General features: G+C 45.6%; 65 protein-coding genes and 5 pseudogenes (2 of these 70 cut by a window edge). 10 read left to right on the top strand and 60 right to left on the bottom strand.

Translation table 11 applies throughout. The annotated features are described in order from the left end of the window. From rpmJ to ACERC7_RS03565, 49 genes and pseudogenes are all read right to left on the bottom strand, one after another. Positions 1-29: the 5' end (the start) of a 50S ribosomal protein L36 gene (rpmJ, locus tag ACERC7_RS03805; RefSeq protein ID WP_000868345.1), read on the bottom strand. It extends 88 nt beyond the left edge of the window; the window shows 29 of its 117 coding nt (coding positions 1-29); the start codon lies at positions 27-29; its stop codon lies beyond the left edge, outside the window. Between the two features lie 25 nt (positions 30-54). Then, on the bottom strand, positions 55-273 hold the full coding sequence (infA, locus tag ACERC7_RS03800; RefSeq protein ID WP_018368215.1) for a translation initiation factor IF-1: 219 nt from the start codon (positions 271-273) through the stop codon (positions 55-57). Between the two features lie 118 nt (positions 274-391). Next, positions 392-1,033 carry an adenylate kinase gene (locus ACERC7_RS03795; protein WP_373666180.1) on the bottom strand — a complete coding sequence of 214 codons (642 nt, stop codon included), beginning with the start codon at positions 1,031-1,033 and terminating at the stop codon, positions 392-394. Between the two features lie 206 nt (positions 1,034-1,239). Then, positions 1,240-2,547 (bottom strand): preprotein translocase subunit SecY, encoded by a 1,308-nt coding sequence (gene secY, locus ACERC7_RS03790; protein ID WP_373666179.1) that lies wholly within the window; start codon positions 2,545-2,547, stop codon positions 1,240-1,242. A 14-nt stretch (positions 2,548-2,561) separates the two neighbouring features. Then, entirely contained in the window at positions 2,562-3,002 is a 441-nt protein-coding gene (gene rplO / locus ACERC7_RS03785; RefSeq protein ID WP_373666178.1) for a 50S ribosomal protein L15, read from the bottom strand. 190 nt (positions 3,003-3,192) lie between these two features. Beyond that, positions 3,193-3,372 carry a 50S ribosomal protein L30 gene (rpmD, locus tag ACERC7_RS03780; RefSeq protein ID WP_018368211.1) on the bottom strand — a complete coding sequence of 60 codons (180 nt, stop codon included), beginning with the start codon at positions 3,370-3,372 and terminating at the stop codon, positions 3,193-3,195. A 14-nt stretch (positions 3,373-3,386) separates the two neighbouring features. After that, on the bottom strand, positions 3,387-3,881 hold the full coding sequence (gene rpsE, locus ACERC7_RS03775; RefSeq protein WP_018368210.1) for a 30S ribosomal protein S5: 495 nt from the start codon (positions 3,879-3,881) through the stop codon (positions 3,387-3,389). Positions 3,882-3,898: 17 nt separating this feature from the next. Further along, positions 3,899-4,255, bottom strand: coding sequence for a 50S ribosomal protein L18 (rplR, locus tag ACERC7_RS03770; RefSeq protein WP_026216602.1), 357 nt, complete (start codon positions 4,253-4,255; stop codon positions 3,899-3,901). 94 nt (positions 4,256-4,349) lie between these two features. Further along, complete coding sequence (gene rplF / locus ACERC7_RS03765) at positions 4,350-4,886, bottom strand: 50S ribosomal protein L6 (protein ID WP_373660162.1); 537 nt, start codon at positions 4,884-4,886, stop codon at positions 4,350-4,352. A 63-nt stretch (positions 4,887-4,949) separates the two neighbouring features. After that, positions 4,950-5,141, bottom strand: coding sequence for a hypothetical protein (locus ACERC7_RS03760; protein ID WP_373658529.1), 192 nt, complete (start codon positions 5,139-5,141; stop codon positions 4,950-4,952). A 156-nt stretch (positions 5,142-5,297) separates the two neighbouring features. Next, complete coding sequence (rpsH, locus tag ACERC7_RS03755) at positions 5,298-5,696, bottom strand: 30S ribosomal protein S8 (RefSeq protein ID WP_373658527.1); 399 nt, start codon at positions 5,694-5,696, stop codon at positions 5,298-5,300. A 151-nt stretch (positions 5,697-5,847) separates the two neighbouring features. After that, positions 5,848-6,117, bottom strand: coding sequence for a 30S ribosomal protein S14 (gene rpsN, locus ACERC7_RS03750; protein ID WP_018368205.1), 270 nt, complete (start codon positions 6,115-6,117; stop codon positions 5,848-5,850). Positions 6,118-6,134: 17 nt separating this feature from the next. After that, positions 6,135-6,677, bottom strand: coding sequence for a 50S ribosomal protein L5 (gene rplE, locus ACERC7_RS03745; protein WP_018368204.1), 543 nt, complete (start codon positions 6,675-6,677; stop codon positions 6,135-6,137). 23 nt (positions 6,678-6,700) lie between these two features. Then, a complete protein-coding gene (rplX, locus tag ACERC7_RS03740; protein WP_373666177.1) occupies positions 6,701-7,006 on the bottom strand; it encodes a 50S ribosomal protein L24 in 306 nt (101 codons plus the stop codon). Between the two features lie 73 nt (positions 7,007-7,079). Continuing rightward, positions 7,080-7,448, bottom strand: coding sequence for a 50S ribosomal protein L14 (rplN, locus tag ACERC7_RS03735; protein WP_018368202.1), 369 nt, complete (start codon positions 7,446-7,448; stop codon positions 7,080-7,082). 21 nt (positions 7,449-7,469) lie between these two features. After that, positions 7,470-7,730, bottom strand: a complete 261-nt coding sequence (rpsQ, locus tag ACERC7_RS03730) for a 30S ribosomal protein S17 (protein ID WP_000440801.1) — start codon at positions 7,728-7,730, stop codon at positions 7,470-7,472. Positions 7,731-7,752: 22 nt separating this feature from the next. Next, entirely contained in the window at positions 7,753-7,959 is a 207-nt protein-coding gene (gene rpmC / locus ACERC7_RS03725) for a 50S ribosomal protein L29 (protein ID WP_018368201.1), read from the bottom strand. A 10-nt stretch (positions 7,960-7,969) separates the two neighbouring features. Continuing rightward, positions 7,970-8,383, bottom strand: coding sequence for a 50S ribosomal protein L16 (gene rplP / locus ACERC7_RS03720; RefSeq protein ID WP_018368200.1), 414 nt, complete (start codon positions 8,381-8,383; stop codon positions 7,970-7,972). A 3-nt stretch (positions 8,384-8,386) separates the two neighbouring features. Beyond that, a complete protein-coding gene (gene rpsC / locus ACERC7_RS03715; protein WP_018368199.1) occupies positions 8,387-9,040 on the bottom strand; it encodes a 30S ribosomal protein S3 in 654 nt (217 codons plus the stop codon). 12 nt (positions 9,041-9,052) lie between these two features. Next, positions 9,053-9,397 (bottom strand): 50S ribosomal protein L22, encoded by a 345-nt coding sequence (gene rplV / locus ACERC7_RS03710; protein ID WP_018368198.1) that lies wholly within the window; start codon positions 9,395-9,397, stop codon positions 9,053-9,055. Between the two features lie 15 nt (positions 9,398-9,412). Next, a complete protein-coding gene (gene rpsS, locus ACERC7_RS03705) occupies positions 9,413-9,694 on the bottom strand; it encodes a 30S ribosomal protein S19 (protein WP_000533766.1) in 282 nt (93 codons plus the stop codon). A gap of 312 nt (positions 9,695-10,006) precedes the next feature. After that, on the bottom strand, positions 10,007-10,840 hold the full coding sequence (rplB, locus tag ACERC7_RS03700) for a 50S ribosomal protein L2 (RefSeq protein ID WP_373658522.1): 834 nt from the start codon (positions 10,838-10,840) through the stop codon (positions 10,007-10,009). A gap of 17 nt (positions 10,841-10,857) precedes the next feature. Next, the gene (locus ACERC7_RS03695; protein ID WP_018368196.1) at positions 10,858-11,154 is read right to left on the bottom strand and encodes a 50S ribosomal protein L23; all 297 of its coding nucleotides are present in this window, start codon (positions 11,152-11,154) and stop codon (positions 10,858-10,860) included. Continuing rightward, positions 11,154-11,777, bottom strand: a complete 624-nt coding sequence (rplD, locus tag ACERC7_RS03690) for a 50S ribosomal protein L4 (protein WP_018368195.1) — start codon at positions 11,775-11,777, stop codon at positions 11,154-11,156. The genes ACERC7_RS03695 and rplD overlap by 1 nt, the downstream gene beginning before the upstream one ends. Before the next feature lie 24 nt (positions 11,778-11,801). Next, the gene (gene rplC, locus ACERC7_RS03685; RefSeq protein WP_373658521.1) at positions 11,802-12,428 is read right to left on the bottom strand and encodes a 50S ribosomal protein L3; all 627 of its coding nucleotides are present in this window, start codon (positions 12,426-12,428) and stop codon (positions 11,802-11,804) included. A 104-nt stretch (positions 12,429-12,532) separates the two neighbouring features. Next, positions 12,533-12,841 carry a 30S ribosomal protein S10 gene (rpsJ, locus tag ACERC7_RS03680; protein WP_018368193.1) on the bottom strand — a complete coding sequence of 103 codons (309 nt, stop codon included), beginning with the start codon at positions 12,839-12,841 and terminating at the stop codon, positions 12,533-12,535. 266 nt (positions 12,842-13,107) lie between these two features. Continuing rightward, a complete protein-coding gene (locus tag ACERC7_RS03675) occupies positions 13,108-13,362 on the bottom strand; it encodes a hypothetical protein (protein ID WP_018368192.1) in 255 nt (84 codons plus the stop codon). Between the two features lie 90 nt (positions 13,363-13,452). Continuing rightward, the gene (gene ftsH, locus ACERC7_RS03670; protein ID WP_373666176.1) at positions 13,453-15,429 is read right to left on the bottom strand and encodes an ATP-dependent zinc metalloprotease FtsH; all 1,977 of its coding nucleotides are present in this window, start codon (positions 15,427-15,429) and stop codon (positions 13,453-13,455) included. 14 nt (positions 15,430-15,443) lie between these two features. Continuing rightward, complete coding sequence (gene hpt / locus ACERC7_RS03665) at positions 15,444-15,986, bottom strand: hypoxanthine phosphoribosyltransferase (protein ID WP_018368190.1); 543 nt, start codon at positions 15,984-15,986, stop codon at positions 15,444-15,446. Then, positions 15,967-17,250: a tRNA lysidine(34) synthetase TilS gene (tilS, locus tag ACERC7_RS03660; RefSeq protein ID WP_373666175.1), complete on the bottom strand. Its 1,284-nt coding sequence runs from the start codon at positions 17,248-17,250 to the stop codon at positions 15,967-15,969. The genes hpt and tilS overlap by 20 nt, the downstream gene beginning before the upstream one ends. Next, positions 17,251-18,519 (bottom strand): serine hydrolase, encoded by a 1,269-nt coding sequence (locus tag ACERC7_RS03655; protein ID WP_373666174.1) that lies wholly within the window; start codon positions 18,517-18,519, stop codon positions 17,251-17,253. 12 nt (positions 18,520-18,531) lie between these two features. Next, positions 18,532-18,639 carry an SP_0009 family protein gene (locus tag ACERC7_RS03650; RefSeq protein ID WP_373666173.1) on the bottom strand — a complete coding sequence of 36 codons (108 nt, stop codon included), beginning with the start codon at positions 18,637-18,639 and terminating at the stop codon, positions 18,532-18,534. Further along, entirely contained in the window at positions 18,639-19,010 is a 372-nt protein-coding gene (locus tag ACERC7_RS03645) for a septum formation initiator family protein (RefSeq protein ID WP_018368186.1), read from the bottom strand. Before ACERC7_RS03645 ends, ACERC7_RS03650 begins: the two co-directional genes overlap by 1 nt. Then, positions 18,997-19,269, bottom strand: a complete 273-nt coding sequence (locus tag ACERC7_RS03640; RefSeq protein WP_373658514.1) for an RNA-binding S4 domain-containing protein — start codon at positions 19,267-19,269, stop codon at positions 18,997-18,999. Before ACERC7_RS03640 ends, ACERC7_RS03645 begins: the two co-directional genes overlap by 14 nt. Positions 19,270-19,356: 87 nt before the next feature. After that, the gene (locus ACERC7_RS03635; RefSeq protein ID WP_373666172.1) at positions 19,357-19,851 is read right to left on the bottom strand and encodes a helix-turn-helix domain-containing protein; all 495 of its coding nucleotides are present in this window, start codon (positions 19,849-19,851) and stop codon (positions 19,357-19,359) included. A 238-nt stretch (positions 19,852-20,089) separates the two neighbouring features. Beyond that, positions 20,090-20,938, bottom strand: coding sequence for an aldo/keto reductase (locus tag ACERC7_RS03630; RefSeq protein WP_373658512.1), 849 nt, complete (start codon positions 20,936-20,938; stop codon positions 20,090-20,092). 253 nt (positions 20,939-21,191) lie between these two features. After that, positions 21,192-21,320 (bottom strand): annotated as a pseudogene (locus tag ACERC7_RS03625) (hypothetical protein); the annotation flags it as partial. 34 nt (positions 21,321-21,354) lie between these two features. After that, positions 21,355-22,582 (bottom strand): annotated as a pseudogene (locus tag ACERC7_RS03620) (MFS transporter). 98 nt (positions 22,583-22,680) lie between these two features. Continuing rightward, positions 22,681-24,024 carry a type I glutamate--ammonia ligase gene (glnA, locus tag ACERC7_RS03615; protein WP_373666171.1) on the bottom strand — a complete coding sequence of 448 codons (1,344 nt, stop codon included), beginning with the start codon at positions 24,022-24,024 and terminating at the stop codon, positions 22,681-22,683. A gap of 20 nt (positions 24,025-24,044) precedes the next feature. After that, positions 24,045-24,413, bottom strand: coding sequence for a MerR family transcriptional regulator (locus tag ACERC7_RS03610; protein ID WP_373658509.1), 369 nt, complete (start codon positions 24,411-24,413; stop codon positions 24,045-24,047). A 79-nt stretch (positions 24,414-24,492) separates the two neighbouring features. Further along, complete coding sequence (locus ACERC7_RS03605) at positions 24,493-24,999, bottom strand: aromatic acid exporter family protein (RefSeq protein WP_373666170.1); 507 nt, start codon at positions 24,997-24,999, stop codon at positions 24,493-24,495. A gap of 199 nt (positions 25,000-25,198) precedes the next feature. Then, positions 25,199-25,585, bottom strand: a complete 387-nt coding sequence (locus tag ACERC7_RS03600; protein WP_373666169.1) for a hypothetical protein — start codon at positions 25,583-25,585, stop codon at positions 25,199-25,201. 66 nt (positions 25,586-25,651) lie between these two features. Beyond that, positions 25,652-27,589 carry a threonine--tRNA ligase gene (gene thrS, locus ACERC7_RS03595; protein WP_373666168.1) on the bottom strand — a complete coding sequence of 646 codons (1,938 nt, stop codon included), beginning with the start codon at positions 27,587-27,589 and terminating at the stop codon, positions 25,652-25,654. Between the two features lie 613 nt (positions 27,590-28,202). Continuing rightward, positions 28,203-29,030: a pyrroline-5-carboxylate reductase gene (proC, locus tag ACERC7_RS03590; RefSeq protein WP_373658505.1), complete on the bottom strand. Its 828-nt coding sequence runs from the start codon at positions 29,028-29,030 to the stop codon at positions 28,203-28,205. Between the two features lie 9 nt (positions 29,031-29,039). Beyond that, positions 29,040-29,794 (bottom strand): annotated as a pseudogene (locus tag ACERC7_RS03585) (aldehyde dehydrogenase family protein). Positions 29,795-29,804: 10 nt separating this feature from the next. Further along, positions 29,805-30,869 (bottom strand): annotated as a pseudogene (gene proB, locus ACERC7_RS03580) (glutamate 5-kinase). A gap of 18 nt (positions 30,870-30,887) precedes the next feature. Next, positions 30,888-31,196 carry a hypothetical protein gene (locus ACERC7_RS03575; RefSeq protein WP_373666167.1) on the bottom strand — a complete coding sequence of 103 codons (309 nt, stop codon included), beginning with the start codon at positions 31,194-31,196 and terminating at the stop codon, positions 30,888-30,890. 40 nt (positions 31,197-31,236) lie between these two features. Further along, positions 31,237-32,571 carry a glycosyltransferase family 4 protein gene (locus tag ACERC7_RS03570; RefSeq protein WP_373666166.1) on the bottom strand — a complete coding sequence of 445 codons (1,335 nt, stop codon included), beginning with the start codon at positions 32,569-32,571 and terminating at the stop codon, positions 31,237-31,239. A gap of 19 nt (positions 32,572-32,590) precedes the next feature. Further along, positions 32,591-33,595, bottom strand: coding sequence for a glycosyltransferase (locus ACERC7_RS03565; RefSeq protein ID WP_373666182.1), 1,005 nt, complete (start codon positions 33,593-33,595; stop codon positions 32,591-32,593). A gap of 227 nt (positions 33,596-33,822) precedes the next feature. Here ACERC7_RS03565 and ACERC7_RS03560 point away from each other — a divergent pair, with 227 nt between their 5' ends. Genes ACERC7_RS03560 through ACERC7_RS03550 form a run of 3 tightly spaced genes read left to right on the top strand, consistent with a single transcriptional unit; the run spans position 33,823 to position 35,745 of the window. Continuing rightward, a complete protein-coding gene (locus ACERC7_RS03560) occupies positions 33,823-34,149 on the top strand; it encodes a PadR family transcriptional regulator (RefSeq protein WP_018368077.1) in 327 nt (108 codons plus the stop codon). Beyond that, positions 34,136-34,717: a DUF1700 domain-containing protein gene (locus ACERC7_RS03555; protein WP_373658501.1), complete on the top strand. Its 582-nt coding sequence runs from the start codon at positions 34,136-34,138 to the stop codon at positions 34,715-34,717. The genes ACERC7_RS03560 and ACERC7_RS03555 overlap by 14 nt, the downstream gene beginning before the upstream one ends. Further along, on the top strand, positions 34,714-35,745 hold the full coding sequence (locus tag ACERC7_RS03550; protein ID WP_373666165.1) for a DUF4097 family beta strand repeat-containing protein: 1,032 nt from the start codon (positions 34,714-34,716) through the stop codon (positions 35,743-35,745). The genes ACERC7_RS03555 and ACERC7_RS03550 overlap by 4 nt, the downstream gene beginning before the upstream one ends. Before the next feature lie 642 nt (positions 35,746-36,387). On the opposite strand, the gene ACERC7_RS03545 is transcribed toward ACERC7_RS03550, so the two are convergent. The 8 genes from ACERC7_RS03545 to ACERC7_RS03510 all read right to left on the bottom strand — a co-directional run bounded on the left by ACERC7_RS03545 (position 36,388) and on the right by ACERC7_RS03510 (position 43,249). Continuing rightward, positions 36,388-37,071 carry a rhomboid family intramembrane serine protease gene (locus tag ACERC7_RS03545; RefSeq protein WP_373658499.1) on the bottom strand — a complete coding sequence of 228 codons (684 nt, stop codon included), beginning with the start codon at positions 37,069-37,071 and terminating at the stop codon, positions 36,388-36,390. Beyond that, complete coding sequence (locus ACERC7_RS03540) at positions 37,055-37,594, bottom strand: 5-formyltetrahydrofolate cyclo-ligase (RefSeq protein ID WP_373666164.1); 540 nt, start codon at positions 37,592-37,594, stop codon at positions 37,055-37,057. The genes ACERC7_RS03545 and ACERC7_RS03540 overlap by 17 nt, the downstream gene beginning before the upstream one ends. Positions 37,595-37,948: 354 nt before the next feature. Further along, a complete protein-coding gene (locus ACERC7_RS03535; protein ID WP_373666163.1) occupies positions 37,949-39,073 on the bottom strand; it encodes an N-acetyldiaminopimelate deacetylase in 1,125 nt (374 codons plus the stop codon). Positions 39,074-39,116: 43 nt separating this feature from the next. Beyond that, entirely contained in the window at positions 39,117-39,815 is a 699-nt protein-coding gene (gene dapD, locus ACERC7_RS03530; RefSeq protein ID WP_373666162.1) for a 2,3,4,5-tetrahydropyridine-2,6-dicarboxylate N-acetyltransferase, read from the bottom strand. A 180-nt stretch (positions 39,816-39,995) separates the two neighbouring features. Next, complete coding sequence (gene dtd / locus ACERC7_RS03525; protein ID WP_373666161.1) at positions 39,996-40,439, bottom strand: D-aminoacyl-tRNA deacylase; 444 nt, start codon at positions 40,437-40,439, stop codon at positions 39,996-39,998. Positions 40,440-40,448: 9 nt separating this feature from the next. Then, positions 40,449-42,665 (bottom strand): bifunctional (p)ppGpp synthetase/guanosine-3',5'-bis(diphosphate) 3'-pyrophosphohydrolase, encoded by a 2,217-nt coding sequence (locus ACERC7_RS03520; protein ID WP_373666160.1) that lies wholly within the window; start codon positions 42,663-42,665, stop codon positions 40,449-40,451. Between the two features lie 42 nt (positions 42,666-42,707). Then, positions 42,708-43,085, bottom strand: a complete 378-nt coding sequence (locus ACERC7_RS03515) for an HD domain-containing protein (RefSeq protein WP_373658492.1) — start codon at positions 43,083-43,085, stop codon at positions 42,708-42,710. Further along, the gene (locus ACERC7_RS03510) at positions 43,070-43,249 is read right to left on the bottom strand and encodes a hypothetical protein (RefSeq protein WP_373658490.1); all 180 of its coding nucleotides are present in this window, start codon (positions 43,247-43,249) and stop codon (positions 43,070-43,072) included. The genes ACERC7_RS03515 and ACERC7_RS03510 overlap by 16 nt, the downstream gene beginning before the upstream one ends. Positions 43,250-43,465: 216 nt before the next feature. Between ACERC7_RS03510 and ACERC7_RS03505 the strand changes: the two genes are divergently transcribed. The 6 genes from ACERC7_RS03505 to ACERC7_RS03480 all read left to right on the top strand — a co-directional run bounded on the left by ACERC7_RS03505 (position 43,466) and on the right by ACERC7_RS03480 (position 49,434). Then, complete coding sequence (locus ACERC7_RS03505) at positions 43,466-45,847, top strand: bifunctional 2',3'-cyclic-nucleotide 2'-phosphodiesterase/3'-nucleotidase (RefSeq protein WP_373666159.1); 2,382 nt, start codon at positions 43,466-43,468, stop codon at positions 45,845-45,847. Between the two features lie 74 nt (positions 45,848-45,921). Then, complete coding sequence (locus ACERC7_RS03500) at positions 45,922-46,278, top strand: hypothetical protein (protein WP_373666158.1); 357 nt, start codon at positions 45,922-45,924, stop codon at positions 46,276-46,278. Between the two features lie 23 nt (positions 46,279-46,301). Further along, a complete protein-coding gene (locus ACERC7_RS03495) occupies positions 46,302-46,613 on the top strand; it encodes a hypothetical protein (RefSeq protein ID WP_373666157.1) in 312 nt (103 codons plus the stop codon). 126 nt (positions 46,614-46,739) lie between these two features. After that, entirely contained in the window at positions 46,740-47,774 is a 1,035-nt protein-coding gene (locus ACERC7_RS03490) for a M42 family metallopeptidase (protein WP_373666156.1), read from the top strand. 47 nt (positions 47,775-47,821) lie between these two features. Then, entirely contained in the window at positions 47,822-48,325 is a 504-nt protein-coding gene (locus tag ACERC7_RS03485; RefSeq protein ID WP_373658484.1) for a kinase, read from the top strand. Positions 48,326-48,357: 32 nt separating this feature from the next. Beyond that, complete coding sequence (locus ACERC7_RS03480; RefSeq protein WP_373660155.1) at positions 48,358-49,434, top strand: hypothetical protein; 1,077 nt, start codon at positions 48,358-48,360, stop codon at positions 49,432-49,434. Between the two features lie 62 nt (positions 49,435-49,496). Here ACERC7_RS03480 and ACERC7_RS03475 read toward each other — a convergent pair whose 3' ends face one another. Next, positions 49,497-50,303: a formate/nitrite transporter family protein gene (locus ACERC7_RS03475; RefSeq protein ID WP_373658482.1), complete on the bottom strand. Its 807-nt coding sequence runs from the start codon at positions 50,301-50,303 to the stop codon at positions 49,497-49,499. A 161-nt stretch (positions 50,304-50,464) separates the two neighbouring features. Beyond that, entirely contained in the window at positions 50,465-53,161 is a 2,697-nt protein-coding gene (ppc, locus tag ACERC7_RS03470) for a phosphoenolpyruvate carboxylase (protein ID WP_373658542.1), read from the bottom strand. Between the two features lie 151 nt (positions 53,162-53,312). Between ppc and pepF the strand changes: the two genes are divergently transcribed. Further along, positions 53,313-55,109, top strand: a complete 1,797-nt coding sequence (gene pepF / locus ACERC7_RS03465) for an oligoendopeptidase F (protein WP_373666155.1) — start codon at positions 53,313-53,315, stop codon at positions 55,107-55,109. Positions 55,110-55,245: 136 nt separating this feature from the next. Here pepF and ACERC7_RS03460 read toward each other — a convergent pair. Then, positions 55,246-55,937: pseudogene (locus ACERC7_RS03460) on the bottom strand (ISL3 family transposase) (its annotated part continues 323 nt past the right edge of the window); the annotation flags it as partial.

Genomic DNA, 55,937 nt, shown 5'->3' with positions numbered 1-55,937 from the left:
ATTGGTTTAACCGATGGTCTTACCTTCATGTTTTAATCCCTCCAATTATTTCGATTATTTAAAGCGGTATGTGATCCGTCCACGTGTTAAATCGTAGGGGCTAAGTTCCACAGTCACACGGTCACCGACAAGAATACGAATGTAGTTCTTGCGGATTTTTCCTGATACTGTCGCCAGAATTTTATGCCCATTCTCTAATTCAACAGTAAACATCGCATTAGGCATGGTTTCGACAACCTTACCTTCGATTTCAATCACATCTTCTTTTGCCACGCAAAAGTACCTCCTTAAATGTCGATTTGATGTCCCTTTTCTCAAAAGGGTAAATAATATAAGTCAGACTTATCAATTATATCACTGTTTATAGCGATTTGCAAGCCATATCTTCTGCTTATTTTAAAGTTTCTAGGACTTTTACGATCGACGCAAACACATCATCGATGTCTTGGTTGCCGTCAATGTCATGAACAAGATTTTTTGCACGATAATGTGCTAAAATCGGCTCTCCTTGAGCGATATTAACATCTAAGCGACGTTTGACCGTTTCTGGCTTGTCATCTTCGCGCTGGTAGTAATCGTCCTCGTTGTAGTCCCCAGCTGGTGGGTTGAATAGTTTGTGGAATGTGGCGCCAGTTTCTTTATGGATAATGCGGCCGCTGAGTCTCTCAACTAAGCTCTCTGGGGCAACATCAATGTTAATGACCCCATCCAAGCTTAAACCAAGCTCTGCCATGGCTTGATCAAGCGCTTTTGCCTGATCAAGTGTCCTAGGGTAGCCGTCCAAGAGAACGCCGTGTTCCTTGATGTCCCCTTCTGCCAAACGCTCTTTGACAATACCGTTAGTTACTTCGTCTGGAACGAGGTCACCTTTGTCAATGTAGCTTTTAGCTAACAGACCCAGTTCCGTTTTGTTTGCCATTGCCGCACGGAACATATCTCCTGTAGACACATGCTTAAGACCAAACGTATCAACAATTTTAGCTGCTTGAGTGCCTTTTCCTGCACCAGGCAGACCCATGATTAAAAGGTTCATCTTGTCTCCTTTATTATTTTGTTTTCAGATGAATCTGCCTTTATTGACAAACTCATCTGAAAACAAAATAGAGAGCGGGACAAGAAGCAACTGCTTCTAGCAGCGCTATTGTCGTCCCGCTTCTATGCAAGTTTCACGTTGTGACTGCCCAGTCTAACTCTAAACAATCTTTCATTTCTTGCACGATATTCTATTTTGAAATGCCTCTATTCAGCTGCGTTCATAAAACCAACGTAGCGCCGTTTGAGGAGATAGCCTTCCAACTGCTTCATCCCTTCAATTCCTGTTGAAATCAAGATCAGCAAACTCGTTCCCCCTAAGGCAATATTGGATGACAGACCGAAAATCTGTTGTGCCAAAATTGGACTGAGTGCTACAAAAGCAAGGAAAATCGCACCAATAGTTGCTAGTTTTTTCAACAAACTAGACATGTACTGTTCTGTCTCACGACCTGGACGTACACCAATGATATAAGATGCACTCTTTTGCAGATTTTCAGCCGTCTTTTCAGGGTTCACCTGCACAAAGGTGTAGAAGAATGAAAAGACGACAATCAAGACAGCGTAGAGTGCCATACCAGTTGGCGACTGATAAGACAAGGCTTCGCGTAGCTTGTCCATCCACGGCACAATCTGGTTCCCTCTTTGAAAGAAAGGCAGGATAGTTGTTGGTAGGGTCGTAATTGAACTAGCAAAGATAACCGGGATGACACCAGCAGGGTTTACCTTAAGCGGCAAATAAGAGCTGCTTGATGCCCCTTTTGTTAACTTGGTGTGCTGGATAGGAATCTTGTACTCGGCCTGTTGCACGAAAGTTGTAAAGAAAATAATCAACAAAGTCGCTAATGCAAAGGCACTAACATAAATGAGTGAGGTTTGAAGCTCATCTGATTTAATGTTGACAAAATAATCCTCATGGATCGTCCTAAAGGTGTTAGGAATAGATGAGATAATCCCTGAAAAGATAATCATGGATACCCCATTACCAAAACCTTTATCTGTGATTTGCTCACCTAGCCAAGTCACCACAACACTTCCAGCAGTCAGTAAACTACCAATCATCACATAGGTTTGCCAGACGGGCTTGTCAATCAAGGCTACACTTGAAAGAGCATTAAAACCAGCAGTAATACCAATCGATTGGGCGAATGCCACAAAGAGCGAAATGTAGCGAGTTGCTTGATTCAGCTTACGACGACCGACCTCACCTTGTTTACCCCATTCCACAAACTTGGGAACGATGTCCATCTGTAAAAGCTGGACAACAATGGAAGCTGTAATGTAGGGACTAACCCCCATCGAAAAGATAGAGAAATTCGTCAATGCATTACCAGACACCAAGTTCAACATGTTTAGAAACGGAAGATCTGCTAATTGCTCCAAACTCTTAACATTGACGCCTGGTACAGTGATATGAGTTCCCACGCGAAACACAAAGATGATAAAGAGTGTGAAAGCAATTTTCTTGCGAACATTCTTTAGCTTCAGGGCTTCAAAGAGTAATTTGAAAAACATAAGAAGTACCTCGCTTAGATAACTTCTACTGAACCACCTTTAGCAATGATTGCTGCTTCAGCAGATTTTGAGAATTTCGCTGCTTTCACAGTGAGTTTTTTGGTCAACTCGCCATTGCCGAGAATCTTAATACCTGATTTCTCAGCCTTAACGATGCCACGATCAATCAAGACAACTGGGGTTACTTCTGTGCCATCTTCAAAAACGTTAAGTACATCAAGGTTCACCAAGGCATACTCTTTTGCATTGATGTTGGTGAAACCACGTTTTGGCAAACGGCGGAACAATGGAGTCTGACCACCCTCGAAGCCTGGGCGAACGCCACCACCGCTACGAGCTTTTTGACCTTTTTGACCACGGCCAGAAGTTTTACCGTTACCTGATGAAGTACCACGACCAACGCGGTTGCGAGTTTTACGAGAACCTTCTGCAGGTTTCAATTCATGAAGTTTCATTTATTTTTCTCCTTTTTTAAAATGCTAGCGCTTCTCATCTGTGAAGGATACGCAGACCAGAAACTCGCCGATAAAACGGACTTGAAGTCGCCAGAAATCCTAGCGACTGAGTCCTATATACATCGAGACGACTATTTTTATCAAAAATTGGTCGCCTCGCAAAGGGCATCGCCCTCAGGCTTTTTACTGATTAGATTTCTTCTACTGTCAACAAGTGAGAAATTGCAGTAATCATGCCACGGATAGCAGGGTTATCTTCTTTGATAACAGTGCTATGTAATTTGCCAAGTCCAAGAGCAACAGCTGTTTTACGTTGCTCAGGTTTGCGTCCGATTGGAGACTTGGTCAAAGTAATTTTAAGTTGAGCCATGATAATCTCCTTTCTTATGCTAAGTCAGACACTGAGATGCCACGAAGAGCAGCTACTTCTTCAGCACGCTTCAATTGTTTCAAACCTTCAACAGTCGCACGAACGATGTTGATTGGAGTGTTTGAACCAAGTGATTTAGACGTGATGTCCGCAATACCTGCCAATTCGACAACGGCACGTACAGCTCCACCTGCAGCAACTCCAGAACCTTCAGCAGCTGGTTTCAACAAGACACGAGCGCCTCCAAAATCAGAGTAAACTTCGTGAGGAATTGTTGTTCCAACCATTGGCACATCAATAAGGTTTTTCTTAGCGTCTTCAACAGCCTTACGAATTGCTTCTGGAACTTCTTGAGCTTTACCAGTACCAAAACCAACACGGCCGTTACGATCACCGACAACCACGAGAGCTGCAAAGCGAAGACGACGTCCACCTTTTACAGTTTTAGAGACACGGTTGACAGCAACCAAACGCTCTTCAAGTTCGGCTACGTTTTTTTCAAATGCCATTATTAAGTATCCTCCTATTAGAATTTCAATCCGTTTTCACGGGCTGAATCAGCCAAAGCTTTCACACGTCCGTGGTAAAGGTATCCACCGCGGTCGAAGACCACTTCAGAAATACCTTTAGCAGCTGCACGTTCAGCAACGAGTTTACCAACAACAATGGCTTGTTCTGTTTTTGTTCCCTTAGAAACAGCTTTGTCAAGAGTTGATGCACTTGCGAGCGTTACACCCGCTACGTCATCAATTACTTGAGCGTAGATGCCTGTATTAGAACGGAAAACGTTCAAACGTGGGCGTTCTGCAGTTCCAGAGAGTTTTCCGCGAACGCGACGGTGGCGTTTTTGGCGGATTTTATTTTTATCTGGTTTAGAAATCACAATTTTCACCTCTTACATTTTTTGTGCCCTAGGGCATGTTTAATAGACATAGCCGAGCGATTTAGTCAAGAAGACTGACCACTCGATTAGGCTATTATTTACCAGTTTTACCTTCTTTAAGACGAACGTATTCACCAACGTAGCGGATACCTTTACCTTTGTAAGGTTCTGGCGCACGCAAGCTACGCACATAAGCTGCTGTTTGACCAACAACTTCTTTGTTAATCCCTTCAACAGAGATTGAGGTAGGGTTCGCAACAGTGAAAGTAATACCAGCTGGTGCTTCAACTTCGTCTTGGTGAGATTTACCAAGTGAAAGAACCAATTTAGTTCCTTGCAGTTGTGCACGGTAACCAACCCCTTTGAGTTCAAGATCTTTTTTGAAACCTTCAGATACACCAACAACCATGTTGTTAAGGTTGGCACGGCTAGTACCGTGGATAGTTTTCATTTCTTTTGAATCATTTGGACGGTGCAGGCTCACTTCGTTACCTTCAACACGAATCTCGATATTTGTGTTGAACTCACGAGTCAATTCACCTTTAGGTCCTTTAACAGTTACTAAGCCAGCATTTTGTGAGATTTCTACACCAGCAGGCAAAGTAATGATTTTTTTACCAATACGTGACATATTCTTTTATTCTCCTGTTAGATTATCAAGCCACTCAAAGCGACTAGTTTTCACGGGGGTGGATTAGAGTAAACCTAGCTTCTCTCTAAAAGCTTTGACAAACTCCTGATATTCTGTCAATACATCAATAGCAGCAGGACTATAGCCAATTTCACCTAAAAGAGACACGAGATCATCTTTTGATAATTCAGCCAAGGCGTCTTCTGCAACAACCAATTTTTCATTCAATTCAGTCGCTGTCATACTTTTCTTCAAAACCAATTTCCTCTCTATTTAGCTGACCTGTTAATCAGCTAAACTGAACACAAGCCACTACCTGTGCAAAAGTGATAAACTCTCCTAGAAACCAAGGTTTCTGCGTCAAGTTTCCTATTTTTGCTTTGGTAGCTTTATGCTCTTTGTATCTTGATTTTACCAAACGTAGGCAATCACTTCTCCACCAACGTTCTTTTGACGAGCTTCTTTATCTGTCAAGAGACCTTCTGAGGTAGAGATGATAACGATACCGAGTCCATTAAGGACACGTGGAATGTCGTCACGTTTTGAGTAAACGCGCAGACCTGGTTTTGAGATACGTTTCAAGTTTGTGATAACGCGCTCACCGTTAGCACCGTACTTCAAGAAGACACGGATGATGCCTTGCTTATCGTCTTCGATGATTTCGATGTTTTTCACAAAACCTTCGCGTTTCAGGATTTCAGCAATCCCCTTTTTGATGTTTGATGCAGGCACTTCAAGCACATCGTGCTTAGCCATGTTGGCATTACGAATGCGAGTTAAAAAGTCTGCAATAGGGTCAGTCATAACCATTTTATTTTTCTCCTCTTACTAGTAGTTTGCAAGACGCACTTGCTAGTTAATGATGCCCGATTGGGCAGGGGGTTAAATGCAGCTAGTGCTGTATTTAACTCAAGCAACAACCGATTTTTTTGTGGTTGTTTAACGCTCTCACATCATGTGATTACCAAGACGCTTTAGTGACACCTGGAATCTGACCTTTATGTGCCAATTCACGGAATGCGATACGGCTCAACCCAAATTTGCCCATATAAGCATGCGGACGACCTGTCTCACGGCAACGATTGTGAAGACGAGTTGGAGATGCATTACGAGGTAATTTAGCTAAACCTTCATAATCACCAGCAGCTTTCAACGCAGCACGTTTTTCAGCATAGCGATCAACAATCTTTTGACGTTTTGCTTCACGAGCAACCATAGATTTCTTTGCCATTATTTTTACCTCCTATATTATTTAGCGAAAGGCATACCAAGGCCTTTTAGCAATGCACGTCCTTCTTCGTCAGTGTTTGCTGTTGTAACGATAACGATGTCCATACCACGAACTTTATCAACATCGTCAAAGCTAATTTCTGGGAAGATTAACTGCTCTTTGACACCAAGTGTGTAGTTACCACGTCCGTCAAATGATTTGGTTGGAACACCGTGGAAGTCACGAACACGCGGAAGTGAAACAGTTACCAACTTGTCCAAAAATTCGTACATGCGTTCACCACGAAGGGTAACTTTTGCACCGATGGCTACGCCCTCACGAAGACGGAAGCCGGCGATTGATTTTTTAGCTTTGGTGATCAGTGGCTTCTGACCTGAAATAAGTGCCAACTCAGCAGCAGCTTTCTCAAGGTTTTTAGCGTTAGAAGTCGCATCACCCACACCCATGTTAAGAACGATTTTCTCGATCTTTGGCACTGCCATGATAGATGGGTAGCTAAATTGTTCTGTCAAAGCAGGAACAACTTCTTTAAGGTATTTTTCTTTTAAACGATTTGCCATGTTACTTCTCCTTTCCTTCGTGATTAGTCAAGCAGCTCGCCTGATTTCTTGTTGTAACGAACTTTTTTGCCGTCAACAAACTTGTAACCAACACGACCAGCTACGCCGTTTTTGTCCAAGACTTGAACGTTTGAAACATGGATAGCTGCTTCTTTTTCAACAACGCCACCTTGAGGGAGGTCGTTGTTTGGTTTTTTGTGTTTTTTAACAAGGGCTACGCCTTCAACGATAACCTTGTTAACTTTTGGAAGTGCGCGAAGAACAACGGCTTCTTTGCCTTTGTCTTTACCAGCGATTACGCGAACTTTGTCGCCTTTTTTTACAAACATGTTTTTCTCCTATATTTTCTTACGCCCTAACGGGCACCCTGCGACTAGCGCAGGGGACTACGTTTGTTTGAAATTAAAGTACTTCTGGTGCCAATGACACAATCTTCATGAAGCCACCTTCACGCAATTCACGTGCAACTGGTCCGAAGATACGAGTACCACGAGGGTTTTTGTCCTCACGGATGATAACGGCAGCATTGTCGTCAAACTTGATGTATGAACCATCTGGACGACGGGCACCCGTTTTTGTACGTACGATAACAGCTTTGACAACGTCACCTTTTTTAACAGCGCCACCAGGAGTAGCTTGTTTTACTGAAGCAACGATAACGTCACCGATGTTAGCGAATTTACGACCTGAACCACCAAGAACTTTGATAGTCAAGATTTCGCGAGCGCCGCTGTTGTCTGCAACTCTCAGACGAGATTCCTGTTGAATCATTCCAATGTTCTCCTTTCAGGCTTAGATAATGACAGCTTCTTCAACAACTTCTACAAGGCGGAAGCGTTTTGTAGCTGACAAGGGACGAGTTTCCATGATACGAACGATGTCGCCTTCTTTAGCAACATTGTTTTCGTCATGGGCTTTGTATTTTTTAGAATAGTTGATACGTTTACCATAAACTGGGTGGTTACGTTTGGTTTCAACTACAACAGTGATGGTTTTATCCATTTTGTCAGACACGACACGTCCAACAAGAACTTTACGGTTATTGCGTTCCATTGACATACTCCTTCCCAATTTATTAGTTCAACTCAGATTGCACCGTTTTGATACGGGCAATTTGTTTTTTGACTTCTTTCAAACGAGCTGTTTTCTCTAATTGACCAGCTGCTGCTTGGAAACGAAGGTCAAATAATTCTTTTTTGAGTTCGTTTTCTTTTTTAGCAAGCTCTTCTTGAGAAAGACCACGAAGCTCTTTGACAAATTCTTGAATTTCTTTAAGTTTCATTGCCTTCTCCTTATTCTGCGTCGCGCTTGATAAATTTCACTTTAACTGGTAATTTGTGACCAGCAAGACGGAAAGCTTCGCGAGCGATTTCTTCAGAAACACCTGCGACTTCAAACATCACTTTGCCACGTTTCACGGGCGCTACCCAACCTGCAGGTGCACCTTTACCAGAACCCATCCGCACACCGATTGCTTTTTCAGTGTATGATTTGTGAGGGAAGATTTTGATCCAAACCTTACCACCACGTTTCATGTAACGGGTCATAGCAATACGAGCAGCTTCGATTTGGCGGTTGGTGATCCATGAGCTAGTTGTTGCTTGAAGACCAAATTCACCAAAGTCAACTTGTTTACCGCCTTTAGCTTCGCCGCGCATTTTTCCGCGGAACTCACGACGGTGTTTGACACGTTTAGGTACTAACATGTGTTATTTACCTCCCTTAGTGTTTTTGCGAGCTGGCAAGACTTCACCACGGTAAATCCAAACTTTTACACCTAGTTTTCCGTAAGTGGTGTCAGCTTCTTCCCAAGCATAATCGATGTCTGCACGAAGGGTGTGAAGCGGAACAGTTCCTTCAGAGTAACCTTCGCTACGGGCAATATCAGCACCGTTCAAACGACCTGAAACCTGAGTTTTAATTCCTTTTGCACCGGCACGCATCGTCCGTTGGATAGCTTGTTTTTGAGCACGACGGAAAGCCACACGTTGCTCAAGTTGCTTAGCAATGTTAAGGCCAACCAAGTGAGCATCAAGATCAGGTTGTTTGATCTCAATGATGTTGATGTGGACTTGTTTGCCAGTCAATTTGTTCAATTCAGCACGCAGAGCGTCAACGTTGCTACCAGACTTACCGATAACCATACCTGGTTTAGCAGTGTGGATAGACACGATAACTTTGTTCACTGCACGCTCAATTTCGATTGTTGAAATTGATGCTTCAGCAAGCTCTTTGTTGATGAATTTACGGATTGCAAGATCCTCGTGGAGGTAATCTGCGTATTCTTTATCAGCGTACCATTTGGCATCCCAGTCACGGATGATACCAACACGCATACCAATTGGATGTACTTTTTGACCCACGTTCTTACCTCCTTATTTTTCTGACACAACCACTGTGATATGGGTTGTGCGTTTGTTGATTGGTGAAGCTGAACCTTTGGCACGTGGACGGAAACGTTTCATTGTTGGTCCTTCGTTTGCAAATGTTTCAGAAATCACCAAGTTAGCTTTCTCTAAACCGAAGTTGTTCTCAGCGTTAGCGATAGCTGAGTTCAAGACTTTCAGGATGATACCAGCTGCTTTGTTTGGTGTGAATGTCAAGATAGCGATGGCATCCGCAACATGTTTGCCACGGATAAGGTCAAGAACAAGACGTGTTTTACGAGGTGAAACACGGACTGTACGAGCCATTGCTTTAGCTGAAGTAATTTCTGCCATTGTCTCCTCCTCCTATTATTTACGACGTGTTTTCTTGTCGTCTGCCGCGTGACCTTTGTAGGTACGAGTTGGTGCAAATTCACCAAGTTTGTGACCTACCATGTCCTCTTGGATGTATACAGGCACGTGTTTACGACCATCATATACAGCGATTGTGTAGCCGATAAAGCTTGGGAAAATCGTTGAACGACGTGACCAAGTTTTGATAACTTTTTTCTTCTCGTCGTTAGCTTGAGCTTCAACTTTTTTCATCAAATGCTCATCGACGAAAGGTCCTTTTTTAAGACTGCGTCCCATTTTGTAATGTTCTCCTTTAAAATATGTACCACAGCGGCCTGGGAACTGGGCAGAGTCACAAGACCATGTTCAATGTCCAGACGATGCGCAGTTGATTGGAAATTTCGACGTAGCGAAGCTACTAGAAACTGCAATCAACTACTGCGCCAAACTGGCATTTCAATCAAACGATGACCTTGGAACTTCAAGTCCAGTAGAAACCCTACCGAGCTGGCGGAAATCCTGAGGTTGAGTTGTTCTTGTTGCTTTTTGGATAACCAATCAGTCTTTTCAAGCTCAACCCACAGCTAGATAACGGAATTAACTCTTAGCTTATTTTTCGTTGCGACGACGAACAATCAACTTATTAGAACGTGCTTTTTTGTTACGAGTTTTAAGACCAAGAGCTGGTTTACCCCAAGGGGTAGATGGCGCTTTTCGACCAACCGGTGCTTTACCTTCACCACCACCGTGTGGGTGATCGTTAGGGTTCATAACAGAACCACGAACAGTTGGGCGGATGCCTTTCCAACGGTTACGACCTGCTTTACCGATGTTAACGAGTGAATGTTCACCGTTACCAACTGTACCAATAGTCGCACGGCAAGTTGACAAGATCATGCGCACTTCGCCTGATTGCAAGCGAACAAGGGTGTACTTACCTTCGTGACCCAATACTTGCGCAGAAGTACCAGCGGCACGAACTAATTCACCACCGCGACCTGGCTTCAACTCAATGTTGTGAATCACTGTACCAACTGGGATGTTAGCAAGCGGCAACGCGTTACCTGTTTTAATGTCCGCTTCGGGACCAGAAACGATGCGTTGACCTACTTCCAAGCCTTTTGGCGCAATGATGTAAGCTTTAATCCCGTCTGTGTAATGAACCAAAGCGATGTTTGCAGAACGGTTTGGATCATACTCGATGGTCTTAACAATTGCTTCAACATTGTCTTTGTTACGTTTGAAGTCAATCAAACGGTAGTGGCGCTTGTGTCCTCCACCGTGGTGGCGAACTGTGATGCGGCCAGCGTTGTTACGGCCTGCTGTTTTCTTCAGTGAAACAAGCAAGCTTTTCTCTGGTTTGTTTGTTGTGATGTCAGCAAAATCCAAAGAAGTCATGTTACGACGGCCATTTGTCGTTGGTTTATAAATTTTAATACCCACGTGATTTCCTCCTTAGATTATTCCGCTTCAGCAGCAAACAACTCGATCGCTTTTGAGTCAGCTGTCAACGTCACGATTGCTTTTTTCGTTTTGCTAGTGAACCCTGCGTAACGACCAACGCGTTTCGCTTTTGGTTTCACGTTAACTGTGTTGATAGTTGCTACTTTAACACCGTCAAAAGCAGCTTCAATCGCTTGTTTGATCAACAATTTGTGAGCGCGAGTGTCAACTTCAAAGGTGTATTTACCTGCTTCAAGAGCAACCATAGACTTCTCAGTAATCACTGGCTTTTTGATAACGTCATACAAATTCATTAGGCAAGAACCTCCTCGATGGTAGAGATTGCTTCTTTAGTAACAAGAAGTTTGTCTGCGTTAACGATGTCAAGCACGCTTGCTGTTTTAGCTGTTGCCACTTTAACACCTGGGATGTTACGAGCTGACAATTCAGCGAATTTGTTACCTTCTTCAAGGATAACAAGCACTTTTGAATCGATAGCAAGAGCTGCAAGCACGTTTGCAAATTCAGCAGTTTTTGGAGCTGCGAATGAAAGGCTATCTACAGCGACAAATTTCTCTTCAGCCACTTTAGCTGAGTAAACTGATTTCAAAGCAAGGCGACGCATTTTTTGCGGCAATTTATAGCCGTATGAACGTGGAGTTGGTCCGAAAACCACACCACCGCCACGCCATTGTGGTGAGCGGATTGAACCTTGACGGGCACGTCCAGTTCCTTTTTGGCGCCATGGTTTGCGACCACCGCCTGATACGGCTGCACGGTTTTTAACCGCGTGTGTACCTTGGCGAAGGCTAGCACGTTGGCTGATGATCACATCAAAGACAACTGATTCATTTGGCTCGATGCCGAACACCGCTGGGTTAAGCTCGATGGAGCTCAACTCTTTACCAGTTTGGTCGAATAATTTTACATTTGCCATGTTAACTGATTTCCCCTTTCCTTATTATTTAGCAGCTTTGACTGCTGATTTAACGATGATAAGAGATTTCTTAGCACCTGGAACGTTACCTTTAATCAAAAGAACGTTTTTCTCTGGAATAACTTGTACGATTTCAAGGTTTTGAATCGTCACACGGTTGCCACCCATACGGCCTGCAAGGTTTTTACCTTTGAAGACACGGTTAGGCGCTACAGGACCCATTGATCCTGGACGACGGTGGTAACGAGAACCGTGAGCCATTGGACCACGAGATTGACCGTGGCGTTTGATGACACCTTGGAAACCTTTACCTTTAGATGTACCAGTAACATCTACAACATCTCCGGCAGCAAATTGCTCAACGGTAATTTCTTGACCAACTTCCAAGCCTTCAATGTTTTTGAATTCACGAATGAAGCGCTTAGGAGTCGTGTTTGCTTTTGCAGCGTGACCTTTGGCAGGTTTGTTGCTCAATACTTCGCGTTTGTCATCAAAACCAACTTGGACAGCTTCGTAACCGTCTGTCTCAAGAGTTTTCACTTGAAGCACCACGTTTGGTGCTGCTTCGATGACAGTAACAGGGATAAATTCACCAGTTTCAGTGAAGATTTGAGTCATTCCCACTTTTTTCCCTAAGATTCCTTTTGTCATGAGAACATGTTTCCTTTTCAGATTTTATTAAAAAGTTTTTAATGAGCGTTTTTCATGCTCAAAAAAGTTTTTTAGGAGCGTTTTTCGTGCTCCGTCTCATCAAATTAAAGTTTGATTTCGACATTTACACCACTTGGCAGATCAAGTTTCATCAAGGCGTCAACTGTTTTTTGAGTTGGGTTGATGATGTCAATCAAGCGTTTGTGAGTACGCATTTCGAACTGCTCACGAGAGTCTTTGTACTTGTGAGTCGCACGAATAATCGTGTAGAGGCTACGCTCAGTTGGAAGTGGTACTGGACCAGCAACTGTCGCACCAGTGCGAGTAGCTGATTCTACGATCTTTGCAGCTGCTGTGTCAAGAGTACGGTGTTCGTACGCTTTCAAGCGGATGCGGATTTTTTTGTTTGCCATCTTTGTCTCCTTTTCGTCTATATAAGATATAGGCTAGCTCCCCAAGAAAACCAACACGAGTTGCGTGGCAATGCAACCGAGCGTGTCGCAACCTCTTGGCTCAAGGCTAAGGCTGTTTTTTTACAGCACTCCTAGTATTCTACCAGATATGCTAGGAGATTGCAAGAGTTTCGACTTGTTTTTTTACAAAAAATATAAAACAACCTGCTTCTAATTAAAAAGACTCACTGACTAAGTCAGCAAGTCATTGTTTGACCTTCTCCCAACTAATCCTGATAAAACAAGATAGTACTGAGGTGCTTCACAAAGTGCGTTCTAAAGGCGAGTTGCAATCGGACAGTATCGTAACTAAGCTCTGGAAAATTATTCAGTAGTTCTGTAAGAACATATTGCCCTTCTGTGTCCCAGTCGCTAATCAGCCACAAGTTCTTAGCATATAAGGCTCGCATATGTTGGACAATCGCTTGAACCTTTGAATAATGGAGTTCTAAAGTAGAAATAGTAGAATAAGTGTAATGCATGGTTTTCTCCTTTTGATGTTGATGGTTTAATTATAGCGACTGTTAAAAAGAAAAAACAGGACAAAACCGTCCTGTTTAAACTGCTATGACTTATGACTCGTCATTTGCCATACGCTCTTTGATCTCATCATAAGATAAAGCATGTGGCGCCTCAACTTGTTCGTCCATATCCTTAGGCATGCTGCCTGTTTCATAAAGCGATTTGATTTGGGCTGCATCTAAAGTTTCGTGTTTAATCAAAGCCTGAGCAATGATTTCCAACTTGTCTAAGTTAGCGGTGATAACCTCTGTCGCCTTGTCCATAGCTTCTGTTAGAAGGTGACGGACTTCAGCATCAATGAGAAGTGCTGTCTCATCAGAGTAAGACTTATCTGGTACCCCTTGTCCTGGGAGGATAGCATGATTACCCTGATACTGAACAGGTCCAAGTTTGTCGCTCATCCCATACTCAGTGACCATCGCGCGCGCCAGACCAGTCGCTTGTTCAAGGTCGTTTGAAGCACCTGCTGTTTGGATGTTAAACTTGAGTTGCTCTGCTACACGACCACCCATGAGACCTGCCAACTGCTCCTTCATTTCGTCCTTAGAATGAACCATCTCATCTTCTTTAGGAAGAGCGAGCATATACCCACCTGCACGGCCACGAGGAACAATGGTAACCTTGTGAACATCGCGAGCATTGGACAAGACTAGACCGACAACGGTATGACCAGCCTCGTGATAAGCAACCACCTCATTTTGATGTTTAGAGCGCTGCCTATCTTTTTTAGATGGACCAGAAATGACACGATCTTCTGCTTCATCAATATCACTGGCATCAATTTTGGTCTTGTTGCGACGTGCGGCAACTAGGGCAGCTTCATTAAGGACGTTTTCTAGGTCAGCACCAACAAAACCTGGGGTATGTTGGGCAACAACTTTCAAATCAACATCATCTGCCAGAGGCTTGTTCTTAGCATGGACACGCAGAATAGCTTCGCGACCCTTGACATCTGGTCGTCCAACCAAAACTTTGCGGTCAAAGCGTCCCGGACGCAAAAGAGCCGGATCCAGCACATCTGAACGGTTGGTCGCTGCGATGACGATGATGCTTTCGTTCCCTTCGAAACCATCCATCTCAATCAAGAGCTGGTTGAGGGTTTGTTCACGTTCGTCATTACCACCCCCCATGCCTGCGCCGCGTCGGCGACCGACCGCGTCAATTTCATCGATGAAAATAATGGCACGCTCTGCCTTTTTAGCGTCTTCAAAGAGCGAACGCACACGGCTAGCACCGATACCGACAAACATTTCAACAAAGTCAGATCCTGAGATTGAGAAGAACGGAACACCTGCCTCACCAGCCACCGCTTTGGCAAGTAGGGTTTTACCTGTTCCTGGAGGACCCTCTAGGAGAATACCTGCTGGAATCCGAGCACCTAAATCCTTGTATTTCTTAGGGTTTTTAAGGAAATCAACAACTTCAACCAGCTCTTGCTTTTCTTCTTCTGCACCCGCAACATCAGAGAAGCGGATTTTGACATCGCCTTTGTTAGCTGGTTTGATTTTGTTACGACCGAAGCTCATCGGATTGCGGCCACCGCCGCCTCCTGCACCGCCACCCATCATGGTCGTTAAGAAAAACATCATGAGGACAAGTGGCAAGAAACTCATCAAAACAGAGACCCATGTTCCCGTAGAGCTTTCAGGAATAACCTTTAAGCTAGTTTCTTTACCCTTGGTCGCTTCCTGTATGGTTTGCAAGGAAGTCTCACTGGTCAACAGGGTAGCAGAAAACTTTTCAACCGTAATAGTTGGACTTCCAAAAAAGGAAAGTTCGCTTGTTTCTTTGACCTTTTGCGGTTCCTTATAGGTTCCGGTGACCTTAATCACACTACCGGCAGGCTGATAGGTAATGTCTTTAACTTTATCTTCCTCAATCGTTTTAATCAAGGTTGAGTAGTCTATCTTCTGGTTTGTTGTTCCATTTCCTAAAAAGAAATACTGAAATCCAAAAATCAAGGTTACAATCGTGATGATGTAAAGAAATGGATTTCTGACAAAGCCATTTGGTTTTTTATTATTCATCTAAACACTTTCTATTACTTGTTATAAACGTCTTCTTTCAAGATACCGATGTAAGGTAGGTTACGGTACTTTTCCTCATAGTCAAGCCCAAAACCGACAAGAAACTCATTCGGCACTCGGCAACCAACATAGTCAGCTTGGATATCAATGACCCTAGCTTCTGGCTTGTCGATCAAAGTCACAATCTTGATAGAAGCAGCTTTCCTATACTCAAACATATCACGCAGATACCTCAGCGTGCGACCAGTGTCAATGATATCCTCGACGAAAATCACATCACGCCCTTCGATATTAGTATCAACGTCCTTGATAATTTTGACTTCACCGCTGCTAGACACGCCACCATGATAGCTTGATACCACCATAAAATCTAACTCAACATGGGTATCGATATGCTTAATTAACTCAGCCATAAAAGGAATGGCACCTTTTAGAACACCGACCAGAAGTGGCGTTTTGCCGGCATAGTCTTCGGTCAGTTGCTTCCCTAAGCGCTTGGCTTCCGCAACAATCTGCTCATTGGTATAAAGAACTGTTTTAATATCCTGCTCTAACATCTTTGTCTCCTTGTCTTACAATCGTTACACTGAACCTCATTATATCACGTTTCGGGTCTTTTCTCAAATAAGTTTTATCACTGGTCACAACGATTTCAATCTGTCCGTGTTGTTCTATCACGAGAGCCTTATGGCGGTCATTTAGCGGTAGCTTATCATCGATAAACAGTCGCGATAGTTTTTTGTGAAAATGGCCGAGCTGAATCTTATCCCCAGCCAAAGGCGACCGTATGAGCAAGGCCGATGAATCTGGCAACAAGTAAGCGGACTCTTGATTTTCAGAAAAAGCAATCAAAAAATCATTGAAAACCACTTCTTCTCCATAGTTTAACACGATGGGTGGCTGAGGCAAATCCGTCTCAGGATTGATTTTTTCGATTCGCCAATGGCTGTAATCCTTTATCAGCCAGTAGCCATTCTTTAATGGGGCACGGTAATTAGCTTTTGTTCTTAAAACAGTCAAGACTTGTTGGTACTGAGCCTTACTCAAGGCTAAATCAGCAAAAGACGATAGGTAATCTTGCAGCAGAAAATACTGAACGGCTGGTGTTTGCTGCCTGAACACCGACACCTCTGTCGCAGACAAACCCTGGGATAAATCAGACAGGGCTGTCAAAAGTAATAAACTCTCTCGACCTAGATCCAACAAGTGCTGGTCAAGTTTTGGACTTTCCTGCCGCAAATAAGGTAAATACTCCAAACGAACACGATTTCGGGTATAAGTAGACTCTTGATTAGACTGGTCTTCAAAGTGTTCGCTGTCTGGAAAATCTGACTTAGAAAAAGAAAGCAAGGGACGAATCAGTTGCCCGTACCCGAAGGATTGAACCTCTTTTATCCCGGATAAATGCCGCAGGCGGCTCCCCCGCAACAGCCTCATCAAAATCGTTTCAACCTGATCATCACGATGATGCCCCGTCACCAAAGCAGTATAGCCCTGCTCTGCCATGATATGAGAAAAAAAAGCATACCGAAAATCACGTGCTTTTTCTTCTGAAAAAGCTCCTGAAAAATGAGCGACAAAAATAGGCAACTGCAACCGCTCCGCCAAGCTACGCAGATGGTTTTCTTCGTCAGTTGACTCAGGCCGTTGCTGATGGTTGACATGAGCAATTCCCAGCTCAATCCCCAGCTCCTCACGCCAATCATAAAGAAGATTGAGCAAGGTCATGGAGTCCAATCCTCCAGAAACAGCAACCAATACCTGTTGATGATAGGTAAAATAGCCCTTAGCCAAGAAGTGCTTTAATAGTTTTTTCTTCATTTATTTCAATAGATTGTAAACATCATTAGCAATGGCAGTGATCTCATCATAGGAACTATGGGCGGTCAGAATAGATAAAACAAAGGGACGCTCTGCATAGACGACGGCAACATCATGACGGAATTCATCGGCATCACCTGTTTTATGGGCAACAGGGACTGCGATGTCTTTTGAGATACGGCTATCATCAAAAGCTGTCTCTGTCATATAAGTCAGCGCCTCTCCACCCTGGTGATAAAGCTCTGCCATCATCTGTCCAGCTATCTTAGCTGATAGCTCTCGCTTCACCATATCCCATTCATCACCAAGCAACAGCCAAATATCCGTTTGAAAAGCCCTGTTCAGCTGATTTGCAACATAGTAACCTAGCATGTTACTCGCCACATTATCTGATTGCTTGGTCACTGCCTTTAACAAGTCCTCAACGGTATAGTCCTTGCCGTCTGGTATCTTACTAATATTCCCAGCCCCTTCAGGGTCATAAAATCCTCTAGACCGATTGACCTCTGGTATGTACTTAAAGGTATCTGACAGCTTAATCGCACCGTCATTGAGCTGTCTTTGGGTCTCATAGATCGTCGCTAGTTTGGTGATGCTGGCACCATACATCCCTTGTTCAGCATTGACGCCTGCTTCTGCACCATCATCTAAACGCTGAATGTAAATAGACAAGTTGTTTTTTTGGTACTTGTCCAATAGCAGAGCTTGAACAGCCTCAACAGGATCAGTGTACAGCTCTTTACTCGATACCCAACCCTTACCAGCAATCAGGTAATAGACCCCATCATGGGTGGTGGCTTGTTCTGTGACGAGTAGCTGCTGACGTGCTACTAAGTCTGTTTTGACTTCCTTAGCCCCGATGACGTAGGGCTTATCATAGACTGCTGCCCCTGCTTTCAACCAAACGGTCTGTGACACCTGTTCTCTACTCAACTCCACATCATCAAACACCACCAACTGACTGGCTTCGATAAAGCGACCATCGGCTATCTTGAAAACCGGCAAGAGGTTGTCGTTGATGATTAACTCCTCAATCACAAGAGACTCGTCAGCAGATACCAGCTGACCAAACTCAGTAAGGTTTTTATCCAGATAAGCCCGTGTCTCTTGAAACAGGCGTGGATTCTTTGGAATCGTCGAAAAATCTGATGTCCATGCTAGAAAACTCTTTTTTTCAGCCTCGGTCAAAACGAGCTCGTGCTCTGTGCTGATGATGGTCAGAGGTGCCAAAAAAACAGGCAGAACCATCAGTGCTAACAGTTTTTTCACAGCTCCTCCTTCCTATGCGTCAGTCTGTTCTCTCAGTGCTTGGTTCTTCTCAGCCAATTCTTCCAGCTTGTCATCTGAGTAAGCCAGAAATTTTTCAATTGTTTTAATTAAATCGTCCATTATTTTGGTAATAAATCAGGCAAGAGATAGACCGTCTCACCTTCTAGTGAATAATAGTATTTGGCGCGAGCGTATTTTTCAACATATTCTTCATTTTGTAGCCGCCGTGCCAACTCTTTTTGCTTGGCCGTCTCAGTTTGGACGTCTTTATAAGCCTGCTTGAGTGTCTCAATTTCAGCTTTTTTTTCGTTAAGTTTGACGTAACTTGCCACCATATTGTAGGTTGGCAGGATAAAGAGCAGGACAATCAGCACCATGGTAACACCTAAGAAACGGTGGTGTTTTTTCGTCTCCTCAGCCTGATAACGCCTCTTTAGTTGCTCGTCTTGGATAAACTCATTATTGATTTGGACAACTTTAGACGTCTTCATGATCCTCTATCCTCGTTTCGCTGATGATGTCGTACATCTTGCTCGCGTCTTCTTTCTTGGTACTGTCCAACATCTCCAGAACACGCACGGTCAAGAGTTTGTTCCCAAAACGAATTTCCACCTCGTCATTTATTTTCAAGTCCGTTGACGATTTTGCCAAGATGCCATTGACCTTGATTCGTCCCTTGTCTGCGACTTCCTTGGCAACTGTCCGCCGCTTGATAATCCGCGACACCTTCAAATACTTATCTAATCTCATGGGTTCACCTCCCTAACTATCTTATTTTATCACTTTTTTGGAAAAATAGCAGAGCTAAACGCAGAAAAAGTGAGTCTAAACTCACTTTTACCAGAATAATAATGCCGACACAACTGTACCTGCAAAGAAAATCAACCAGATGGAGAAAATCAATTTTACCGTGAACCAAATATCCCCACGAACACTGGGCTCGTGTTTTTTCTTATTGTCCAAGAAGTTTAGAATATCGGCATAGGTTCTAAAATCTTGACTTTTCCAGATATGAAAAACTCGGGCATGTGCATGAAGAAAAGGAATAGCTAATAAGCTAACCAAAGCAGTAAATTGAGTGCCTGTCAATAGCAGTCGGGTCGGATACGCGACCGCAAAGAGAAACCAGACAATCCCTAAAATCGTTACCCATTTTTTGAATTGTTTTTGATTTACTTGATGCTTCATCTCATCAATGTCTCCTTTTACTAAATCATCCAAGGACACATCAAAATAGGTTGCTATCAAGAGCAGGCTGTTGATGTCGGAATAGGTTTGCCCCCTCTCCCAGTTGGAAATGGTTTGGCGTGACACATAAAGTTTCTCCGCCAATTCTTCCTGTGATAACCCCCTTTCTTTTCTAAGTTTTCTTTTCTAAGTGACACTAGTCTGCCTTGTAGTTCCATTGTGATGTCCTCCTTGGTGATACCAGATTACCGCTTTTGCTCCCAGTTTACCACAAAATTCCTTTGTCAGGGAGGCTTTTCTGTGACAAAAGGCTTTGACAAGGGCTGTTTTTAGTGACAAAAAGGTTTACAACCTTGACAATGTTGTAAACCTTTCTCACTTGTTAAAAATTAACCTCATCTGGATTGGACTGGCTCTTCACACCGTCCAATTTATCCAGTATAGCAATATCTGCTGCGCTGAGGGTCAGACCAAAGCAGTCGAGGTTGGCTGCGATGTTGGCTGGAGTAGCTGATTTAGGAAGAGGAAGGAAGCCTTTTTGCAGCGACCACGCCAAGGCAAGCTTACCAACAGGTACCTGGTAGCGCTCTGCCATTTCCTCCACAAGAGGGTTCCCAAAAAGCGTTCCAGTTCCAAAAGGACTATACGCCTCCAGCAAGATACCATGCTGCTGACAAAGGGCAACCAACTCCTCCTGAGTAGTGCCTGGCGCTAGGAGCACCTGATTGACATGAGGGATAATATCAGCCGTCTCAAGCAAAGCCTCAATGTGGTGGGGCATGAAGTTTGACACACCAATTGCTCGGATCTTACCTTCCTCATAGAGGTCTTCCAAAGCAGACCAGACTTGGGCGTTACGGTTCCGCCAACCCTCAGCATCCTGATCACGGAGGCTCTTAGGATTTGGCCAGTGGATCAGTACCATGTCCAGATAACTGACACCCAGCTTATCCATGGACTCTAGCACAGAGTCCCTCGCACTGTCATAGTCTTGCTTATCATTCCAGACTTTGGTCGTCAAGAAAATGTCCTCACGCGCCAGATTGCTGTCTGCAATGGCACGACCAACCGAGCGCTCATTGCCATAAATCTGCGCTGTGTCAATATGCCTATAGCCTACTGCAAGAGCATTTTTTACTGCCTCATAGGCAACCTCGCCCTCTGGAATCTGCCAGGTTCCAAAGCCAATCTTTGGAATAGCAACGCCGTTCGTCAATGTATAATGTTCCATCTAAAACCTCCTGTTACTGATAGGTCTATTATAGGTTAATTGCCGAGCAGAGGCAAGAAAGTGGTATCGTAAACGTTCTTGGAATGAGTGATAATTTTCTTTTCACCAGCTATCAACCGATTAAAATAGCTATTTTGCCTTCGAGATTAAGCTAGCATTAGAACAGCTGACCGGTTTGCTTAACAGACTATCAAAAAAACCATCTACCTGCAGGCAATTAACCACAAGATAAATGGTATAGGTTAGTGCAAATTTAATACAAATCAAGGTAATGATCAATTTCCCACTGGGAAACAAAGCTGGCATAGCTTGCCCACTCGATGCGCTTGGCCTCATAAAAATTGGTAAAGATATGTTCTCCCAAGGCAGAGCGAACAGCATCAGCAGTTTATCATCTGAGTAATGTTTGATTGAGGCTAGCGAGCAATGCCTTTCATCTTTGCCCCCTGAACAATCAAGAAAAGACCTAAGCTAGCTACCAAAACAAAACTAATTTGAACACCCAACACCCCAGTAAATTCACTCAGGGAAACCATACTACCTGCAAGGATGTAACCAATTGGGTGAGCCATGGCAATAAAGCCTGAATAGGAGCCAATTTTATTCTGATCCATCATGTCTGCCCGTAAGACTTGACTAGCTGGAACATTGATCATCTCACCTACCGTATAAACGACAGCTGACAACAAAATCAACCAGAGGTTTTTGAAGGTAAAGGCCGAAAAGATACCCACCGCAAAAATCGTCCCTCCTAAGACCAACTGAGGAATCAGTTTCATCGGTTTAGTCAAACGGTTAGCTGTTGTCATCAGAAACACAATCATGACTGTGTTGATTAAAACTGCTAAGCTCAGCAATTTTGCCCCAGTCACCTCAATGCCAAAGACCACCGTCGGCTGGTAGATGGTTTTGTAATGAATGGGAATATAGTTGTCAATTTGAGTCCAGACCGCCGAAAAAAGGACGACTCCAAACGTGTACACCATAAACGCGCAATCCTTAACCACCTCACCATAGTTCTTGAAGGTGGAAAGTAGCCCCTGACCGTGATGAAACACAAAATCAGCCGGCCTGGTCTCCTCAAACTTCCAGAGCATGATGAGATAAGTGACAGCCGCAATACCTGTCATGGCCAAGAGCAATTCAAAGAAGTGTTTGTCATAAAAGGCACCAGCAACACCTGCTCCCAGCATCACCGCCACATTGAGAATCCAATAACTAATGGTGTAAACAAAACGACGATTCCCCTCATTTAGTTAAATCAACGATCATGGCATCATAGGCAGGATGGGCAAAGTTGGAAAAAACTTCCACCGTAAAAATCCCAACAAAGGTTAATAGCGGCTGAACCTGACCAGGAATATTAGCAAATAAGGTCACCAGGTAGCCAATCAAAACACCTAGATTGCCCCAATCCGTTACTGTTTTACGCCCCAGCGAGTCTGCCAAGTGGCCGCCATAAAGAATGGCGATAAAGCTGGCCGCCTGAGTGCCCATGACTAAAAGCCCCGTCACAAAAGCCCCAAAATACTGGACGTAATACATGGACATAAAGGGAAAAATAGCAGAGCCTAAGATAATGGAAACAAACCGCAAACCTTCTCGCCATTGGAGTTGCTTGGGTAAAGAGAAAAATTCTGTCATGGTTATCTTTCTAAGCTATTGTTTCTTCCCATTTTAACACAAAAAGCGGCTGAAAGCCACTCCCGCCGATCATCCTATCGTTAATTGGTTAACTGGGTTTAATACAAATCAAGGTAATTATCAATTTCCCACTGGGAAACAAAACTGGCATAGCTTGCCCACTCGATGCGCTTGGCCTCATAAAAATTGGTAAAGATATGCTCTCCCAAGGCAGAGCGAACAACATCAGATGTTCGGAGTGCTTTTAGGGCATTGTGCAAGGTTGACGGCAAATCAATAATGCCTGCCGCACGTCGCTCCTCTCTGGACATGCCATAAATATTAGTCTCAACCGGCTTAGGTGCTTCAATCTGATTAACAATCCCATCCAAACCAGCCTCAAGTAAGACCGCCATAGCCAGGTAAGGGTTGGCTGTCGGATCAACCGAACGTAGCTCCAGCCGTGTCCCCATTCCTCGGCTAGCAGGAACACGAATGAGTGGTGAACGATTGCGACCAGCCCAAGCGATATAGACAGGCGCCTCAAAACCTGGGACCAGACGTTTATAGGAGTTCACCGTTGGATTGGTAATGGCAGTGTAGCTATAAGCATGTGCCATCAAGCCACCAAGGAAGTAATAAGCGTCTTGTGACAGCCCCATTCCCCTTGGGTCTTTTGAATCTTCAAATGCGTTGCCCTGCTCATTAAAAAGGGACATGTTGCAGTGCATTCCTGAACCAGCAATGCCGTATTTGGGTTTGGCCATAAAGGTCGCATACATGCCGTGCTTACGGGCGATCGTTTTAACAACCAGCTTGAATAACTGAATATTATCACAGGCTTTCAGGACATCGGCATACTTGAAATCAATCTCGTGCTGACCGACAGCACATTCGTGATGGCTAGCTTCGACTTCAAACCCCATCTGGGTCAAGACGTTGACAATCTCGCGTCGGGTATTGTCCGCCAAATCTGTTGGTGCTAAATCAAAATACCCACCCTTATCATTGACTTCCAGGGTCGGAGCTCCTTTTTCGTCTAGCTTAAAGAGGAAAAACTCAGGCTCTGGACCAAGGTTAAAGGAAGTGTAGCCTAGCTCTTTCATATGCGATAGCGCTCGTTTCAAATTGCCACGCGGATCTCCAGCAAAAGGCTCACCCTCGGCTGTATAAACATCGCAAATCAGACCTGCCACCGCACCATTCTCATCTCCCCAAGGAAAAACAATCCAGGTATCCAAGTCGGGGTAAAGGTACATGTCAGACTCATTGATCCGGACAAATCCTTCGATGGAGGAACCGTCAAACATGGCTTTATTTGATAACACTTTTTCTAGCTGTTCTGGCGTTGCAGGAATTTCAACGTTTTTCATCGTTCCTAGAATATCTGTAAACATTAAACGTAAGAACGTGACATTTTTTTCTTCAACTTGTCGGAGAATATCCGCTTTAGTGATGGTCATAACTACTCCTCTTTGAAAATCTAACCTCTATGAGAAAACGGTGTGGATGATGTCGAAAATCGACTCTGCGACTGCAATTCATCTCGCAAAATGCGCCGCACATCGTCATCTGTTAGAGATGGTTTTAGTTGAACAAACTGCTGTTCACGCTGAGCATACTCTCTCTTTATGGCAGCAATATTTAACCCCTCAGCAATAAAATCCTTGATTTCCAAGAGCCTGTCCATATCGTTCAACGAATATAGTCGTCTATTGCTGTCTGTGCGTTCAGGCGTTAACAACTCCTGATCTTCATAGTAACGAATCTGTCGTGCGGTCAGGTCCGTCAACTTCATCACACTACCGATTGGAAAAACAGCTAACGACCGGCGAAATTCCTTCTCTTTCATGATGTTCTCCTCCTTAACTCATTATAAAAGTATTGCCCAAAAATGTCAATAGACTCATGTTATAATTTATGACATGAGTCTATTTTTTAAGCATATTTTTCCATGTTGCCAAATCGCCATTTACCAAAATAGCAACAAAAACTCCAACAAAAGTCTGAAAAACTCTGGTAACAACGTAGAGCGACGTGCTACCAGCAGGTGCCGCCAAGGAGATAATCAGCAAAGCAGAGACTGAACCAATGACCCCTGACACGTTTGTCAGTGCGACATTTAACACAATCGTCAACATGGTTAACACTGGCAGCAAGATAATGCCAACAAGCGGATGGTGCCCAAACCAGCCACTCACCACATAAAACACCAAGGCTAACAGCCCACCTATGGTATTGCCCAAAATACGAGATGCCCCGAAGGACAGGCTCTTATCAAAGTCTTCACGCAGACTAAAGACAGCGGTCAAGGCTGCAATCTGAGCTCCTTCCCAGTCTAGCCAGCCAAAAATGGTCAACACTAAAAAAACCGCTAAACCAGTCTTAGCCGTGCGCATGCCAATTTTCAATTTACTTTTATCAAATTTGAACCTCATATGTTCATTATACCATAACTTGGTTGGCATTGATCGTTTAGGCGACCATCTCTCTCGAACAAAAAAAGACTTGCAACGTCAAACCTGTTGCAAGTCTTGTCGAGATTTTTCAGAAAATCCGTAATGTCTAATCAGACAGTTTGCAATGCTGAGGTCATGGAAACCCATCGGCACTAAACAAAAACAAGCTACTCAAACATTATGCTGTTGCCTTTGTTGCGATATGTTCGAGTTCTTCAAGGCTTAAAGGCGGCAAGAGTAGATGGGTATCTGTTGTCTGCACAGCCATTTCCCTCAACAAGAGAAGGGCAGCCTGGAAGTCGACAATCCCAATCAGGTCGTCACGGCTGGTACTAATCAGGGCTAAGCGGTAATCACTGATGGACTGACCATCTACAGCATAACTGGTCTCAGGCGCATGAGGCAAGAGGGTCAAGGTCCCTTCTGTTAGCGCAAAGCTACCAAAGGTCTTGATATCTTGGTCTTGATAAAACTGTGGTTGAGCTAGGTAAGGATCTACATTCTGATAATCTCTAGAAACTGAATCTGGTTCTGATTTTTTGAAAAAACGGTCAAACAATCCCATATTAAATTCCTCCTTACCAAATTATACCAACTAAAAACCTGCAATCGCAGGTTTTTAAGCCTCTCATTAATCCTTACGCGACTTTCTCGCGATATCTGCCAATATGCTCTCCACAAAGCTGTCAAGGGCAACCGTTTCGGTTTCTTTTGAGCCGTAGCGGCGGACATTAACCGCACGGTCTGCCTGCTCCTTGTCCCCGACAATCAGCTGATACGGAATCTTGCTGGTCTGTGACGCACGAATCTTGTACTGCATCTTCTCATTGCGCTCATCGACCTCAGCACGGACACCGCGGTCTTTGAGGGCTTTTGCCACTTCCCAAGCGTAATCCGCGTGGGCGTCGTTGGAAATCGGAATCACTGTTACCTGTTGTGGCGCTAACCAAGTTGGGAAGGCACCTTTATAGGTTTCAATCAAGATAGCGGTAAAGCGTTCCATGGTTGAAATGACCCCACGGTGAATCATAACAGGGCGGTGCATTTCGCCATCTGCGCCGATGTACTTGAGGTCAAAGCGTTCTGGCAAAAGGAAGTCCAGCTGAATGGTGGACAGGGTTTCCTCGTTTCCAAGGGCGGTTTTAACCTGAATGTCCAACTTCGGCCCGTAGAAGGCTGCTTCGCCTTCGGCTTCAAAGTAGTCCACACCCATTTCATCAAGGGCAGCTTTCAGCATGCCTTGAGCATTCTCCCACATCTGGTCGTCGTCGAAGTATTTTTCCTTGTCCTCTGGGTCACGTAGAGACAGACGGAAGCGGTACTCGGTCAGGTTAAAGTCTGCATAGACATCAATGATGAGTTGCAGGGCTTTTTGGAATTCTTCCTGAATCTGCTCTGGAGTGACAAACAAGTGACCGTCGTTGAGGGACATTTCCCGCACCCGCTGGAGACCTGACAGGGCACCTGATTTCTCGTAGCGGTGCATCATGCCGATTTCGGCGATGCGGATCGGCAACTCGCGGTAAGAGTGCACATGGTGCTTGAAGACCTGAATGTGGTGCGGACAGTTCATCGGACGCAGGACAAACTCTTCCCCATCTCCCATGTCCATGACAGGGAACATGTCCTCATGATAATGATCCCAGTGACCTGAGGTTTTGTAGAGGTCAACGCTGGCAAGCGGTGGCGTATAAACATGCTGGTAGCCAGACGCCAACTCCTTATCCACGATGTAGCGCTCTAGCTCACGACGGATAGTCGCCCCATTTGGCAACCAAAACGGCAGACCTTGTCCGACTTCTTGGGAAATCATGAAAAGGTCCAATTCCTTACCAAGTTTACGGTGGTCACGCTCTTTGGCTTCTTCCCGCATTTGCAGGTAGCTCCTTAGGTCTTTCTTGTCAAACCAAGCTGTCCCGTAAACCCGCTGCATCATGGCATTGTCAGAATTGCCCCGCCAGTACGCACCAGCTACATTGAGGAGCTTAAAGACCTGTACACGACCTGTTGACGGCACGTGCGGGCCACGGCAGAGGTCGACAAATTCGCCCTGACGGTAAACGGTCAAGCCCTTGTCCGCATGTTCCTTAATCAACTCCAGCTTGTATGGGTCGTCCGCAAAGAGATCCAGCGCTTCTTCTTTGGTGATTTCCTCACGGATGCATGGGTGGTTTTCTTGAACAATCTTGGCCATCTCTTTTTCGATAGCTTCCAAATCTTCATTGGAAATTTGCTGCCCCTCACCATTGTCCGTGTCATAGTAGAAGCCATTTTCAATGGCAGGACCAATCCCCAAACGCAGGTTAGGGAAGAGACGGCGAGCCGCTTGGGCAAAGACGTGAGCGGCGGAGTGGCGGAGCAAGTCCAAGGCATCCTCGTGGTCAGCCATGACGATTTCAAGGCTGCCATCTTCCTCAATCGGACGCACGGTGTCAATCAAGATACCATTGTGCTTACCAGCCAAAGCTTTTTTCGCCAAACCAGGGCTGATAGAGTGAGCAATGTCATAAGTTGTTGTGCCTTTGGCGTATTCACGCACCGCACCATCTGGGAAAGTAATGTTAATCATCGTTTAAGATATAAAGGGTGTTAAACGGACTCAGAAAAATAGGAAATCAACCACATAAGCTAGCTTCTAGGGAGATTTATCTTTTTTCCGCCGTCAGTAACCCGTATTCAGTTAGAATGAATACGAGCTTGACCCTTCAGTTCCTTTCTATATTTTTTCATTCTTTTTTAGAGACGTGAGCATTTAAGCTAACGTCAAACTAAATAAACGACGCCCTCACAAAAGGACGTCGTAACGTGGTTCCACCTTCATTTATCCATGACAAATAGCCATGAACCTCATGTTTGGCGATAAGGGAACCACCCTTTTATGTTTGCATAAAATGATACCGAGTAGTGTCAGACCTATCCTCTGCGTACTTTCCAGCAACCGCACGCTCTCTCAAAGATTTCCTAGGAATGATATGTCTCTACCCAACAGTATAGCAGGATTCGCTGATGATTTCAAGCTCTTCTGCTCATTTTATGAAACATTCTTGCCTGCATGGCCGTCACAGATGCTTTTTCTTTGGTAAATGGCGGCTACACATCTCTTGGTGGGGCTGATGAGGAAGTCTTTAAAAATTAAGAAAACAATCAGTAGCCGTTATTCAACAAAGTGAGAGCCTGTATTTTTAATCACTGAATAGTGCATATTTTGTGCAAACCACCCATCGAGCATCTGATGATAGTGCTTTTGTCCGATAAAGCGCTGCGGTGACAGCTGATTGGGTCGCGTGGCGAAAACCATGCTCTTCTAGTGCAAGGACACCTGCAATAGTCGCTCCCCCTGGGGAGCAGACAGCATCTCGCAGCTGGGCTGGGTGGTCACTGCTTTCTAGGGTCAACTCCCCTGCTCCGACAAGGGTTTGTCCTGCTAGTTCCAGTGCCAGCTGTCTGGGCAAACCATGAGTCACTCCTGCATCTGCCAACGCCTCAATAAAGGTATAGACAAAGGCTGGACCACAGCCTGCGATAGCAGTCGCAGCATCCATCTGAGCTTCTGGCAAAGGGAATACCTTACCAGAAGCAGCCAGCAAGTCCTGCACGAGCTGCTGAGCTGCTGCATCGTGACTGGAAAGAGTGGTCATCCCTTGACCGATAGCGACAGGGGTGTTGGGCATGATGCGCACCAAACGTTGAGTGGGGAGGTAATCCGCAAGCTGTGCCAAGGTCAGACCAGCTGCCATAGATACCCAGATGACCTCTGGGCGTTTCTGAATGACCGCTTCTAACTCCTCCAAAACAGTCGGCACTTGCTGGGGTTTGACCCCAAGAAAAATGACGTCCGCTTGAGAAACAAGGCCACTATTGGTCATAAGCTCCCCACCAATGCTCGCCTGCACAGCCTTGGCTTTTTCCAGATTATGCTGGCTCAAAAGGACTGTGACATCAGGCACTTGAGCGACTGCTCGAGCCAGACTAGCTCCCATATTGCCCAAACCGATAAATCCAACCTCCATCTATCCCTCCTACTGCCTGATCTGCCCATTGCCACGAATAATGTACTTGTAGGTCGTCATCTCCCGCAAGCCCATAGGACCTCTGGCGTGCATTTTTTGCGTCGAAATCCCCAGCTCACAGTCCAGTCCAAACTGCCCACCATCCGTAAAGCGGGTAGAGGCATTGACATAGACTGCTGCGGCATTCACTTGTTGGGTAAAGCGCTCTAGCGCAGACTGACGACTGGTATCCTCTACCAGCTCAATAACTTCAGCCGGCAGTCCCGCCGCCACTAAACCTGCCTTGAGAGCTGTCACAATAGCTTTGGCAGACGCAAAGGCCTCCTTGCCACCACGCAGAATCACCGCATTGCCACTTTTGATCGCCAAGGCTGCTGCGTCAGACGTCACATTAGGACGGCTTTCATAAATCATACCAATCACACCAAAGGGCTGTGAGCGTTTTTCAATGATCAGACCATTGTCCAACCGTGTTTCTTCCAAGGTCAGACCGACAGGATCAGGCAGGGCAATCAAGGTACGAGTCCCATCTGCCATCTCCTTGATCCGCTCCGCTGTCAGAAGCAACCTGTCCTGCATGACCGAGCTAATCTTGCCTTGGGCTGCTAGCATGTCCTTGGCATTGGCTGCTAAAATCTGATTCGTATCTGCTTCCAATTGGTCAGCCATGGCAGCTAGAGCAGCGTTTTTTTTGCGGTATCTGCTAGATTGATGGCCAGCTTGTGATCCACTAACGAATCGAGTAATGCTTGTGTTGTGTGCATGATGTTCCTCCTACAGGGTTACCCAGTCATTGCGATGGATAAAGACCCCTTCTGCCTGTTTGGTGGTCAACGCCTGTACAGACCACTTCACCCGACCTTTTCCGATGAGCTGCTCTTCGTTTTCTTGATAGACAGCGACGATGTCACCAACTTCAAAATGCCCTCTGACGTCTTGAATACCGGCGACCAATAAACTGCGCCCTTCCTCTACCATGGCTTGAGCAGCTCCGCCATCAATCACAACAGCTGCGTCTGTCCGAGCATAGAAAGCTAGCCATTGCTTGCGTTGGGTCATGGCATGCTCATCCGCTAAGAAGAGAGTGCCACGATTGGTCTGTGTGACCGCTTCTAAGAGAGCTGTATCCGTTTTGGAAGAGCAGATAAAGACAGGAACACCTGACTTGGTCGCTAACTGAGCGGCCTGCAACTTGGTCGTCATGCCACCTGTACCATTGGAGGAGCCTGCACCCGCTGCCATTTCAAAGAGTTCTTGCGTCACCTGATCTACGACGGGAATATGCTGGGCATGGGGATTGCTGGTAGGATTGTCTGTATAGAGACCATCCACATCTGTCAACAGCACCAGCAAGTCTGCCTTGAGCAAGGACGCCACCTGTGCCGACAGGTTATCGTTGTCCCCAACCTTGATTTCCTCGATGGCAACCGTGTCATTTTCATTGATGATGGGAATGGCTCGCTGGCGCAATAAGACCTGCAGAGCTTTCGAAGCGTTCTGATAGCGTCTGGAATCTGCAAAATCATCCTGCGTCAGCAAGACCTGCGCCGACACAATCCCATCTTTCATGAAGTTTTGAGTATACTCTTCAATCAGCAAGCCCTGACCAACCGCTGCGCTGGCCTGTTTTTCCGCAATCTTAGTCGGACATTTATCAAAGCCCAAACGACGAAAACCCGCCGCAATCGACCCTGATGTCACCAAGACCACCTGATAGCCTTTTTGATGAAGCTAGGCCAACTGATTGGTTAAACGGGCAATTTTAATGCGGTCAATGGTTCCATTTTCTTGGGTAATGGAGCTGGTCCCGACCTTAAAAACAATCGTAGCGTCTGTCATTCTCATCTCTCTTCTTTCCTAGCATGTGTTAAACCAGTATACCATCTTTTTAGGGGTTTTTCTAGACCTGAAAAAGAGGAGATAATAATGAACTGCACCCCAAAAGTTGGCTATTTTGTCTAACTTTTGGGGTGCTATAACTATAGGAGGAATACTCATCATGATCGGGCTTAAAATGAGGAGATTAGACACCGCAAGACCTTTCAAGACCAGATAATCATAGGGTGCAAAACCGACAATCATCAACAGATGATAGATTTCCGATAACCAATAAGTGATGACCGGTCCAATCACATAAGGCAGATAGTAATAATAGTTTTTTCTCATCAGTCCCTCCCTGATAGCCAGCAAACACAAGCAAACTGGGCTATTCCAAGAAATCCTTGATACTTGTAATCACTTTAATCGGTGCCTTGAAGACCTTGGCAGAAGTCGTTGCTGTCTTTTTGACAAGCGTCACCGGCAAGACTGCCGTTTGCTTGACAAGCTGAAGGGAGCGGTCTGCTGGACTGCCTTCCATTGTCAGAGAATACTTGTACTGGCGACAGGCTGCTTTAGCGATAATCGCATCAAGGTAGAAGCTATAGACAGCCTTGCCGAATTGCTGAGCTGAGATAGCGTTTAGTTTTTGAGTTAAATGCTTCTGTGTCATCTCTGGCGTGCTGACAAGTGCATCAATAATCGCAGCAGGCAAATCCCTCGCATCGTAGTAGAGTGTGCCAAACATCTTGTCTGTGATGAGGTCATCAAGATAAGGATTGCCGTGAGCGATGACTGGTTTACCAGAAGCCAAGGCTTCCGTATAAGTTAGCCCCTGTGTCTCACTAGTCGAAGCTGAGATAAAAAAGTCACAAGCCTTATAATACAAAGCAACCTGATTATGGTCAATCATGCCAGTAAAAATCACCGATGCCTCTAAACCTAGTTGGGTCGTCAGTTGCTTGAGGGTTGTCAGGTAAGGCCCATCTCCAACCACAACCAGCTTAACATGCGGGTACTCGCTTAAAACCTCTGGCAAACTGGCTAGGATAGCCTGAATATTTTTTTCAGAAGAAATACGAGACAGGCTTAAAAGCATGGTGTCGCACGGCTGAAACCCTAAATCCTGTCGCAAGCGGTCAACATCTTCTTGTGAAATGTCATCGCGAACAAACTGATCCAGTTGAATGCCTGTAGGAATCGTCCGCTTCACAGGCTTAACCTCATAGCCCTCTAAAAGATTGGTGACGATACGACTTGGACAAATGATGCCGTCCAAATTATTGAGATAGCCTCTAACGATATATTTGACCATCCCGGGGCGAATAATCTTGCCCTTGGCAATATAGTCAACGTAGTCCTCATACTGGGTATGGTAAGTATGAACGACAGGAATCCGCAGGGCTTTGCCAATCAATTTCCCAAGGTTACCCATCCCAAACTCCGTCTGGGTATGAATAATGTCTAGTTGGTAGGCCTTGGCAATGCGATAAGATGTCATCAACCCGCGATAGACCACACGACGATCCGTGAAGGACACAAAAGGTACACTGGGCAGACGAATAATCGTCGGATCCTCGTAGCGACCGACTGCCTTATCTGTTGTCGTAAAGATATAAACCTCATGCCCTAGTTCTTCCAACTCTTCTTTTAGGGTCCGAATACTGGTCGCAACACCAGAAACCTGAGGAAAATAAGTGTCTGTAAACAAACCGATACGCATAACCTCTCCTTTATAGAGGTCAATCTGTAAAATCTAAGACCTCTTGATAAACTGCTTTTAACGCTTCACCGATACGATTGATGGCGCGGGACTGAGCGACAGCATAACCTGCCTCTCTTTTGTCTGTTTTTCCTGATAGAATAGCTGTCAACGCATCCACAAAGCCGTCCACATCTGATGCTAAATGAACCGCTTGGTGATCAGCCCACCCCTTGTAAACAGGGATGTCTCTCAAAACAGTATGCTGGCGACTAGCTAAAGCCTCCAAGACAACAATCCCTTCCGTCTCCTCCTTACTTGGGAAGAAAAACGCATCACTCCCGGTCATCGCGCCTTCAAAGATATCTCCTTTGATGTAACCTGCGAACGTCACATTTTCTGGGTGATGTTTTTCGACAATCCGTCTGACTGACCAAGGGATTACCCACTTGTTGGTCTCTCCGAACCAGATAAAACGAACATGTGGCAATCGCTCTGCCACTTTGACAAAGTCCTCAATCCCCTTACGTTTGAAGTAAAGACCTGCACACATCACCACAGGCTGGTCATCTGTCAAACCAAAATACTGACGAAAAGCTGCTTCCTTAGCAGGATCTGCTTGGTAGCGAGCAAGGTCAATCCCATTGGACACGGCATAAATCGGACGAGTAATCCCATAACGCTCAATCAAAGACTTGGAATAGGTTGTCGGCGTGATAATGGCATCAGCTTTCTGATAAAACTGGCAGAGATACCACTTGAATAGAGGACTGACCAGGTTTGAACCGATAAAAGAATCCCGAAAATCCTCCTCTGTCGAGTGCCCATGCATGATGACCTTCTTTCCAGCCCTTTGGGCACGAGCCATCAACAACCAGCTCTTGTAACCATAGGTATTGATGTGCACCAAATCATAAGAATCTTCCGGATTTTTGGTATAAGGCACACCAGCCAAATCCAGCGCGAGCTCTTGGTGCTTGATGGCACGACCAATACCTGACTTTCTGAGGTAGTGTTCGGCTTCCAAGTAAAGTAAAACATTCATAACTGTCATTATACCTCATTTAAGGTATTTTTTCACCAATTAGCCTGAAAAAACTCTCGAAAAGACCTTACAAACTTGTTCGTTTACGGAGAAATAGCAGAGCTTTTCAGCTGCGTCACACTCATTTTAGAAGATGGCAAATTATTTTTAAGGTTTGTCTTGACATGTGTATTATTTTTATATATAATCAATTTATATATAAAAATTTTATACAAGGAGGTGACAGGATGTATTTTCCAACATCAGCCACAGTCATCGAATTCTTGATTCTGGCGATTGTGTCAGACCATGATTCTTATGGTTACGACATCAGTCAGACAATCAAGCTGATTGCCAACATCAAGGAGTCGACCCTCTACCCGATTTTGAAACGCTTGGTTCAAGAGCGATACCTGACGACCTACTCTCAGGAACATCAGGGACGGACGAGGAAATACTACTCCATAACCCCAAACGGAAGGGAACAACTTGTCTATCTGAAAGCAGAGTGGCAGCTCTACACAAGCAAGATAGACGACATCATCGAAGGGAGATTGACACATGACAAGAACTGAATACCTCAAGCAGCTTGACAGCCACTTACGCAAGCTACCCCAGGCAGATTACGAGGAGGCCATGGCTTACTTTACCGAGTACTTTGCAGAAGCAGGCGAGGAAAATGAAGCCTTGGTGATGGCAGAACTGGGTACACCCAAAGAGGCCGCCAGGGACTTGATTAACAACATCTTGGATAAAAAGGTCATGGAAGACCGCTACCCACCACGCACCAAGCGGCAGATGATTTGGCTGATTATCCTAGCTATCTTTGCCGTTCCTGTTGGAATTCCTGTTATTTTGATCATTTTAGCCCTATTAGCTGCCCTTGTCGTTCTCTTTTTTAGCCTGATGGTGGCTGGTGCATCATTTTGCCTAGCCCTTTTCATCGGTGCAGGGATCTTCCTCTGGGATGCCCTGGCCTATCTTGGGCAGGGGCAACTTTTCGCCTTCGGTTTTGGTGGCGGTCTAGCCATGCTGGGCAGCGCCTTGCTCTTGGCACTTTTGGTTTATGTCTTTGGCAAGTGGACTGCTCATGGTCTTAAAACCTTGGTCAAATGGATTATCAAGAAAGGACAACGCGCATGAAAAAGATTACCCTTAAAAGTCTCTTTATCTTCGGCTTTGCTAGTCTGATTATCGGACTGGTTATGGTATTCAGTAGCTTGCTGACAGGTGGTTTTGACCAATTACGCCAGCTCAACCAACCTGTGACAGTCACCAAAACTTACACAGACTTAAAGAGCATCGATATCGCTGCTACGAACAAATACATTGACGTCTACCCTTCTGATGACGATAAGATTCACCTGACCTACCATTACTGGGAAGATGAGGAAAATACCAAGGCGAATCTCTCTGATGCCAATGGTAAACTCAGCCTCTCTGACCACGGCGAACAGGAGGAGAAGATTATTCTCCAAGGTGGGCTCAACGTCATCAGTAAAATCATGAACAGCATCAATCGTGAAAATGGTAAAATCTCTCTCGCCTTGCCTAAAGGCATAACACTTGATGAGTTACGCATCGCAACCCACGGTAGCCTCTTTATCAGAGATGCGCACATTAAATCTCTTGATGTCCCTTATTCTCATTTGGATGCCCAGCAACTGACTGTTGACAAAGGGCATATCAACAACGGGACATTCCATGATAGCCACCTCAAAAACATCACCAGTGATAATTATTATTCCTTGCATTTTAACAAAACGACCCTAGATGGTGCTACCATCACCTATAACAGCGACTTTTCTGCTCAAGATAGCATCATCAAAAATAGTACCATCAAGGGAGAATATGCCCCGATGCAACTTAAAAACACGACCCTGGACAACAGCAAGATGACATTTTCGGCAGCTTCGATTTCTGCTGAAAACCTAACTGTTCTGGGTGATGTGACGATGACCACATCAGAGTATCTCGTTGACATCAGCTTATCTGAAACCAGCAAAAACAACATTGACCTAGACCTCACAACCAGCGAGTACGGTCAGCTGACCTTGAACCCTAGTCTGAAAGACATCACGGACAATGACCAAAAAGCCACTCGTAGCCGAGCAGGTAACAAAAACAAGCTAACCATTATCAATGACCATGCAGACATCAAATTGAGATAAAATCAGTCATCATCTGCCTGGCTATCACAAAGCTCTATCTTCTGTCAGAAAACAGTAACAGCAGAAGATGGAGCTTTTTTGTACCAAAAAGCGCAGAGCACATCCGGTAATTCGTCAGAACTCGCCCTCTCCTATCGACTATATAGGAGCGGGCTAAGCCTGGGACAGAGGTCCTAATTTCTCCCTCTTGGTAATTATTAACTAAGTAAGACGTAGAGGTTGAGCGCTCTAATACGCTGGGGTCATCAGCTTTTACAGCCCTGATCAGACGACATCAGCACCTTAAGGAGGAAAATCGAATGCTGCCTTTGTCATTCAAAATCATAAAAATAGCACCCCAACAGTTAGGTGTTGTATCCAACTGTTGGGGTACCATTTACTTTTGTCTCCGTCTCGTCCTTTTATCCTCATCAAGCAATAAGACGTGGTAACTATGAGCAATCCTTGACTGGTTCTGACAGCACTAGACTTGTCCTTGTTGTTCATTGAGAACTCTAAGACCGATAAAACACTACTGGTTGCTTAGGGTCCCCTTCACCTGCCAAATTATCCTTACGGCTGAACAAGCCTTAAACATTGCTGTTGCCTCCTAAGCCATACCGTTTAGAAGTAAGGAACGACCGATGGGTTAACATCCCTTATCTATCTCAGGTAAAATAGGGCTAACAGCAGGGCACTGAGACCAAGAAGAGCTAGCAAAGCCTGCTGCTTTTGTTTTTTAGAAAAAGCATACGGGTCGACACGGTTTGGCAAGATAACGGCACACAGGGCACCACCAATCGCACCCCCTAAATGTCCCCAGATGTTAATACTTGGCATAAAGAGGTTAAACAACAAGTTCACAACAATCAGGGTTTGAAAGCTCCGTCCCATCTGTTTAAGCAAGAGATTATTCCCAAAATATCCCATAATAGCCACCCCTGCAAAGATACCAAAGATAGACGATGAGGCGCCTGCTGATAGGACTTGAGGGGCTAAAGCGATGGTCAATAAACCACCAAAAACGCCTGACACCAAAAACAATAGGATATAATCTCGTTTCGACCAGACCTGCTCTGCTATTTTACCGACGATGTAGAGGCTAAAACCGTTCATCAACAGGTGCTGCAAGCCAATATGAACAAAGTTACTGGATATTATCCGCCACCACTGGCTACTGTCTACGCGAATCAAGGCGCCAAATAACCCACCAAAGGTCAAAATAGCGGTGTTGCTGGTCGCGTAAAAGGGAAAGACAAGGTTCATCACTAGATAAACCGCCACCATCATCACTAACAGTCCAGCTGTTATCGGGTAGTCTCTATAAAATTCACGGATTTGTCTCACTATAAATCAACTCCTTTACTGCTATATCGTGGGGCTCAGGTGTAAAATGGCAGAGCTGCTTTTCATAAACCGTCGCCAAGGTCATGCCCTCATAGTCTGCCAAGTAGCGGTCATAAAAACCGCCACCATAGCCGATACGATAGCCTTGACGATTAAAAAGTAGCCCAGGCACATGAATGAGGTCAATCTCAGACTTATCAACCACATCATGAGACGTCGGTGATAAAATCCCCAAAGCACCTTCTGTCAGCTCATCTGAACAGTAGGGAACAAAGACCATCTCTACGTCACCGACAAGTTTCGGGACAACCACCTGTTTACCGTCTGACAGCGCACGATCAATGAAGGGAGCCGTCTGCCATTCATGGGGGAGGGATAGATAGGTTGCCACTGTCTGAGCCTGACAATAGGCATCGTGCTTAAGCAAGCTCTCCAACAGACCTTGGTCAACAAGGGCTTTTGCCTTAGGCGACCAAGCTCTAAGCCACGCCAAAATCTCCTGTCGCCGTTTCTTTTTTGTCATGTCTCTATCATAGCAGATTTTCCAATTTTTGGATAATCTTTGCTACCTTAAGCCGGTTTAAGGTTTTTTTAAGGTTTCGGAGCTATAATAAAATATTTCCTAAAACTACCACTTTCCCAAAGTGGTGAGTGATAGCTAACCCCTATTACTCTCTTTTTCATAAATCTCCTAAAGTTAAGTTTTCAACAACTTAACACACCCCTTTTTAAAAGCAGCCATTCGGCTGATTTTTTTATGTCAACAAAATCACAGGTTCTATGCCAAATAAGCAATTTCTCTAAAAACGGCTGACAAAAAACACTTGCCACATCAAAATAGATGACAAGTGTTTTCTTTATCTAGTGACGTCGTCAACTAGTTGAGGCAGCTGTTCAAAAAATGTCCGACTTGCTCTACCGCAAAAGCAATAGCTCGCTCATCTGGGCTCATTTTGGGATGGTGAAGAGGATACGGGGTGTCCACGCCCAACCAGAACATGACCCCAGGAACTTTATGGAGTAGGTAGCCAAAGTCTTCACCCGTCATGGCTGGCGGGCAGTCAATCAAATTGACCCCTTCTGCCTTCTCAAAAAACGCCATCAGGTTTTTGGTCAAGTCTGGGTGATTTTCCACAGGCAGATAACCGCCTTGGTTGAGCTCGATGTCCACCGTCATGTCAAAAGACTGGGCGACACCCTGTGCTAACTGCCGCACCCGCTCCTGCATGAGCAGGCTATTCTCTTGGGTCAAGCTACGGATGGTGCCATGCAGAAAAGCCGTATCGGCGATGACATTGTTGGTCGTGCCAGCTGTCATGTGCCCAAAAGTCACCACGCCTCCCTTAATCGGGTCAACGTTACGGCTGACGACTGTCTGGACTTGGGTGACAAAGTAACTAGCCGCCACCAAGGCATCCTTGGTCTCGTGAGGAAAGGCAGCGTGTCCCCCCTTGCCTCTAAAGGTAATTTTCACCTCACAAGTACCTGCAAAGAGAGTGCCAGCGTTAGTCGCAATGTCACCAACCTTCATGTCTGGTCTGACATGAAGGGCGTAAAACTCATCTGGCAACCACTCACCAAACGCTCCATCATCATACATGAGCTTGGCACCCGCCAAATTCTCCTCAGCTGGCTGAAAGAGGAAGAGCATGTTGTTCTTGGGTTGCTGCTCTGCTATTTTTTCCAAAAGTCCCAAGGCAATGGTCATGTGGACATCGTGTCCACAGGCGTGCATCCGCCCCTCGTGCTGACTGGCAAAGTCTAGTCCCGTCTCCTCAACGATCGGTAGCCCGTCCATATCTGTCCGCCAGCCGATGGTTTTCTCAGGCGCATAGCCCCGCACAAAGACCAAAACCCCTGTCTGCCACAATTTTTGGTCGATGTACGGCTTGTTGAGCTGGCGTATCTGCTCCAGCAGATAGCTCTGTGTCATCTTCTCCTCCAAGCCCAGCTCAGGTATCTGATGGAGGTCACGGCGAATGGTTACTAAATCAAGTGTCATTTTTTATTCCTCTAGTCAAAGAGACCGACAAGCGGTCTCTGTCTTATAGTGTACGCAAGGCTTCTTCTAAAGCTGTTTTTTGTTGGGTTTTTTCATCAATTTCCTTGATGATGCGAGCTGGAACACCTGCTACCACGACATTTTCTGGGACATCTTGGGTGACGATGGTTCCTGCCGCAACGACAGAACCACTGCCAATCTGTACCCCTTCAATCACCACAGCATTGGCACCGACAAGGACATTGTCTCCGACACGAACAGGCTGGGCAGAGGCAGGCTCAATCACGCCTGCAAGGACAGCGCCCGCACCGATGTGGCTATTTTTTCCAACAGTCGCACGCCCTCCTAAGATTGCGCCCATATCAATCATGGTCCCTTCACCAATCTCAGCTCCAATGTTGATAACCGCCCCCATCATGATGACAGCATTGTCTCCGATGGTCACTTGGTCACGGATGATCGCACCTGGCTCGATACGGGCATTAATGGCCTTTTTATCCAGCAAAGGCACTGCTGAGTTACGGGCGTCATTTTCCACGACATAGTCACGGTTGGCAACCAGACCAGAGAGCAAGGGCTCAATCTCCTGCCAATCACCAAAGAGGACATTGCCTAGCTTGGTCACACTGGCTGGGACTTCTCCCGCTAGCGTCCCTTCAAAGGTGACCTTGACTGGAGTGACTTTCTTGGCTTGAGCGATAAATTGAATGATTTCTTGTGCAGACATCTTGGTTGCGGACATGATAACTCTCCATTTCGTTTTTTACCATTATAGCAGATTTTTCTAAAAGCACCAGCAAAAACGACCTCAAAGAGATCGTTTTTGACCAAGCTGTCTAAAGTGTTTAACGATGTTGACGACGATGAACCAAGCCAAGGCTTATTGAATTAGACGGAACAGATTGAGACACTTGACTACTCGTCAGTTTTCCTTAGTATCCAAGACGATGGTCACTGGTCCATCGTTGACGAGGCTGACCTGCATATCCGCTCCGAAAAGGCCTGTTTTGACAGGAACATGTTGGGCAAGTTCGGCGTTGAACTGGTCATAGAGTTGGCTAGCTAGCTCTGGCTGTGCTGCTCCTGTGAAAGCTGGGCGATTGCCTTTTTTGGTCTGTGCAAAGAGGGTAAACTGTGAGACAGAAAGAACCTCGCCCTTGATGTCTTGGACGGACCGATTCATTTTGCCTGCCTCGTCAGCAAAAAGTCGCATGTTGGCGATTTTTCGCACAGCGTAGGCGATGTCTGCGGTGGTATCATCTGGAGCAATCCCAACCAACAGGAGCAGACCTTGCCCGATAGCTGCTCTGCTATGTCCCTCAATCGCCACCGAAGCAGTTGCCACGCGTTGAATAACAATTTTCATGTCCCCTCCTTAACCGTTGGTTCGTTTGACGGAGTAGACGTCTGGCACCATCTTGATTTTATCTGCCACAGTAGTTAGGGTGGCAAGGTTTGGAATGCCAAACTTGATATGAACGTTGACGAACTTCATGTCCTTGGTCGGCTGGGCGTTAACCGCCATCAGAGTCTTGGTGGCATTGTTGAGAATTTGCAGGATATCGTTGAGAATGCCTGGGCGATTGAAGCCGTAGATGTCAATGTCAGCCACATAGTCCTTGCTGGTATTGGTGTCGTCCCATTCCACCTCAATCAGGCGCTCTTCATACCCCTCCTGTCCCTTGATGTTGTTGCAGTCGGAGCGATGGATGGCAACGCCACGCCCTTTGGTGATATAACCCTCAATAATATCACCTGGCACGGGATTACAGCACTTGGCGATCCGCATAAGGAGACCTGATGCGCCTTGGATGATGACACCGTTCTCGCTCTTGACCTTTAGGACGTCACGTTTGGTTTCATGCTTGACTTCGCCGCCCTTGACCAGCTCCTCAGCTTCAGCTCTGGCTCTGGCTTTTTCTTCCTCACGGCGCTCTTTTTCGGTCAATTTATTAAAAACAGCGACAGCTGAAATTTCTCCAAAACCAACAGCAGCATAGAGGGTCTCCTCGTTACGATAGTTGAGCCGTGGCAAAATCTCATCAATATGCTTTTTATCCAGGTATTTATTGGGCACATAGCCGTTGTCCTGCAAGGTGGTCACCAGCATCTCGCGCCCTTTGTTGATGGATTGTTCCTTATCTTGGTTTTTGAAAAACTGCCTAATCTTGTTTCTGGCCTTGTTGGTTTTGACCATCTTTAGCCAGTCGCGACTAGGACCAAAGGAACTCTTATTGGTGACAATCTCGACCACGTCACCTGTTTTTAATTTATGGGTCAAGGGCACCATTTTCCCATTGACCTTAGCCCCGATGGCTTTTTCTCCAACTTCTGTGTGAATATCGTAGGCAAAGTCAATGGGACCAGAGTCCTTAGGCAGTTCACGCACCGCCCCATTTGGCGTGTAGACATAGATGCGCTCCGAGAAGATGTCTTCTTTGACAAAATCAACAAATTCCTTGGCATCACTGGCCTGACTTTGAAATTCGGATAATTGCTTAATCCAGTTGATGCCGATAGCGGTTTCTTTGGTGTCGACCTTGTTGGTCATCCCTTTTTTATAGGCCCAGTGGGCAGCAACCCCGTACTCCGCCACGCGGTGCATTTCCTTGGTTCGGATTTGCACTTCAATAGGACCCGTCGGCCCATAAACTGTTGTATGGATGGACTGGTAACCATTGGCCTTGGGCGCAGCCACATAATCCTTAAACCGACCCGGCATAGGCCGCCAGAGTTCATGAATATAGCCTAGCATGGCGTAGACATCGCTGGTCGTCTCCATCAAACACCGGATGGCAATCAGGTCAAAAATCTGATCAAACCGCTTTTTCTTGTCATGCATCTTGCGGTAGATGGAGTAGATGTGTTTTGGGCGCCCATAGATTTTGCCTTGAAGCCCTTGTTCGCTGGTGTAGTCTTGGATTTTTTGGACGATTTGCTCGACCTGCTCTTCACGCTCCTTGCGTTTCTCGTTCATCAGGTGCTTGATTTTGTAAAATTCTGGCTCGTTAAGGTAGCGAAAAGCCAAATCTTCCAACTCCCACTTGATGCGACTAATCCCCAAACGATGAGCAAGCGGAGCGTAAATTTCCATGGTTTCTCGGGAAATCCGCTCCTGCTTATCTGGTCTCAAGTGTTTAAGGGTCTTCATATTATGCAAACGGTCTGCCAACTTGACCAAAATCACTCGCAAGTCTTTTGACATGGCAATCAACATCTTACGGTGGTTTTCTGCCAGTTGCTCCTCGTGAGATTTGTACTCAACCTTACCTAGCTTGGTGACGCCATCAACGATGGTAGCAACCTCCTGACCGAACTGCTCTGCCATGTCCTCAAGGGTAATGTCAGTGTCCTCGACCACATCGTGGAGGAAACCGCAGGCAACGGTGACGGCATCCAACTTGAGGTCCGCTAAAATGCCAGCCACTTCGATAGGGTGGTTATAGTAAGGCTCTCCAGATTGGCGGAACTGCCCGTCATGAGCTTTTTCCCCGTACCGATAGGCTTTTTCGACCAAAGCAATCTCCTCTGGTCCCATATAGGTCTTAATTTGATTAAGGACACTTTGTCCTTTGTTATCCTTGTTTGCCATCACGCACCCTCTCTCTTTCTAAACGTTGTTCTTGTTCGTAAATCAGCTGTCCGATAACTGCTGCCAAATCATCCAGCTGATAAGCCCTTGCCAGAGGGAGATAGACCGTTCTTGTCTCCTCAAGTTTCTCTGCTTGCTCAGGTTTTTCATGCCTGATAGGGTTTGTAGGTTGTGGATACGGTCAGCCAGTTTAACAATTAGCACCCGTTTGTCGACATCTGTTGCCTGTTTAATCTTGTCGATGGTGCAGGTCTTACAGCAACTGAACTTCGTCACTCCATCAACGATAAAGGCCACCTCATCACCAAAGTTCTGACGAATCTGTGCCAACGTATAGTCCGTGTCTTCAACCACATCATGAAGCAGGGCTGCCACTACCGTCACCGCATCATGTTCTTTATCCGCTAAAAAACAAGCCACTGCCAGGAGTGACTAAAATAAGCCGTCACCCCATCATCTCGTGTCTGTTTGACATGTGCCTCATTGCTGATATGCAGTGCCAACAAGACCTTGCCGACTTCCCAAAAATTGAGATAAGTGTTAACCTGCTTCAACAAATAAACTTCTTTGTGGTGGTTTAGCACAATTACTCCTCTTTCAAACTTGTTTTTCCTTCTATTTTACCTGTTTCTCAAAAAAAGTGCAAAGACTTGACCGATTTTTAATGCTAACCCTAAAACTTCTAACAAGGCTTTAAAATCCGTCAATATTCTGTTTTCAACCGTTATCAATTAAACATATTGCCAATTTTATCTTATTCGTGTATAATAATCTTACCGTTTTTGAAAAGGAGATTGAAAATGTCTAAATACTACCGCACAAAAACTGCTGTGCTTTTAGCTACTCTTTTAGCTACTGCCAGCACAAGCCTTGTCAAGGCTGGGGAAAATCAGCCAACAAACCCTGAACAGAACAATACGGTTAATGCAACGCTAAATCAACCATCAACACAGACGGATGATCAAGCAGCAGCTTCATCAACCAGCACCGCTCCTCAAAATGCAGAAACAGCTGCTGCCGCAACGAACGGTGAGGAGTTTATCGCACCAGTTGAAGGGCAAACTGTTGATGTTCGCATCCTGTCTACGACTGACCTCCACACCAACTTAGTCAACTATGACTACTACCAAGATAAGCCATCTCAAAACCTTGGATTAGCTAAAACCGCTGTGCTTATTGAGGAAGCCAAAGCAGAGAATAGCAACGTTGTTCTTGTTGATAACGGTGACACCATCCAAGGAACACCGCTGGGGACTTATAAGTCTACCGTTGACCCTATCGAAGCTGGCGAGCAACACCCAATGTACAAGGCGCTAACTGCTCTTGGTTTTGACGCCGGAACACTTGGGAACCACGAGTTCAACTATGGTTTAGATTATTTGGACAAGGTTGTAGCGACTGCTGGTATGCCTCTGGTAAACGCTAATGTCCTAGACGCACAAACCCACCAGCCACTCTATGACACGCACAAGATTCTCACCAAAACGTTCACAGACAAACAAGGAAATCCTGTTAGCTTAAACATTGGTATCACAGGCATCACACCGCCTCAAATCCTCAACTGGGACAAATCTCACTTGGAGGGCAAGGTCATCGTTCGTGACGCTGTTGAAGCTCTGGAAGAACTTGTTCCAAAAATCAGGCAAGCAGGCGCTGATATTGTACTGGTACTCTCCCATTCAGGTATCGGTGATGATGTCTATGACAAGGGAGAAGAAAATGTTGGCTATCAAATCGCAGGCATTTCTGGGGTTGATGCCGTTGTGACAGGGCATTCTCACGCAGAGTTCCCAGCAGGAGGCAAGGGGTTCTACAGCCGTTATCCTGGTGTCGATGACGTTAACGGTTTAATTAACGGCACTCCAGTTACCATGGCAGGTAAATATGGTGACCACCTCGGTGTCATCGACCTCAACCTCACCTACACTAATGGCAAATGGCAAACAAATACTGCCAAAGGCGCTATTCGGAAAATCGACACCAAATCGGAAAATGTTAACGCACAAATCTTAGCTATTGCCAAGGAAGCACACGAGGGAACAGTCGGCTATGTTCGCCAACAAGTTGGCACAACAACAGCACCGATTACAAGCTATTTCGCCTTGGTCAAAGATGACCCATCTATCCAAATCGTTAATAACGCCCAAATTTGGTATGCTAAACAAGAGCTGGCAGGAACACTAGAAGCTAATCTCCCAATTTTATCTGCCGCAGCCCCATTCAAAGCTGGAGGTCGGAATTTTAGTGATGTGACCAATTACACTGATATCCCTGCTGGTCCTATCGCTATCAAAAACGTGGCTGATCTCTACCTCTATGACAACGTGACTGCTATCTTAAAATTGACAGGCGCTGATATTAAAGAATGGCTAGAGATGTCAGCTGGGCAGTTCAACCAGATTGACCCAAGCAGCAAAGACCCTCAATACCTTGTCAACGCAGGCTATCGCACTTATAACTTTGATGTAATTGATGGATTGACCTATCGCTATGACATCACACAACCAGCCAAATACGACCGCAACGGTAAGCTGATTAATGCAGATGCTAGTCGTCTCCGTGATGTCTCTTATCAAGGACAACCGCTAGATGAGCAGCAAGAATTTATCGTGGTGACCAACAACTACCGTGCTAACGGCAACTTCCCTGGCGTGGTCAAGGCAACCCTCAATAAACTGCTCAATTTAGAGAATCGCCAAGCCATTATCAACTACATCATTTCTGAAAAGACAATCAACCCATCGGCTGATAATAACTGGGGCTTTACCGACAGCATCAAAGGGCTGGATGTTCGCTTCCTCTCTGCCGATAGTGCTAAAAACCTAGTGACTAATGCCAAGGACATTACTTATCTCAATCCAGCCGATAAGAATGACGGCTTTGGTGAATTCCGTCTGGTTTATATCGAACCAAAACCACAGCCAAAACCAAATCAGGAACAAGAGGCTAATAATCCATCTATTCCTGACAACAAGCGGCAACTGGATGACATCGAGCGACAAGAGATTCGTGCGATTGTTACCAAGGCCTTTAATGCACCTCAAGCACAGGCAACCCAAACAAGCACCTCTGCTCAGCAATTACCAAAAACAGGCGATAGCAACACCGCCTTGCTAAGCTTGTTAGGGGTACAGATTTTGGGAAGCCTTGGCCTACTAGCCCGCCGGCCTAAGCAGGACTAAGAACTCGTAAAAACGACAAGAAGATTCTTTCTTGCCGTTTTTATGTTATACTATTTTAGTAGGAGGTTAGGGGCATGACAAAGCCGATTTTACTGAAATTTCTGCGTGAGCTCTTGCTGGGATATTGTTTGCTGTCTCTGGTTGCTCTGGGAATTATACTTGTGCATGGTGAGCCTAGTTTTCACTTCAATCGACCACTGGGCGGTGGAATTTGGATGATAGCTATCCTCAGGCATCTCCCTTATAAGGGCTGGGGTAAGTTTTGGCTTGGACTTGGGGTGCCAATTTTAGTTGCTTGGCTATGGCTTGCCTTTTTTCCACAGGGGCTGATGGTCTCGCGTGTTCAGCTTATCGGGCTTAGTCTAGCTTATCTAGTAGCTGGTGGACTCTGTCATGTTTACTTGCAGAAAGGAAGAAAAAATAATGACTAAACGAATTGCCTTAATAATCGCTCGTGAGGGTTTTTCTGGGAACGTCTCTATCACTCTGTCTCATCGCCCTCTTGATGGTCGCCAGAGGAGACGAGAGTTATTTACTGCGTTTCTTGTTCAGTACAATTTTCTTGGTAACAGCTGCTTTCAGACATAGCACCTATACAAACTGGAAAAAATTAGGGCTAATCATTTTACCCATTATGGCTTTAGAATTTATCTGGTTTTCCTTGACCTCTGGCTTAGTCATGACCTTGGGACAGGTGCTTCTATACGGTCTGGTACTGGCTGGTCTAGGGCTGCTCTGTCACTGGGGTCTTCGGACGAACTCCTAAGGGTAAGAGCCCTATCTCTGGTCTCACAGGCTCGGTAGAAGTCCCTCTAGTCACTAATCACTCGTTTCAAGAAACTGGACTTATCGTCCATCTGCTCTGCTATTTTCCCAAAAAGAAAGGATACCTATGACAACTATCGACTACATCACACAACTGACCGCTATCCCATCGCCGACAGGGTTTACGCGCCACATCATGTACTGGGTGCAAACCGAGGTCGAGGGGATGGGCTATGCAGCAACTCGAACACCAAAGGACGGGCTGCTCGTCACCATCAAGGGGGCAAATAATGACAAGCACCGCCTCTTGACGGCTCACCTCGACACGTTAGGCGCTATGGTACGGGCCATCAAACCTGACGGTCGCCTGAAAATAGCCCTAGTCGGTGGCTTTACCTACAACGCTATCGAGGGTGAAAACTGTACCATTCATGTGGCGAAAACTGGTCGTCAAATATCAGGTACAATCCTGCTCCACCAGACCAGTGTCCATGTCTATCGTGACGCTGGTAAGCTGGAACGTCAGCAGGACAACATGGAAATTCGACTGGACGAGAAGGCGAGAACGGCTGAGGAGACACGGGCTCTTGGTATTGAGGTGGGTGATTTTATTTCTTTCGATCCACGAACGGTGGTGACAGAGACCGGCTTTATCAAGTCCCGCCATCTGGATGACAAGGTTTCCGCAGCCATTCTTCTCAATTTGCTCAAGACCTACAAGGCTGAACAAGTTGAATTGCCTTATACGACGCATGTTTACTTCTCCTCTTTTGAGGAGGTGGGGCACGGGGCCAACTCAAGCATTCCTGCGAAGACCATCGAGTACATCGCTGTTGATATGGGCGCCATGGGAGATGACCAGCAGACGGACGAATACACGGTCTCTATCTGTGTCAAAGACGCGTCAGGACCTTATCATTACGGGCTGCGCCAGCATTTGGTTGCCCTTGCTGAAAAGGAACAAATTCCCTATAAGCTGGATATCTACCCCTACTACGGTTCGGATGCTTCGGCAGCCATGTCCGCAGGGGCTGAGGTCCGTCACGGGCTTCTAGGAGCTGGTATCGAGTCCAGCCATGCTTACGAGCGTACCCACACCGATTCTATCCAAGCTACCGAACGACTGGTTGATGCCTATCTCAAGAGTGAGATGATTGATTAACATTGCTCAGCCTGCCACTCGATTATCTGACAAAAAAGGATAATCTAATGACCCCTCTTATCCTCATTCGAGGCAACGCTGGTAGTGGAAAAACCACGCTAGCAACCGCCCTCCAACAGCAACTGGGCGAAAATACCCTGCTCCTCTCTCAAGATCTCCTTCGCCGCACCATGCTAAATGCCAAGGACGGCACAAACACGCCGACTATCCCACTCCTCATGAGCTTGCTGGACACAGGCAAAACACTTTGTGACACCATTATCATCGAGGGGATATTTCGCTCCGACTGGTATGCACCAGTCTTTGATAAGATAGCTGAGCAGTTTTCTGACCAACTCCACGCTTATTACTACGATTTACCTTTTGAGGAGACTCTCCGCAGGCACCAGACCCGAGCCAAAGCAGCTGAATTTGGTGAAGAAGCCCTTCGCCGCTGGTGGGTCGACAAGGACTACCTCCCCCAGATACCTGAAACCCTGCTCCCACAAAACCTAAGTTTAGAGGAGGCTGTTCAACTCGTCTTAGCAGAGGTGGCGACAACATCGATTTAGTCATCTGATTGTCTCATCAATTAAGGAAAAAAATGAAACTATTAAAATCAATACTCGCTTTTATTAGCTTTATGGGCTTAGGATTTGTCGGTGGCTGGCTGATTTCAGGTTTTTTACCGACAAGCCGTCAGACCATTGATGTCCCTGCCAGTCAAGGATGGCTACTATTGCCGCTAACAATCATCTGCTTTTTACTGGCTGGTATCTTACAAATTGCCATTCATGAGGCTGGGCATGTCTTTTTTGGTTGGCTGACAGGTTATCGCTTCCTCAGTTATCGCCTGCTCAATCTCCACTGGCAGCGTATTGATGGCAAACTAAAACTCTTTCGCCATAGTCTCGCTGGAACTGCTGGGCAGGCTTTGATGACACCACCTCAACCTGTTGAGGGCAAAATCCCCTATGTCCTCTATAATCTCGGTGGAGGCTTGGCCAACCTCATCACCTTGCCACTCTGCTATGGTCTGACTTATTTCCTTCCTCAATTTGCTCTACTTTGGGACACGCTAGCTTTCTTTGGGTTAATCGGTGCCCTGACAAACTTGATCCCACTGGGCAAGACGTTTCCCAACGATGGCTATAACATCTACTCGATTGCCAAGCACCCGAAAGTCTCGCTCTACTTTTATGCTCAACTGGCCGTTCATGCCAAGATGGCACAAGGCGTGCCCTATCAGGACATGCCAAAAGATCTCTTTCTCATCCCAGAAAAAGAAGACATCACAAATCCCATCATTTTTAGCGCCAGCCTGAACTGGGTCAATCGTCTGATGGCTCTGAATCAGTTTGAGGAGGCACGAGATTATCTGAACAGCTTGGCTATTGCCCAACAGCCCCTCTCTCAGATTTATCAGGTTCTAGGGAAAATCACGCTGAGCTATCTGGAGCTGCTCTGTCAACAGGAGACCCGTGTGTCTTTTGACAAAGAGGAGTGGAAGCTGATTGGCGCTCTGAGCAAATCCCAGCCGATGGTCACCGTCTTTGCCTGTGCCTACCATTCCTTAGTTACTGGCAATGATAAAAAGGCGGAGCAGGCCTTAGCGCAGTTTACTAAACTGGCAAAAACCTACCCCTATCCTGTCGACTATGCCGATGAAGCATCGCGCTAACAACGATTTCAGGCACTAAAGGAAACAAGATAAAAATTCAGCGAACAAATCGCTGAATTTTTTTAGTCTACATAAAGTTTTGATTTATTACTCAACCAGCTATACAGGAGACCGATTAAAATCCCTCCACCGACATAGTTGCCCAGAGCTGCAAAGAGGAAGTTAGATAAGACGCTAAGAACAGTCATCCCCTCAATACCACTTCCAAAAGAGAAGAACGACAAGGAAAAGAGAGAGAAGTTAGCGATCACGTGCTCGTAGCCTAAGAAGGCAAAGATAAAGATAATGAAAATCAGAGCAATCACACGTCCTGCATCATCCTTCATTCGCATAGAAACGAAAACAGCAATATTAACAACCATATTGGCGAAAATACCTTCTACAAACTGGGTCAGGGGAGTTTCTGCCAACTTGGCCACTGCCGCCTCGATTAAATAACTATCGGCTTCCACATGCCCCGCTTGAAATGGTGTGGTCAGAGATAAGAGAAAAGTGATAACAACCGCACCAACAAAGTTAAAGAAGATACAGGTAGCTAGAATTTTGAGGGCCGTTTTGAATGGAATCACCTTACGATGGACAGCTGAGGTCATGTACATCATGTTGGATGTCCCTAGCTCTGCATTCATATAGAGAATCATAACCAAACACCAGCCAAACATCAAGGCATAGCTAAATTTCCCGAGACCGTCAACGATATGATTGAGCTTGTCCGCTGTATAAGCTGAAATGGCCAGACCAATTGCCAAGTAAACACTTGCCATAATCGCACGAACGGCGTAGCCCCAGAAATTGGTCTCAATCAAATCAGCCTTTTTCTTAATGCTTTTGTCAATGTTATAAATCAGTGTATCCTGATGTTCTGCCATATTACAGCCCTCGTTTTCTTTATCATTTTTTTCACAATACCTAGTATAGCAAAAATTATGCCAAATAGTAAGCCTTTTTAGCAGAAAAAGAAGAAATTATACTGAAAGCGATTCGCTAAACCATCACGAGAGAAAAATAGGACTTGCTAAGAGAAAATTATTTAGCCTGAGTTTCTAAGCCCTGTCGCAATGCCATTGATGGTCGTATGGATCTGCTTGAGCGCTGTCTCATCCAGCCCCCCTCGTCGGAGACGTTTAATCAACTCGATTTGGACATAATTGAGGACATTGAAGTAAGGGAGGCGGTAGTCTAAACTCGCCTTGAGGAAGGGCAAATCTTCCAACAATTCCTCATGCTGCTCAATCGCTAAAATCATGTCCTTGGTCAACTGCCACTCGTCCAAAATCAGATTGAAGACCTCACGCACCTCAGGAGACTCACACATCTGAGCATACTGGAAGGCGATGTTCATGTTGGATTTGGATAAAACCATGTCAACATTTGACAACAGTGAGTTAAAGAAGGGCCATTTTTGATACATGTCTTGCAGTTTAGACAGATGGCTAGGGTCTTTGTCAATAAAGCGTTTAAAGCTAGAACCAACCCCATACCAACCTGGCAACATGACTCGGTTCTGTGACCAAGAAAAGACCCAAGGAATAGCACGCAAGCCAGAAATATCAGTGATGGTCTTACGCGCCGCAGGACGAGACCCGATATTGAGGCTTGAAACCTCACGAATCGGACTAGCCGCAAAGAAATACTCGTAAAAATGCTCATGTCCAAACACCAAATCACGATAGCTATCGTAACTGTCTGTCACAATCTCGTCCATCGTATCACGGTAATTGTCAATCTGTGTTTCATCCGTAATCATCTGCGTCACCATACGATTCAAGGTCGCAGACAGTAACATTTCCAGGTTGTAGTAGGCAGTGTCTTTATTGCCGTACTTATTGCCGATCACTTCACCTTGCTCAGTGACCCGAATACGATCTTTTATCGACCCAAAGGGTTGTGAGGTGATGGCATCATAGGATGGTCCACCGCCACGACCAACAGTTCCACCGCGACCGTGGAAGAAGGTGATAGCAACCCCGTGAGCATCTCCAATTTGAGTCAGTTCATTTTGCGCCTTGTAGAGCGTCCAACCTGAGGCAAGATAGCCACCATCCTTGTTGGAATCAGAGTAGCCCAACATGATTTCTTGATAGCCCTTGTTTCCTGCAATCCAAGTCTTAGCCACATCTAGGGACAGGTAACGTCGCATGATGTCGCCAGCATTGTCCAAATCCTCGATGGTTTCAAAAAGCGGTACAATCTGAATACGGGCAAAAGCCTTATCGACCAAACCAACTTCTTTTAACAGCACAGCAAGTTCTAGCAAATCCGAGACGCTTTCTGAGTGCGAAATGATGTGTTGTTTAATAATGTCCTCACCCATCTTATCTTTGAGCTCGCGAGCTGTTTGGTAGATGGCTAGTTCCGAAATGAGTAGGTCAGACTTTTCTTGATTGGTCGCAGACAAAAGACGCGGATCGTGTTCCAACTGATAAAGCAAGACCCGACATTTATCCTCCTCAGACAGAGCGGTATAGTCTGACTCGATATTGGCCGAGCGGAGCAGCTCTGCTACGCATGCTTCATTGATTGATGAGTCTTGACGCATATCGATGGAGGCGAGATAAAAGCCAAAAATCTCCACAGCCTGCAAAAGTTCTGAAAAGTCACCGTCTACAAGGGTTACTCCCCCGTGAGCCTGCAGCGATTCTTTCAAAATCACTAAGTCTCGCTGAAAGGCATCAGACGTCTCATAACGCGGCGACGCCTCTCCCTGGTCTAACAAGTAAGCAAGAGTATTGACCAACTTTTTCTCAATATAGGTCAAGGCACGACGGTAAAGTTCTTTTTCACGGAACTCTGATGAGTCTGTCGACAGCTCTGCCATGGCCTGCAAGACGGCGGAAGCCCCCACGTAGTTCGTTGACAGTGAGAAAATTTTGTAAAGGCTGGCGATTTTATCCAAATAATAGTTTAAAATTACCTCGGCTTGTGTTGTGGCAGACAAGCGAAGCGTATCAGCTGTCACAAACGGATTGCCATCACGATCCCCGCCGAGCCACATCCCCATCGTGATCGGCTTAGGGTTATCCAGTTCAATGCCTCTATCAGCTGCCAGTGCCTTGTACTGCCCCACCAGACTAGTGATGGCTTGAATCAATGATTGGTTGTAGTACTCCGTTACATTGCTGATTTCGTTTTTAACCTTGAGCTTTTTCTCTCGGATAATGTCTGACTGCATGATCAGCTCGATATGGCGACGAAGATCAGCTAGCCACTTGTCTTGGTTGACCAAACCTGCTTTGACATCGCGATATTTTCGTAATAACAGATGAATCTGATTGGTCAACCCCAGCATGGTACGACGCTGTACCTGAGTTGGATGTGCTGTTAAAACTGGAACAACATTGACCTGCTCTAAAATCCGTTTGGCATCGTGGTCTGAGGCAACAGCGTCCAAAGTCAGCGACAGTTTCCCCAGATAATCCTGATTGGTATTATTTTGGTAATTGACCTCATAAGCTAAGTCGACATCCTCTGAAATATTGATCAGTAAGGGCAAAATCGAAAAATAACGGGACACAATTTCCATCTGCTGGGTGTCCAAACTAGCCACCTCGGCCTCCAAACCTTGGTAGGCTTGCCGGCGAGACAAGTCTGTCAGGCGTTCAATCACCTCAAACTGCTCATCACCAATCATTCGGCGTGTCACATCCTCCAGCAGTTGCTGCAAAATGGCGACTTCCTCCTGAACAGCAGCCTTATTGTTATTACTTTCGAGTTTCTTGATGGTCATCCGTCGCCTCACTTTCTTGGTTTTGGACATGGCAGAGCTTGCCACTAAGTCTTTTCATTTTACCATATTTTTAGGAAAAAGAGTAGAACTGGGGAAATGATGGATTTTTTGCTATAATAGTCAATGACTAACGATAAAGGAGACAACACAAATGAAACAACGTGCCCGTTCAGAATTTCCAGAAAATGAACTCTGGGACTTAACCGCTCTCTACAAAGACCGCGAAGATTTTCTAAACGCGATGGAAAAGACCTTAGAGGACATCAGCCTCTTTAGCCGCAACCATCAACACTTGCAAACGGTTGACGAGTTCACCGCTGCTCTGATGGAACTGGAGCAGATTTATATCGCCATCAGCCATATCAGCGCTTATGCCTTCATGCCTCAGACAACGGATTATGGGGCAGAAGAGTTCGCTCAACTTGCAGCAGCAGGTGGCGAGTTCATGACCAAGGCACGGGTTGCCTTATCCTTCTTTGATACAGCCCTTATGTCCGCTGAGCTGTCAGTCCTAGACGAGCTAGAGAAAAACCCTCAGTTCAGCTCAGCCATTCGCCAAGCAAAACTCCAGAAAAAACATGCTCTAACCCCTGAAGTGGAAAAGGCACTAGCCAATCTGCGCGAGGTTTTTGCTGCCCCTCATGACATCTATACGAAGATGCGGGCAGGCGACTATGCTATGGAAAGTTTCGAGGTTGATGGGAAAACCTATGAGAACGGTTTTGTGCTTTATGAAAACTTTTATCAGAACCATGACAATGCCGAGGTGCGTGAAAAAGCCTTCCGCTCCTTCTCAGAGGGTCTTCGCAAGCACCAACATGCTGCTGCAGCAGCCTATCTTGCTCAAGTAAAATCCGAAAAACTCGTGGCAGATATGCGTGGCTATGACAGTGTCTTTGATTACCTGCTAGCTGGTCAGGAAGTTGATCGTCAACTGTTTGACCGCCAGATTGACCTGATTATGAATGACTTTGGGCCGGTAGCACAAAAATACCTCAAACATGTCGCTAAGGTTAATGGCTTAGAGAAGATGACCTTTGCAGATTGGAAACTCGACCTTGATAGCGCCCTCAACCCTGAGGTATCTATTGACGACACCTACGATTTAGTGATGAAAGCCTGCGCTCCTTTGACAGAAGAATACACCCGCGAAATCACTCGTTATCAAGAAGAACGCTGGGTTGACTTCGCTGCCAATACCGGTAAGGAATCTGGAGGTTACGCCAACGACCCTTACCGTGTCCATCCTTATATCCTGATGAGTTGGACTGGTCGGATGAGTGATGTCTACACCCTGATTCACGAAATCGGTCACGCTGGTCAGTTTATCTTCTCAGATAACCACCAAAGTTACTTTAACGCTCATATGTCAACTTACTTTGTCGAAGCCCCATCGACGCTTAACGAGCTGTTGCTCAGCGATTATTTGGAAAATCAATTAGATGACCCTCGTCAAAAACGCTTTGCCCTTGCTCACCGCCTAACTGACACTTACTTCCATAACTTTATCACCCATCTTCTTGAGGCAGCTTTCCAACGTCGAGTTTACACCTTGATTGAAGAGGGCAAGACGTTCGGGGCAGAACAGCTGAATGCCATTATGAAAGAGGTCCTAAGCCAGTTCTGGGGAGATGCTATTGACATTGACGATGACGCAGCGCTCACTTGGATGCGTCAAAGCCACTACTACATGGGCTTGTACAGCTATACTTATTCAGCTGGACTTGTCATTTCAACCGCTGGCTACCTCAATATCAAAAACAACCCAAATGGTGCCAAGCAATGGTTGGACTTGCTCAAATCAGGGGGTAGCCAAACACCACTCGACTCCGCCCTGATTATTGGTGCTGATATTTCTACAGATAAACCATTGCGCGACACCATCGCCTTCCTAGACGAGACTGTTGAGCAGATTATGGCTTATTCAGCCCTATTAGGTCAAAGCTAAGCTGATTGTCTCCGAGGCACCGTTTCACAGCCTTAGACACCCCAGTAAACAAAAGAGGCTCANGGCACCGTTTCACAGCCTTAGACACCCCAGTAAACAAAAGAGGCTCATTGTCAACTGTAGTGGGTTGACCAATTTAACACCGAGAGAGGACAGTTCTTGTCTTCTCTCGTTTTATGTTTATGGCAATGAAAATGCGAGTTTTGTCTTTTCAAAGTTTCTGAAACCAAAGGCGTTGCGTTTAATGACCTTGATAAGGTTGTTTGTCGCCTCTAGTTTAGCGTTTGAGTAGGGCAGTTACAGGGCATTGACAATCTTGTCACTGTCTTTCAAAAAGGTTCTAAAAACTGTATGAAAGACAGGATTAACGCTGGAAATCGTCTCCTCGATCAGCCCAAAAATCTGTTCGGCTTGCTTCTCCTGGAAATGAAACAGCAGCAGTTGATAAAGCTCGTAATGCTCTTTCAGTTCTTGCGAATAGCCGAGCAGTTTAGTGACAACCTCCTGATTAGTCAAGTGCCTGCGAAAAGTTGGGCGATAAAAGCGTTTATCGCTGAGCTTTCGACTGTCTTGTTGTATCAATTTCCAGTAGCGCTTTAGGGCTCTGTATTCGTGGGAATTTCGATCAAACTAGTTCATTACTTGGATGCGTAGCCTGTTCATGGCCCTGCTCATATGCTGGACAATGTGGAAGCGGTCCAGCACAATCTTAGCATTAGGAAATAACTGTTTGGCCAGTTGGTAGTAAGGGCTAAACATGTCCATGGTGATGACCTTAACACGGTTCCTGACGTCTCTCGGATAGCGCAGAAAGTGGTTGCGAATGGT

This window comes from Streptococcus sp. E17BB (genome assembly GCF_041807725.1).
In the GTDB taxonomy this organism is placed as follows: domain Bacteria; phylum Bacillota; class Bacilli; order Lactobacillales; family Streptococcaceae; genus Streptococcus; species Streptococcus entericus.
The sequence above is the reverse complement of the archived record's forward strand: the minus strand, read 5'-3'. Positions and strand labels throughout refer to the sequence as shown.

Excerpts from the sequence above, each read along its gene's own strand:
- ACERC7_RS03795 (WP_373666180.1), bottom strand. The coding sequence starts at position 1,033 with ATGAACCTTTTAATCATGGGTCTGCCTGGTGCAGGAAAAGGCACTCAA.
- secY (WP_373666179.1), bottom strand. The coding sequence starts at position 2,547 with ATGTTTTTCAAATTACTCTTTGAAGCCCTGAAGCTAAAGAATGTTCGC.
- rplO (WP_373666178.1), bottom strand. The coding sequence starts at position 3,002 with ATGAAACTTCATGAATTGAAACCTGCAGAAGGTTCTCGTAAAACTCGC.
- rpmD (WP_018368211.1), bottom strand. The coding sequence starts at position 3,372 with ATGGCTCAACTTAAAATTACTTTGACCAAGTCTCCAATCGGACGCAAA.
- rpsE (WP_018368210.1), bottom strand. The coding sequence starts at position 3,881 with ATGGCATTTGAAAAAAACGTAGCCGAACTTGAAGAGCGTTTGGTTGCT.
- rplF (WP_373660162.1), bottom strand. The coding sequence starts at position 4,886 with ATGTCACGTATTGGTAAAAAAATCATTACTTTGCCTGCTGGTGTAGAA.
- rpsH (WP_373658527.1), bottom strand. The coding sequence starts at position 5,696 with ATGGTTATGACTGACCCTATTGCAGACTTTTTAACTCGCATTCGTAAT.
- rpsN (WP_018368205.1), bottom strand. The coding sequence starts at position 6,117 with ATGGCAAAGAAATCTATGGTTGCTCGTGAAGCAAAACGTCAAAAGATT.
- rplE (WP_018368204.1), bottom strand. The coding sequence starts at position 6,677 with ATGGCAAATCGTTTAAAAGAAAAATACCTTAAAGAAGTTGTTCCTGCT.
- rplX (WP_373666177.1), bottom strand. The coding sequence starts at position 7,006 with ATGTTTGTAAAAAAAGGCGACAAAGTTCGCGTAATCGCTGGTAAAGAC.
- rplN (WP_018368202.1), bottom strand. The coding sequence starts at position 7,448 with ATGATTCAACAGGAATCTCGTCTGAGAGTTGCAGACAACAGCGGCGCT.
- rpsQ (WP_000440801.1), bottom strand. The coding sequence starts at position 7,730 with ATGGAACGCAATAACCGTAAAGTTCTTGTTGGACGTGTCGTGTCTGAC.
- rpmC (WP_018368201.1), bottom strand. The coding sequence starts at position 7,959 with ATGAAACTTAAAGAAATTCAAGAATTTGTCAAAGAGCTTCGTGGTCTT.
- rplP (WP_018368200.1), bottom strand. The coding sequence starts at position 8,383 with ATGTTAGTACCTAAACGTGTCAAACACCGTCGTGAGTTCCGCGGAAAA.
- rplV (WP_018368198.1), bottom strand. The coding sequence starts at position 9,397 with ATGGCAGAAATTACTTCAGCTAAAGCAATGGCTCGTACAGTCCGTGTT.
- rpsS (WP_000533766.1), bottom strand. The coding sequence starts at position 9,694 with ATGGGACGCAGTCTTAAAAAAGGACCTTTCGTCGATGAGCATTTGATG.
- ACERC7_RS03695 (WP_018368196.1), bottom strand. The coding sequence starts at position 11,154 with ATGAATTTGTATGACGTTATCAAAAAGCCAGTGATTACTGAGAAGTCT.
- rplD (WP_018368195.1), bottom strand. The coding sequence starts at position 11,777 with ATGGCAAATGTAAAATTATTCGACCAAACTGGTAAAGAGTTGAGCTCC.
- rplC (WP_373658521.1), bottom strand. The coding sequence starts at position 12,428 with ATGACAAAAGGAATCTTAGGGAAAAAAGTGGGAATGACTCAAATCTTC.
- rpsJ (WP_018368193.1), bottom strand. The coding sequence starts at position 12,841 with ATGGCAAACAAAAAAATCCGCATCCGCTTGAAAGCGTACGAACACCGT.
- ACERC7_RS03675 (WP_018368192.1), bottom strand. The coding sequence starts at position 13,362 with ATGCATTACACTTATTCTACTATTTCTACTTTAGAACTCCATTATTCA.
- ftsH (WP_373666176.1), bottom strand. The coding sequence starts at position 15,429 with ATGAATAATAAAAAACCAAATGGCTTTGTCAGAAATCCATTTCTTTAC.
- hpt (WP_018368190.1), bottom strand. The coding sequence starts at position 15,986 with ATGTTAGAGCAGGATATTAAAACAGTTCTTTATACCAATGAGCAGATT.
- tilS (WP_373666175.1), bottom strand. The coding sequence starts at position 17,250 with ATGAAGAAAAAACTATTAAAGCACTTCTTGGCTAAGGGCTATTTTACC.
- ACERC7_RS03650 (WP_373666173.1), bottom strand. The coding sequence starts at position 18,639 with ATGGACGATTTAATTAAAACAATTGAAAAATTTCTGGCTTACTCAGAT.
- ACERC7_RS03645 (WP_018368186.1), bottom strand. The coding sequence starts at position 19,010 with ATGAAGACGTCTAAAGTTGTCCAAATCAATAATGAGTTTATCCAAGAC.
- ACERC7_RS03640 (WP_373658514.1), bottom strand. The coding sequence starts at position 19,269 with ATGAGATTAGATAAGTATTTGAAGGTGTCGCGGATTATCAAGCGGCGG.
- ACERC7_RS03630 (WP_373658512.1), bottom strand. The coding sequence starts at position 20,938 with ATGGAACATTATACATTGACGAACGGCGTTGCTATTCCAAAGATTGGC.
- glnA (WP_373666171.1), bottom strand. The coding sequence starts at position 24,024 with ATGACCATCACTAAAGCGGATATTCTCCGACAAGTTGAAGAAAAAAAT.
- ACERC7_RS03610 (WP_373658509.1), bottom strand. The coding sequence starts at position 24,413 with ATGAAAGAGAAGGAATTTCGCCGGTCGTTAGCTGTTTTTCCAATCGGT.
- ACERC7_RS03605 (WP_373666170.1), bottom strand. The coding sequence starts at position 24,999 with ATGAGGTTCAAATTTGATAAAAGTAAATTGAAAATTGGCATGCGCACG.
- ACERC7_RS03600 (WP_373666169.1), bottom strand. The coding sequence starts at position 25,585 with ATGGGATTGTTTGACCGTTTTTTCAAAAAATCAGAACCAGATTCAGTT.
- thrS (WP_373666168.1), bottom strand. The coding sequence starts at position 27,589 with ATGATTAACATTACTTTCCCAGATGGTGCGGTGCGTGAATACGCCAAA.
- proC (WP_373658505.1), bottom strand. The coding sequence starts at position 29,030 with ATGGAGGTTGGATTTATCGGTTTGGGCAATATGGGAGCTAGTCTGGCT.
- ACERC7_RS03575 (WP_373666167.1), bottom strand. The coding sequence starts at position 31,196 with ATGAGAAAAAACTATTATTACTATCTGCCTTATGTGATTGGACCGGTC.
- ACERC7_RS03570 (WP_373666166.1), bottom strand. The coding sequence starts at position 32,571 with ATGCGTATCGGTTTGTTTACAGACACTTATTTTCCTCAGGTTTCTGGT.
- ACERC7_RS03565 (WP_373666182.1), bottom strand. The coding sequence starts at position 33,595 with ATGAATGTTTTACTTTACTTGGAAGCCGAACACTACCTCAGAAAGTCA.
- ACERC7_RS03560 (WP_018368077.1), top strand. The coding sequence starts at position 33,823 with ATGTATTTTCCAACATCAGCCACAGTCATCGAATTCTTGATTCTGGCG.
- ACERC7_RS03555 (WP_373658501.1), top strand. The coding sequence starts at position 34,136 with ATGACAAGAACTGAATACCTCAAGCAGCTTGACAGCCACTTACGCAAG.
- ACERC7_RS03550 (WP_373666165.1), top strand. The coding sequence starts at position 34,714 with ATGAAAAAGATTACCCTTAAAAGTCTCTTTATCTTCGGCTTTGCTAGT.
- ACERC7_RS03540 (WP_373666164.1), bottom strand. The coding sequence starts at position 37,594 with ATGACAAAAAAGAAACGGCGACAGGAGATTTTGGCGTGGCTTAGAGCT.
- ACERC7_RS03535 (WP_373666163.1), bottom strand. The coding sequence starts at position 39,073 with ATGACACTTGATTTAGTAACCATTCGCCGTGACCTCCATCAGATACCT.
- dapD (WP_373666162.1), bottom strand. The coding sequence starts at position 39,815 with ATGTCCGCAACCAAGATGTCTGCACAAGAAATCATTCAATTTATCGCT.
- dtd (WP_373666161.1), bottom strand. The coding sequence starts at position 40,439 with ATGAAAATTGTTATTCAACGCGTGGCAACTGCTTCGGTGGCGATTGAG.
- ACERC7_RS03520 (WP_373666160.1), bottom strand. The coding sequence starts at position 42,665 with ATGGCAAACAAGGATAACAAAGGACAAAGTGTCCTTAATCAAATTAAG.
- ACERC7_RS03505 (WP_373666159.1), top strand. The coding sequence starts at position 43,466 with ATGTCTAAATACTACCGCACAAAAACTGCTGTGCTTTTAGCTACTCTT.
- ACERC7_RS03500 (WP_373666158.1), top strand. The coding sequence starts at position 45,922 with ATGACAAAGCCGATTTTACTGAAATTTCTGCGTGAGCTCTTGCTGGGA.
- ACERC7_RS03490 (WP_373666156.1), top strand. The coding sequence starts at position 46,740 with ATGACAACTATCGACTACATCACACAACTGACCGCTATCCCATCGCCG.
- ACERC7_RS03485 (WP_373658484.1), top strand. The coding sequence starts at position 47,822 with ATGACCCCTCTTATCCTCATTCGAGGCAACGCTGGTAGTGGAAAAACC.
- ACERC7_RS03480 (WP_373660155.1), top strand. The coding sequence starts at position 48,358 with ATGAAACTATTAAAATCAATACTCGCTTTTATTAGCTTTATGGGCTTA.
- ACERC7_RS03475 (WP_373658482.1), bottom strand. The coding sequence starts at position 50,303 with ATGGCAGAACATCAGGATACACTGATTTATAACATTGACAAAAGCATT.
- ppc (WP_373658542.1), bottom strand. The coding sequence starts at position 53,161 with ATGACCATCAAGAAACTCGAAAGTAATAACAATAAGGCTGCTGTTCAG.
- pepF (WP_373666155.1), top strand. The coding sequence starts at position 53,313 with ATGAAACAACGTGCCCGTTCAGAATTTCCAGAAAATGAACTCTGGGAC.